A 41,722-nucleotide genomic window follows, 5' to 3' on the forward strand; every position below is an offset into this window, starting at 1 on the left:
GATACAAATATGTAACTTTAGACTTAGATGGTTATAAAAAAGGAAGCTTAAATTAAGAATTTAAATAGTATTATAGGAGTTTTTATGGATAAAGAATATTTAAAAAACATATTAAAAGAAGTAGAAAAAAATAATCTTTCAGTAGATAATGCACTAGATAAACTTATAGATCTTCCCTTTAAAGATTTAGGTTATGCAAAGATAGATAATCATAGAAATATTAGAGTTGGTTATCCTGAGGTTATTTACTGTGAAGGTAAAACCACAGATCAAACAGTAAATATAATAAAAGAAATGATTAAAAATAATGATAATATTCTTGCTACTAGAGCTAATAAAGAAATCTATGATAAAGTACATACTTTTTGTAATAATGCTAGCTTTAATCTCTTAGCTAGAACTATAACTATAAAAGCAGTAAAGAAAAAAACTTTTAATATAAAGAGGAAAAAATCATATTTAAAGAATGAATATTTAAAAAACCATTTTATAAATTTTAAAATTTATAAAGAAAATAAAACTTCTTATTTAAATAAAATAAAGATTTTAAATAACTCATCACAAAAAAGTGAAAGTTATATAGCAATTTTAACTGCTGGTACATCAGATATTCCTGTAGCTGAAGAGGCAAAGGAAACCTGTGAAATTTTTGGAAATAAAGTTAAAACATTTTATGATGTAGGTGTTGCTGGCATTCATAGATTATTTGATAAATTAGATTTAATAAGAAATGCTAAAGTAATAATAGTAATTGCAGGAATGGAAGGAGCTTTAGCTAGTGTAGTTTCTGGCCTAGTGGATAAACCTATTATAGCAGTACCTACTAGTGTTGGATATGGAGCTAACTTTAATGGACTTGCTCCTCTACTATCTATGCTTAACAGCTGTGCTAGTGGAGTTACTGTTGTTAATATAGATAATGGTTTTGGCGCCGGTTATTTTGCTAGTATGATAAATAAAATATAAGGAGATGTTACAAATGGCAAAAATAAAATTACCTTATCACAAAAAATTAATAGATATAGAAATAGATGATAATAATTTAGCTGGTATTTTAGAATCAAAGGCTTCAGAATTTAAACCTGAATTATCTCAAGAGGAAATTGTAGAGAAAGCTTTAGATAATCCTATTGGCAGCGAAACCTTAGAATCTTTAGTAAAGGACAAAAAGGATGTTGTAATAATAACTAGTGATCACACAAGACCTGTACCAAGTAAAATTACAATGCCTATTTTATTAAAAAGAATAAGAAAAGTTAATCCTTCAATAGATATAAAAATACTTATTGCAACTGGTTTTCATAGACCAAGTACAAAGGAAGAACTTATAAATAAATTTGGTTCCGAAATCGTAGAAAATGAAACTATTCTTATGCATGTTTCAACAGATCCTACTACCTTAGTTAAAGTAGGAATCTTACCTTCTGGAGGCGAACTTGTTTTAAATAAATATGCAATGGAAGCAGATCTTCTTATAGCAGAAGGATTTATAGAATCTCACTTTTTTGCTGGATTCTCTGGAGGAAGAAAAAGTATATTACCTGGCATAGCTTCTGCTGAAACTATAATGGCAAATCATTGTAGTGAATTTATAGCTAGTCCTAAAGCTAGAACTGGAAATATTTCTGAAAACCCAATACATAAGGATATGCTTTATGCAGCTAAAAAAGCTAACTTAGCATTTATTTTAAATGTTGTAATTGATAGTGAAAAAAGAATTATAAATGCTTTTGCCGGTGATAGTGAAAAGGCACATAAGGTAGGTTGTGACTTCGTTTTAAAGCTTTCAAAGGTAGACAAAGTAGATGCAGATATAGTAGTAGTTACTAATAGTGGCTATCCATTAGATCAAAATGTTTATCAATCAGTAAAGGGAATGACTGCTGCTGAAGCTACTTGTAATCCAAATGGAGTTATAATTATGGTATCTGCTTGTGATGATGGTCATGGCGGACAATCTTTCTATGACAACTTAGCTAATTCTGAATCCCCTAAAGCTCTTTTAAATAAAATATCTAAAGTTCCAAGAAATAAAACTGTACCAGATCAATGGGAATTTCAAATACTTGCAAGAATTTTAAATAAATTTAAAGTAATTCTTGTAACTGATATGTGTGATCCTAAAATGATAAAAAATATGCATATGGATCACGCATACACCTTTAATGAGGCCTTAGAAAAAGCTTATGAATTAAAAGGAAAAGATGCTAAAGTTGCAGTTATTCCTGATGGAGTTTCTGTAATAGTAAAATAATCCTTTCTACTTAAATAAACTTATAATTTCTTAAATCTCTAATATTTAATATTTTATAAATAATACTTTTAATATTTTTTCTTTTTATGTTTTAAAAATAGATTTTAAGAAATTTTCTTTTAATCTATTTTTCTTTTTTATTATAAATAATTTGTTTTTATTTATTTTTAGATTTATTTGGAGTTTGAATTTATTTATGTATTTTTATTATCATTTACGAGTATATTAAATAAGAATATACTTTCTAAGTATTAATATTCTTGTAGCTTTTATAAATACATATTATTATAAAAAGATTTACCATTTAAGTAGTGTAAAAACTTTTAAAAAATAGATATTTTATTTATTCTACTTATAAAATGCTGTTTTAGATTATATAAAATAATATTATAAAAAATAAAGCAAATGGTAAGTTACATATTACCATTTGCTTTATTTTCTTATTAAAAATTTTTCAATTAATTTTCTATCTTATATTTTTTATAATTTTTTATTTTGTATTTATTTTTAATGTAGTTTTTAATATAATGAATCTAAAAAATCTAATTCTGATTTTATTGTAGTTTGTAATGTTTCTATGCTCTTCATTACTCCCTCAGAATGATTTAATGAATGGTCTGCTCCTTCTATTTCAACCAAGGTAACAGTTTCATCTCTTCTTATTTTATTTACATTTTCTCTTGTAATTAAATGATCCTTTGAACCAGTTATTACTAAAGAATTATGCTTTATTCCTTGTTCTACAGTTCTATCTACTGGGGTTAAATATATATGTACAATTTCTATGCTTTTTATATTATCTCCAAGAATATTTTGAACTTCCGTTCCAACACTTTTTCCTATAAATATAATTCTTTTATACTTTTTATTTAATACTTCATTTAAAACTTCACCGGATTCCTTTGCCATAATATTAAATTCAGTTTTAACATCTAAAGATTTTCTTAGAACTTGAAATCCAAACTCTATACCTAATACATCATATCCTTTTTCTATTACTAATTCTCTTGAATAGTCCATAACTGATCTATCTAAAGTATATCCTATTCCTGGAATAATCACAGCTAATACATCACTATTTTGATCTACAAATTTATTTTTTAGCGGAACTCCCCAATATGAATAAAGCTCTACAATTTTTTCTTCCATAATATTACCTTCTTTCTATTATATCTTATAACTTATATATTACACCTAATTTTCTAATTTAACATAAATTTGGGATTAAATTTAATTATTGTTAATAAAGTTTATTAATTTATTTTTATTTATAATAATATAAGGTCCTTAATTTTATTTTATATATATAATTACTTTTTATTTATAAAATAATACTTTGATTTTTAAAATATTAATTAATATTTTAAACTTATAGTTTAATATGTATTTTTAACAAAAACTTTATTTATAATACATTATTATAAATAATACTTTAAATTTTAATAATAATTAGTATATTAATGAACAAATATAACAGTACATTTATATTTTAATTACTAATCCTATGATAATTAAAATATAATAAATTTCCAATCATATCTTTAAAACTATATATAATTAATTTATACTAAAATTTAATGGTAATATTGGGAGGTTATAATTATGTGTAATATTAAAATTGAAAAAAGTACTGAAGAAGAAGCAAGCTTTGTTATTGATGAGTTAGTTAAATATAATTTATGTAAAGTTCCTTCAACTCAAAATGAAAATTTTATAGAAATAAATAGAGTTTTAAAAGATTCTTCGGATAATATCATCGGTGGGATAAATAGTAGAATGTATTGCTGGAATTGTTTATACATAGATTCTATTTGGATAAAAGAAAATTATAGACATAAAGGATATGGAGAAAAACTCCTAAAGCATATTGAAACTTTAGCAAAAAGTCAAGGGGTATATCTTATACATTTAGATACTTTTGACTTTCAAGCAAAAGATTTTTATATAAGAAATGGTTATGAAGTATTTGGTACTTTAGATAATTGTCCAGAAGATCATAAAAGATATTTTATGAAAAAAAACTTAATTACTAGATAAAATTTTTATAATATTCTTTTAAATTATTTTTATAATCAAAAAGTAATAAAGTATACTTATTACTTTTATCATTACTTTTAAACTTATGTTATAAATAAGTGATAAATTTAAAGTTAGTATTAAAAATAAAGAGTAGAATTTATATGTTAAGACTAATTTTTTAAATGGAACTTAATATTTTAAGTTCCATTTAAAAAATTAATTAAACACTGATAAAATTTTAAAATATATTAGTCCTTAAAACTACTCTTTTCTTATAAATCTCCATAAGTATCTTTATCTAAAATTAACAAAGCTCTAGTCAATTCTTCTACATGCTCTTTTTCATCTCTTGTTATTTCATTTATTATTTCCTTTATACATTTATCTTCTATAATTTCAACTAAAGAATCATATAATATTATAGCTTCTAGCTCTCCTTTTATTCCATCACGAATAAAATCTAATATGTCACTATTATTATCTGACTTGCTTTCATTTGCCTTTATTTTTGTTTTATTAGATATATTAACATGCTCCTTAGCTTCTTCCTCTAGTTCCTTCTCTTCTTTATCAATGTTTCTTAAGGCTTTAAGAAACATTCCATAATGTCTCTTTTCATCTTCCATTATATGATGAAATAACTTTTTTAAATCTTTTATATCTGTTTTCCTTATAAAATAACTATAATCATTTATTGCTACTATTTCTGCTACAGCTCCTTCTCTAAGTAAACTTTTAATATTCCTAGACATTCCTTGTGGCTGCCTATTAGTTGTATAACTCATAATATTCTCCTTATACTTTTATTTCATAAAATAAATTATGACAAATTAAAAATTAAGCAAAAATATATTGTAATTATATATAATCCCTTAATTTATAATACAATTATGTTATTAATATACTCAGTAACTAATATTTATTATAAATATTTAAAAGAATTTAATATAGTATAATAACCTTATAGATATTATTTCTATACTATTAATTTATACTATTGTATTTTTATTATTATACCTATAAAAGTTATGTTAGTTATTTTTATAGGTATAATAACTATTGCTATATTATTATTGTAGTATTAATTATTTTTATATAGTTATTTTTATTACTCCATGATTAAAATAAAAATATATTATCTATTCTTAATTATAAAATTAAGATTATAATCCTCTATACACTTTTTAAGTCCATCCTTTGTATTTGAAAACTTTAATCCTAATTCTTGAACTTTTTTTGTATTAAGTCTTATGTCCCTAGGATTATCTTTATATTTCTCTCTATCTTTTATTAATAAATTTTCTAATCTATTATAAAGTCCCATTTCTTCTAATATATATTTCACTACATCATACCTACTCAAATTATTCTCGCTACCTAAGTGATAGATTCCATAAGGTAAATGAAATAACTTAGGAAAATTTTCTATTATTTCATAAGAATAAGTCATACCTCTAAATTCATTTGGTGATGCCTTTATTTTCTTATCTTCTAATAAGGATTTTATAACTTCCCACATTATATTTTCTGCCATTTTTATTCCTCTTTGTGGTAAGTCAAAAAGCCATGTAAATCTAACTATCCATAACTCTTTAATAATTTCTTTTAATAACTTTTCTCCCTCTAATTTATTTTCACCATATACAGTATTAGGTACTGGAGTATGCTCTTCATCATATGGTCCTCTTTCCTTATTTCCATTAAAAACTTGCTCTGAACTTATAAAAATAAGCTTTCCATTAACTTTTTTACAAGCTTTAGCTACATTTACAGCACCCTGTACATTAATCTTATAAGCCATTTCAGGGTTTTTGTTGCAAAAATCCGTTACTGCAATTGCCGCTGCATGAATTACATAATCTGGCTTAAACTTTTCTATGGATTTTATAACCATTTCTTCATTTGTTATGTCCAGCTCTTTTCTACCTAAAGCTAATATATTAAATTCATCCTTGTATCTTTTTACAAATCTTGAAGAAAAAAATCCTTCTCCACCAGTTATCAATATCTTTTTCATTTAGTGTTCTCCTCTTTCATTAAATTTTCTACTTTAATAAATATATTTTTATTAACTCTAATACTAATTTGTATATTTCATTTAAAACAAAAAAAGAAAATAAATCTGTTTTTAATAAGAAGTATTTATAAATATTACTTTTCTTTTCTATTATTATTTTTAGATATAACTGTATAAAAATTTTTTACACATTAATTATATATTATTTATTTTATATTTTTCACTTTAAATTTTTTATTTATTATTTATATCTCATTTACGAGTATATTATTTAAGAGTTAAATTTACTTTTAATTATATAATTAATTTTTTAAAATTACTTTATGTAATTTATAAAAAAACTATATAATCATAAATTTTGTAAAAATAAAAAACTTACTAAAAAACAGAATATTTCTTAGTAAGTTTTTTATTTAAGTTTTCATTTATACTTCTATTATTTCTTTTGTTTTTTCCTCATCTTTTGAAAGAGTTTTTTTATAAAATATAATAAAACATATAATAGTAGTTAAAGCTGCTAATATATCTGATATTGGTTCTGCTAATAATGTTCCCTGTAGCTTATTTTGAAAAAATCTTGGTAATATAAAAATAAGTGGTATTAGTAATACTATTTTTCTAAGTAAAGCTAACATAAGAGAAATCTTAGCTTGACCAAGTGCAAGAAATGTTTGCTGACAAGCTATTTGAGCTCCAAATAATAAAATACCAGCAAAGAAGATTCTTATACTCCAAGAAGTTATTTGAACTAATTCCGGCTTATTATTAAATATTCCAACAAATACTTCTGGGAATACCATAAGTAAAAACCACATACCTACAGTATAAATTAAGCAACTTGTAAGTAATAATTTAAAGGTTTTTTTAACTCTTTCTAAACTTTTAGCTCCAAAATTGTAGCTTATTATAGGTTGAGCTCCTTGAGATAATCCCATAAGAGGTAAAAGTATTATCTGAAGTATGCTACTCATTATAGTCATAGCTCCAACAGCTAAATCTCCACCATAAAGTTGAAGTTTATTATTTAAAGATATTAAAACTAAACTCTCTGTTGCTTGCATTATAAAAGGAGATACTCCAAGAGCCATTATATTAAAAATAACTTTAACATCTGGAGTTAAATATTTTGATTTTATTTTAAGTATACTTCCTTTACCAAATAAAAAGAATAATACCCATATAGCCGAAACTATTTGTGCTAATATAGTAGCTAAAGCTGCACCTTTAACACCCATACCAAATACAAATATAAAAATAGGATCAAGAATTATATTTATAGCAGCTCCAATCATTACAGTTACCATACTGATTTTAGCAAACCCTTGAGTATTTATAAAAGGATTCATTCCTAAAGAAATTTGTACAAATACTGTACCTATTAAATATAAAGTTAGATAATCCTTAGCATATACTATTGTTCCTTCACTAGCTCCAAAAGCCCAAAGTATAGGATCTTTAAATATTAAAAATCCTATAGTTAAAATAAGTCCTATTATTATAAGCATAGAAAAACTATTGCTCATTATTTTTTCTGCACCATCATTATCTTTTTCACCCATTTTTATGGCAGCTAATGGCGCTCCACCCATACCTATAAAAGCACTAAAGGCAGATATTATCATAATAATAGGAAAAGCTACTCCAACTCCTGCCATTGCAACATCTCCGTTAGGTATTCTTCCTATAAATATCCTGTCTACTATGTTATAAAGTACATTAACAAGTTGAGCTATAATAGCTGGTAAAGAAAGCTTTAAAAGTAGTCTTCCTACAGAACCTTTTCCTAAATCTGTTTTATTTTTACTCATCTAATCTCCTTTCTATAAATAAATTATTTAATATTTAGAAACTAATTTTTATAAGATAAATTTAATGAATGTAGATTCATTAAATTTTATTATATAATTATTTGAATAATATAGTAAAGAAAAATAAATAAATTTTAAACTATTAAAGTAATATATAAATATAATAATTTATATATTACTTTAATAAAATTTCTTTTCAGAATAATATAATTTAATAACTTTTCTAATAATTATTAATCTTTAAGTTATTTTTATTATTATCTTATAATACTAAAAGGTTATTTTAAAATAAATTATATTTAAAATATATTTTGAAGTTAATATAAAAATCAATATATTTTGTTATACTTTTTATACTAAAATAACCTAGAAAATTTTTTTCTTAAAAATATTATTTATTTTCCTAAATAGTATTTTTTAAGTATAACAGCTCTTATGGATTCATATTTAATTGTATCTGGAAGTTTTCTTTTTATATCACTAATTTTTTCATATCCTATTTTCTCACAAACCTCTATAATGACTTTTTCTTCATTTTCATTATAAAGACTATCTAAAGGTAAATTAATAGAAAACTCTTCTCCTGACTTTATGAAATCTGTAACATAGCCTAATATAGTAGAAACTGAAACCTCAACTTCCCTTGAAGTATCTTCTAAAGTTTTTCCTTCCTTTAACATATCTAAAGATAGCTCTTCATTACTTCTTCCATCTCCGTCTATTATTAGTTTTCTTCTTTTCTTTTCTTCCCAATTTATACTTAGTTTTTTTTCCTCAACATAATTTCTTATTATATTTATTATATTTTCTCCATATTTATCTATTTTCTTTGGTCCTATTCCAGATATATCTTTTAAATCTTCTATTTTAGTTGGATATCTTCCACTTAGTTCTTTTAATGTATTTTTAGATAATATCATCTGTGGAAGTACCTTTTCCTTCTTTGCAAAATTAATTCTTAATTCATTAAGTTTTGTAAAAAGCTCTAAATCTGTTGTAACTTCAAAGGGAATACTTAAATCTTCTTTACCTTCTTCATATTTAAGTAAATTTGTATTTTCTATATTTATGTTATTTTCTTTTATATAGGATTTAATTATTTTTTCAAAGTTTTCTCCATATCTTTCATATTTTATTTCTCCAACTCCTGGTATTAAAAGCATTTCTTTTTTATTTATTGGATATTTTATACTCATAGTCTTTAAAGAACTATCACTAAATATCATATATGGAGGTATTCCCTCTTCACTTGCAATATTGTGTCTTAATTCTTTTAATAAAATAAATAATTTATTATCTTCCCTAGCTTTTCTTTCCATTTTAAATTCTTTAAATTTTACCTTTTCCTCTCCCTTTAACACCTTTGTAGAACGATTATTTAAAGATAATACTGGATAATCTCCTTCAATGAGATCTATATATCCATGAGAAATTAATGTATTTATAAAATTCTTTAATTTTTCTTGAGAATAGTCTTTCATAAGTCCGTAGGTTGTAATTTCATCTAGATGATACTGAAGAACCTTTTTGTTTTTAGATCCTCTAAGAACATCTATAAGCATTGTTGTTCCAAAGGGTCTTTTCATTCTATATATACAGGATAAAACCTTTTGTGAATCTAAGGTTTTATCTACTATATCTCCTTCATTTAAACAATTGCTGCAATTATTACAGTCTTTATTATAAGTTTCACCAAAGTAATTTAATATGTATTTTCTGTAACAGTCATTACTATAAACAAAATCTACCATTTGTTGAAGCTTTTTATATTGGCTATTCTTTCTTTCATAATTTTCAACACTTATATCTATTAAATACTTTTGTATATGAATATCTCCCGGTGCAAATAATAATATACATTCACTTTTTTCTCCGTCTCTTCCTGCTCTACCTATTTCTTGATAATAACTTTCTATATTTTTAGGCATATTATAATTTATTACATATCTTATATTAGATTTATCTATTCCCATACCAAAGGCATTAGTAGCTACCATAATATTTGTTTTATCGTGAATAAAATTCTCTTGATTTTCTTCTCTTTCTTTATCTGACAAACCACCATGGTATCTTCCTACTGAATATTCTTTTTTCTTTAAAAATTCATATATATTATCTACTTCTTTTCTTGTGGCAGCATATATTATGCCACAATTCATTTTATTATCTTCTATATAATTTAATAAATATTTCTTTTTATTTTCAGATTTTATTATATTAATAGATAGATTTTCTCTATCAAATCCAGTTATAAACACTTTAGGTTCTTTAAGCCTTAGTAAGGTTATAATATCTTCTCTAACTTCTTTAGATGCGGTAGCTGTAAAAGCTGTTATTATTGGCCTTTTTTCTAAACTATCTATAAAAGTACTTATCTTTCTATAACTTGTTCTAAAATCATGACCCCATTGGGATATACAATGTGCCTCATCTATTGCGATTTGACTTATATTTAAATTCTTTATGCACTGACAAAAATCAAAAGACTCTAGCCTTTCTGGAGCTATATATATTATTTTATATTTATTATTTTTAATTTCTTCTATAATTCTAATAAACTCATTATTACTTAAAGAACTATTTATAAATGCTCCCTCTATTCCCATAGTTTTTATGTTATCTACCTGATCTTTCATAAGAGAAATCAAAGGAGAAATTACTATGGTAACACCATCTAGAATAAGTGAAGGAATCTGATAGCAAATAGATTTCCCTCCTCCTGTAGGCATTACCCCTAATACGTCACTTTTATTTAATATTGAATTTATTATATCTTCTTGACCTTTTCTAAAGGTTTTATATCCATAATATTTTTGTAAAATTTCTAAAGCTTTTTTATCCAATAGTTCCAACTCCTATATTCTATATATTACATATATTTAATTATATCATTTATATTAAAGTTAATTTTAATATTCATAAGTATTAGATTAATTAAATTTCTCTTCTGTTTCATTATAGACTATAAATCTTAATGTTATACGAACTTTTGTTCTTTTTCTTTTAAATTAAAGTTTCTTCACTTTCACTAACTCTTAAAAGTTCTTCTATTGCCTCTAGCCTCATATTTCCTGCAATTATATTTAATAAAGAACTATTAAATATTTTTTCATAAGGAGTAATAGAATCCCTTGAAATTCCTGAATTTATTTCATCTCTTTGTTCTATTAAAGATCTTTCTGCAACTATTGCAAAAATATAAATAGCAAGAAGAGAAAGAGTTGAAGCTTTATATGCAGTTTCTGCTGGTTTTACTGTTACAGGCACACCTGCTTTTTTTTCATAAATTTTTTGTTTATCTTCCTTTGCAGATCTAATAGAAATTAAATTAGCTAAAATAAATATATTTGATCCTAAAATTTGAATATTGGCTAAATCTAAATTTAAATTATCTATAAAATCTTTAATTTCTTTTGGAATAGTAAAATCGCTATTATTCTTATTCATCTATTCACTACCTTATAAATTTAATAAGTTTTCATAAATTAATCTATTACTATAATTTTATTTAAAGAAAAGTTTCTTCATTCTTATTAAACTGGCAAATTTTTCTTAGGGCATCTACTCTAACCATATTGGCTAAAACGCTTGCAATATATCCATTAACAATATCCTCATAAGGTTTTATAGGTTCCTTTGAATCTGATATAATATTTTCATTTCTTTTTTCTTCTAATCTTTTTATTGCTATAACTGCTAAAATACATAAACCTTCTAAAATGATTCTTTCTCCGTAATAAAGTATCTCTGCTGGCTCCAAATTATCTCCTATATCCTCTCCATAAGTTTTTTCTTTATCTACATTAGCTGCTTTTATAAACTTTAAATATCCTGCAACTAAAAATGTAGATCCTAATATTTCTCCATCTGCTAAATCTATATCTAAAGCCTTTTTATAATCTTCAAAATAATTATCATTATTATCTTCCTTATTACTCAAAAAATCACCTCTTTATAATAAATAATATATTCTATTAAATAATAAATGACTGTGTAATATGAATATTTTTAATAAAATTCAAATTACACAGTCTCTATATTTTTATTATAAAATTTAAAGATTTTCTTCAATTTTACCCTTTACTATAAGTCTCTTTTCTCCTCTACTGCTACAGGTAACAATAGTTATTTCCTTTTCTTCATCCTTTTGATTTAAAACACTAACTTCCTTTGGCTCAACAATAAATTTATCCTTTATTATATAATTAAATTCTTTATTTCTTGTAGTTATTTTTATTATATCCCCATTATTTACCTTATAAAGTTTATTAAATATTTCATTATAAACAAAGCTACTGTGACCAGCTAAAACAAAATTTCCATTTTCTCCTGCCATTGCAGTATCTGGCATATGCCCTATGTAGTACTTTAATTGTTCATTTTCAACACCTTCTACAATAACAGACTTTAAATCAATTGAAGGTATTTCTATTAAAGCTATTTCATCTCCTAAATTCCCTTTTTTAACATATGTTTTAAAATTCTTTGATTTATCTTTATCTACTTTTTTATTGTTTTCTTCTTTAATTTCTGATAAATTAATTTCATTGTTAAATTTTTCTATAGCCTTTAATTCTTTATTTTTAGAATTAATTTTAAGTGCAACACCGCTTACAATTAATACAATTCCTAATATAAGTAATAATAAAGGTATAATTTTTCTTTTCATATATTTATTGCTCCTTAAAGTAAAGTTACAAACTAAAATTTTTATAAACCTTTTTAGGTATTAAAATCATTTTTTCTCCAAATTGATTTTTAAGTATGTCCATATCTACATTATAAACTTTTCTTATTAGTTCTTTGTCTAAAATTTCCTCTGGCTTTCCTTGTGCTTCTATTTTTCCATCTTTTAAAACTAAAACCTTATTGCTATATTTAGCTGCCTGATTTAAATCATGAAGAACCATAACTACTGTTAAATTTAATTTATCATTTAATTCTTTTACAAGTTCTAATATTTCTATTTGATTATTTATATCTAAGTAAGTTGTAGGTTCATCTAATAAAAGCACCTTAGGCTTTTGAGCTAAAGCCATAGCTATCCAAGCCCTCTGCCTTTCGCCACCGGATATATTAGCTATCTTTTCATTTTCCATAGCTTTAAGATTTGTTTTTTCTATAGCCCAACTTACTATTTCCTCATCTTCTTTATTTAAAGATTCAAACCATGTTTTATGTGGATTTCTTCCAAAGGAAACTATCTTTCTTATAGTCATATCCTTTGGAGCTGAATTATGTTGAGAAAGGCAGGCCATTTCTTTTGCTATATCTTTATTATTCATTTGCCAAAGTAATTTTCCATCTAAATAAACAGTTCCATCCATAGGTTTTAAAAGCCTTCCTACAGCCTTTAAAACTGTAGATTTTCCAGAACCATTGGGGCCTATTATTGTAAGTAATTCTCCTTTTTTTATATGTAAACTAAAATCTTTTACTATTACTTTATCGTTATATCCTATTTTAAAATCATTTATTTTAAGCATTCTTATTGCGCCTCCTTAATAAGAATAGGAAAAATGGTCCTCCTATCATAGACATTAAAACACCTACTGGAAGTTCTATTGGTCTTGCTATAAATCTAGCCATAGTATCTGCAATAAGAAGTAATATTCCTCCAAGAGTTGCACTCATTGGTATTAAATACTTATAATCATAGCCTAAAATAAGTCTACAAATATGAGGAACTATAAGTCCTATAAATCCTATAACTCCAACAATAGAAGTACTTATACCTGCTAAAAAAACTGCCACTAAAGATATTAATACTCTAGTTTTATTTACATTTATTCCTAAGTTAGTTGCCACATCATCTCCTAAAGCTAAAATATTAGCTCCCTTTGCACAAAATAAAGCTAAGATAATACCAACTATACTATAAGGGACAAGATACTTTACATCATTCCACCCTTTATAAGCTATACTTCCATTTATCCAAAGGAGAATTCCTTGTATTTTATCACTATTTAATATAGATAACAATGAAGTTAATCCAAGAAAAATAGCATTTACTGCAACACCAGCTAAAATTATTCTCATTGAATTTAATCCATTATCCCAAGAAAGAGCAAATACCATTATACAAGCTACTATAGCACCTAAAAAGGCACAAAAAGGTAAAAATTTATTTAATGTTGGTACATATATCATTATAATTATTGCAACTAAGCTAGCTCCTGAAGAAACTCCTGTAATTCCTGGATCTGCTAAAGGATTTTTCATAACAGATTGAAGAAGAGCTCCTGACATTGATAAACTGGCTCCTACAAATACTGCAATAATTATTCTAGGTAATCTCATATTCATTATGATGCTTTCATTTATCTCATTACCATTACCTAAAAAAGTATCTATTATATCTTTTATAGGTATAGAAACACTACCAATGCCAATAGTTACAATCACTAAAGCTGCTAATATTACTAAAGATATTAAAATTATTAATATCTTACTCTTATCACTTATATTCTTCATTTTATTTACCATCTAAATTATTCATATAAATATTCCTTCATTTTTTGAAGAGAATCTGATATTTTTATATCTCCAGTAACTCCAAAATATTTAGGATCTAAATCATAAATTTTATTGTTTTTTACAGCTTTAAATTTTTGCCATTGACTATTAGTTTTAAATTCTTCATTAACTTGTTTTTTTGCTTCATCTATATATCCATGATACATTCTAAAAATTATATCTGGATTTTCATTTAAAGCAGTTTCTAGAGAAAATGGAATATATAATCCTTTAGTGTCCACTTTATCTGCAATATTTTCTCCACCTAATTTGTTGATTAAACTTCCTGCAAAGGAATTTTTAGTAGCTAACATAAAGTGTCCTGGTGCTCCAAATAAAATCATTACCTTAGCTTTTTTACTTTTATCTATAGAATCTAAGATTCCCTCTTCTCTTTTATTGATTTCAGATATTAGTTGCTCACCATTTTCTTCTTTATTAAACTTTTTTGCTACTTCTTTTATTGTATTTTTTACAGCATCATAAGAATCTAGATTACAAAACATTGTATTAATCTTTCCTTCTTTTAATCTATCTCCTATCATTTCTTCTAAAGCTCCAGAGGTTACATATATATCCGGCTTTAGAACTGTAATAGTTTCTAAATCAGGATTCATTGGAAGTCCTATTTCTTGTACATTTTTTACTTTATCTGATATTTCATATTGAGTGGTAGGTCTTCCCACTATTGGTACATCTAATTTTGCTAGCATTTCTGCCATAGCCATACTTCCTGCAATTACTCTTTCATTTTCACTTTTCTTTTCTTCTTTAGGCTTATTATTGTTATTTCCACAAGCAACTAATCCAAAACTCATTATGGTAATCATTATTAAAGCTAAAACCTTTTTCATCTTACCTTCTCCAATCTTTCATAAACAAACTCTATTTTAAGGAATCTTAATTTCCTTAAAATAGAGCTTAAATTAATTATTTATCTTTTTTATTCCAAAAAGCTAGTCCTAAAACTCCACTTATTGCACCTAGTGCAGGTAAATGCCCTTGTGTTATTGGAAATCCTGTTTTAGGTAGTTCCCCTTCTTTTTTAGCTTTACTATTACTATTTGTAGTATCGCTCTTTCTTTCTGATTTTTCTTTTCCTACTGCTTCAATATCATTTTGTGGAACTACTCTAAAAGCTACTCTAGCATCTCCCATAGGTACTACATTCATTTTAAATACCATTTGAGTTTTAGGATTAGGCATTTTAAATGTTAAAATCCCAGCCTCTTCATTTTCTTTTTTAGTATCATAGCTTACTTCTTCATTATCAATAAATATTTGAATATTTTTCATCCAATCTAGTCTTGTTATATGTACACTTCCATATATAGTACCATCTTTAACATCTAAATCTATCTTTTGACCTATATATTGTCCTGCCATTGATAAGTCATTATCTTTTTCCTTTAAAACTTGAATAGATTCAGTATATTTTCCATCTTTTAATACATCATTTTCTGCCAATAATTTAGTACTTTCTATCTTAATATTAGAAATATTATCTAAATTTTTAGCTAAAGCATTAGTTGATGGAATAATAATTGCTCCTAATAAAGCTGCTGCTGCTAAACCACTTAAAAAACCCTTTTTCACCTTAATTACCTCTTTTCTTATTTTTCATTAATGCTAATCCTAAGGCTGAAACTATAGAACCTATAGTCGCCATTATTCCCCCTCCAATAGATACTCCTGTTTTAGGAAGTTTTTTCTCTTTAGATATCTTTTTAGAATCTATATTATTTTTATTACTACTTTCTTTTGTAGAATTTGTCTCCTTTACTTTATCCTTAGTATCTTCTGCTAATTTATCTAAATACTCTTCTGCTTCCTTTGGATCATAATTAGTATTCTTTAAGTATTTTAAGCTGTCTTTATTTAATAAAACTCTAAATGCCACTCTTTCATTTCCCATTGGTTTTACATTCATTTTTAAAGTTATCGGTGAAGTTAAATCTGGAACTTCAAATCTAATAGTTGATGTTTTTTCTCCATTAGGTAATGATTTTACATTTAGTACATCATAATTAGCTTTTTTACCATTAACTAAAGCTTCAATATTATCCATCCAATCACTTCTATTTAAAGTTAAGATTACATACTTTTTACCATTTTTCATCTCAACTTTAGCTTTATCTCCTAAATATGCTCCTGCCATTGATGGTTCATCTGAATTTTCTTTTAAAGTTTTCATTGAAATTTCATATAATCCATCTTTTTCTTTATTTTCTTTAGGATCTACAGCTAAGTTATCTTCTTTATTTACTACTTCTGAAACCACTGGTTTTTCTATATTTGAGTCTTTACTATTTGTATTACCTTCATTGTTGTCATTTTTTATATTAGAATTATTTTCTGTAGGTTTCACTTCATTATCTGGTACATTTGAATGATTTTCATTATCACCTATAGTTGGCACTTCTTCCTTTATTAATTTTAATGTATCTTTCTTTGGTACCATTCTAAAGGCCACTCTTGCATTACCCATAGGTTCTACATTCATATGTAAAGTTATCTTTGAATTTAAATCTTTAACTTCAAATCTTATTTTTCCTTTTTTCTTTCCTTTTCCATCATTTACTGGTTTATCTAAAAGATCTTTAATTTCTGGTTTAATATCTTTTCCATCTACTGTTACTACAATATTTTTCATCCAGTCTATACTGTCTAATGATGCTTCTATATATTTCTTACCATCTTTAACTTCATAGTTTACATTTTCTATATATGAACCTGACATAGATTTTTCATCATTATTTTCCTTTAATGAATCTACTTTAACTTCATATAATCCATCTTTTTCTTTATTTTCTTCTGGCTTAACTGAATCATTAAGATTTAAATTATTATCATTATTATTTGAAACTTCTTTTAAAGTATTTCCTTTTAACTTTAATCCAAAGGTAACATTATTTTTGCTATCATTATCATAAAGCTTAACCTTAACTTTAGACTCTAGATTTGGAACCTTAAATCTTACTGTTTTTAAATTGGAAGATTTATTTACATAATTTATATTTTTTAAAGAATTTTCTCCTATAGCTCTTACCAAATTATTATTAGATATAACATCAAAATTAGTTTTCTTATCATCTATAGTTATTTCTAATTTACTTATATCAGTTTTATTTGAAAAGTTTAATACTATAAAAGTTTCTTTATCCTTTACTTCTATGTTAGTATTTTCTTTTAAATATTTTCTTACTATACTTAAATCTTTAGCTTCTTTAATATCAATATCATTTTTTATTTCATAAGTTGCCTCTTTTTCAGTATCTATTACTGGTTTCTCCTCTTCCTTTGGAGCTTCTGGTTCTTCTACAGGCACTTCTGGTTTTGGCTTTGGTTCTTCCTCTGGACTAACCACATCAATAATATCTGGTTTTTCCTCTGTCTTAACTTCTGGACTTGGTTTTATTACTTCTTTACTATCTAAAACTAAGGATTCTGAATTTAGAACTAATCTAAAAGCTACTCTTGCATTGCCCATAGGTTCTACATTCATATGTAAAGTTATTTTTGAATTTAAATCCTTAACTTCAAATCTTATTTTTCCTTTTTCTGTACCTTTTCCATCAGCCTTATCCTTCTTAACTTTATATACAATGCTTGGTTTAATATTTTTACCGTCTACTGTTATTACTAAATTTTTCATCCAATCTATGCTATCTAATGATACTTCTATATACTTTTTACCATTTTTAACTTCATAATTTACTTTTTTTACATATGCTCCAGCCATTGAATTTTCGTTGCTATTATTTTTAAGAGTTTTTACTGAAACTTTATAGTATCCATCTTTAACAGCTTCTTTTTCAGCTGGTATTTCTGGCTCTTCTATAGGTTTTTCTGGTTTTGGTTCTTCTGGATTAACTACATCAATAATATCTGGTTTTTCATTGTCCACTGGTTGTAATATTTCACTAGATGGTTTTGAGTTGTTATCTATTAACTTTAATGATTCTTTTTCTGGCACCATTCTAAAAGCTACTCTTGCATTGCCCATAGGTTCTACATTCATATGTAAAGTTATCTTTGAATTTAAATCTTTAACTTCAAATCTTATTTTTCCCTTTTTCTTTCCTTTTCCATCATTTACTGTTTTATCTAAAAGATCTTTAATTTCTGGTTTAATATCTTTTCCATCTACTGTTACTACTATATCTTTCATCCAATCTATACTGTCTAAAGATACTTCCATATATTTTTTACCATCTTTAACTTCATAGTTTACATTTTCTACATATGAACCTGCCATAGATTTTTCATCATTATTTTCCTTTAATGAATCTACTTTAACTTCATATAATCCATCTTTTTCTTTACTTTCTTCTGGCTTAACTATATCAGTAACTTGAGGCTCGTCTTGCTTGTCCCCTATTAATCCACTATTTTTAGCTACAAAATCTAAAACATATGAAAATTTATGCATTTTATAGGATCCTACGCTAGAATAAACTGTTTTTATAAGTCTATACTTATCTCCTTCTTTCATATTTTTATCTTCATAAGATCCACCTTCATCTTGTAACTCTTCAGTTGATACTTTATTTATTGTAACAAAATTGCCACTTTCATCTTTTTTCTGTAACTCTGTAATTATTGTCCAATCAAGATCCTTATCATTTAAAATATCTACTATTGATTTATCTTTAAGCTTATTTTTATATTCTTCTATAGTTTTTGGACTTTCATTTCCTCGAAGCCTATCCCAATATAATAAATCTAATGCTGATAAATCTTGAGTCCATTTAATTAATCCATCTTTTACTGTTAGTTTTAATCCCAAATCACTTTTTTGAGGTGATACTAATAAATAATCTTTATATTTTTTCAACCAGTCTGAATTTAGATTAGGTAATTTTTTAATGTTATTTAATTTAAGATTTAGATATTTAAGATTTGGAAGTATATCAATAAGATTATCTGGTATTGATGATATATTATTATCACTTAAATCTATACTATTCATATTTTTAAATATAGAAAATAAATCTTCTGATATTTCTTTAATGTAGTTTTTTGAAATATTTAAACTATTTAAATTATTTAAGTTCTTTAATTCTTCTGGTAATATTTCTATCTTATTATTATTTAATGAAAGTGATTCTAATCTATCTAGCCCCCCTATACTTTTTGGAACCTTATTTAAATTATTATCATATAAGAACAAAAGCCTTAAAGTATTATTATATTTAAAAATATTATCTGGTAACTCTTCAATATTATTTTCACTTAATGATAAAGAATCTATATTTTTAAGACCTATAAATACATCCTCATCTAATTTAGTTAAATTATTTTTTCCTAAATCTAGCTCTGTTAAATTATTTAATTTATCAAAAGTACCTTTTGGTATATTTTTAATTTTATTAGTTGATAAGCCTAGCACCTTTAATTTAGTTAGTTTATCAAAAATTCCATCAGGTAAATTTTCTATTAAGTTACCATTTAGATAAAGATTTTCTAAATTAACCATTTTATCAAAAATCCCTTTTGGTAATTCTTTTATTTTATTTCCATTTAGATATAACGATGTAACTTTATCCCCAAGATTATAAAGTTTAGAAATATCACTTAAATCACTACTTGATAAATCTACCTCTCCAGAAAGATTAGAAATTTCTTCATTGGAAATATTACCATCGCCGTCTTTATCTGCTCCAACATTTAACAACGCTTCATTTAAAACTATATTTGCAAGTTTAACGTTATTATCAGTTTCAAAACCATTCCAACCCTTAACAATGTCTTTATTAAACACAATTCTAGCCTTAGTATACTTTTCTGGATTACCTATATCATTTTTTTGACCACCCATAGCACTTACAAGTACTCCAACTAAATGATCTTTATCTAGATCTGATACTGGCATTTTGAAAGTTTGCATAAAATATTCTCCAGTAGCATTAGGCTCTCCATGGGGATTAGATATAGATCTTTCATATTTCCCATTGCTTTCTAACATAAAATCATATAGCATATTTGCATTACAAAGATTCATCCATGTTAAAATTATATTTCCATTTTCAACTTCAACTTTTATATTTTTATCAAAGAAACCACCAAGCATAGACTCTTCATTAGGCCTATCTATTCTATAGGCCTTAAATCCTAAAGTATATACTCCATCTTCTAATTTTTTTTCATTTAGCTGATCCTTTATATTATCTTCTGCCTCACCTGGTTTAACTGTTCCGTTACCCTCTGCGCCCTTTGGCTCTGTAGGCTTTTCTTCTGGATTAGTTGTTATAGATCCCTCATGTCCCTCTTCTTTATGCTCTTCTATATCTTTATTATTGGTAGGTTTTACCACCTCACCAGATGGTGATATTGAATCTAATGGATTTTCATTTTCTATTCCAGTTGGTATTTCATTTTTTAATTCTTTCAATGTGTTCTTATCTGGCACAACTCTAAATTCTACACTTTTATCAAAAAATATTATTGATACTTTTCCACTTACCTTTATTTTTGAATCTAAATCTGGTAATTGAAATTTTATTGTTTTTGAATTTTTTTCTTTATCTTCTTTTATTATTAAATCATCTATTTTTTGTCCATTTATTTCTATTCCTATATCCTTTATACTATTTCCACTTTTTAATTTAAGAGTTACATATTTCTTTTTATCCTTTATTTCATATCTTGCAGTTTTTTCTAAATATGATGATGCATAAGATTCTTTTTCTTCATCAATTTTTAAAGCTTTAACTGAAACTTCATATACACAATCTTTTTCATCTTTTAGTAAACTAGTATCTTCTATACTAGTTTGAGGTTTAGATTCACCATCTTCTAAAGGTTTTGAAGGCTTAGGTTTTTCTTCATCTTTAGATGTTATTTTGGTTAATGTTGATTTATCTGGAATAACTCTAAAAGCTACTCTTGCATTGCCCATAGGTTCAACATTCATATGTAGCATAAATTCATTTTCTATGTTATCTATTTCAAATTTTATTTTACCTTTTTCTTTTCCTTTAAAATCATTTTCTTCTTTCTTATGTCTTTCTATTTCTGTTGGAGTAATTCCCTTATCTTTTACAGTAACTTTAATATTTGTCATCCAATCTATACTATCTAAATCGAATATTAAATACTTTTTCTCTTTTTCTACTTCATAAGTTACCTTTTCTACATATCCTCCTGCCATTGAATTTTCATTTTCTTTTTCCTTTAAAGTTTTATATTTAACATTATATAACCCATCTTCTAAGGATAATTCTTCTTTTTCTTTTGCCGCTGTTTCTGAAGGTTTTGAATTTAAAGCATCTGGCCTTTCAGAGTCAGTAATTGTATTAGAAGGTATGTCTGGCTTAGTTAAAGTTTCTTCACTTTTTATTAAGCTCAAAGAATTTTTATCTAAAATAACTCTAAATGCTACCCTTGCATTACCCATAGGAACTACATTCATATGTAGAGTAATTTTTGAATCTAAATTTTTTACATCAAATATTACCTTACCTTTTTGATTTCCTTTGCCATCACTATTTTCTTTAGAAACTACATCTTTAATTTCAGGTTCTATTTCTTTTCCATCTACTGTTGCTTTTATGTTTTGCATCCAATCTATGCTATCTAATGAAAAAATCAATTGATTCTTATCTTCTTTTACTTCATAATTAACTTTTTCTATATATCCACCAGCCATTGATGGCTCTTCTACATTCTCTTTTAAAGCCTTAAATGAAACTTCATAAAGACCTTTTTTCTCACCTTTTAATTCATTATCACTTTTAGATACTGATTCTAAAGAACTATTTACTACATTGTCCTTTGCATAAACTGTAATAGCACTAGTTCCTATTACCCCCATATTTACTAAAAGTACAAGAGCTGCTGCTTTTTTAGATAAACTTTTTCTCATGATTTTCACCCCATAATATATAAATTATTTAGTATACTTAAGTTATGTTAATATAAACTGCCTATATTTATTTACAAAATAAAATCACTTAATAATAAGTATTCTTATATCCTCCCTTCACTTAAAATTTATATAAATTTTATTTTCTAAATAATAAACAAAATTAAAGTTCTTTTTTGTATTTTTATTAAATGTAAAATATTAAAACAATTCATTTCTTTTGCAAATGATATTGATTATCATTCTTTCTTCATGATATTATTGATAAATTTAAAAGTCAACCTTATATTTTCCTATTTTTTACATATCAATTCTTCTTTTTTTAATATCTCTCTTTTTTTTTAATAAGCTTCTTTTTCTAATATTTTTTAATAAAATTAAAAATAATAAATTAAAATTCATTGTTATTTATTATTTTTAAAAAGAATTGTGTTATTCTATTAAAACTCAATAAACTTTATACTTTAATTTTGTAAAATCTTTAAAATAAATTTTTTTATTCATTTTAAAAGTGCTTAAATTTAATATCTTTTATACTTTTGTAATATTTTTTCAAAATTTATCCTTAATTATAAGTTTATATAAAAAATAATAGGTAAATTAGTTTTTATACTAATCTACCTATTTAATAATTTTAAAATCTATGATTTTTTTATTAAGTAAAAATATAAACTATTCTTTTCTTATTACTCTTCTTTCTTTTTTAAAATAATACCTGCTCCTATTAATATAGTTGCTATTTGAGCCATAGCTTCTCCACCAAAAAATCCACCAGTTTTAGGAATCTTATTTTTCTTTTCAGAACTTTCCTTTAAGTCAACTTCCTTATTTTCTTCATTATCAGATATTTCAGATGGTATATCAGCTTTAATTTCTTCATATCCTAATTTATCTATATTATTACTTTCATTTTTATTATTATCTATATTATTCTTATTATTTTCTGTAGAATTTTCATTATTATTTTTATCTTCTACAGGTAAATCTTTTTCATTTATTGATGCCACATTAGTATATTTTCCATCCTCTGATGTAGGGATTTTTAAATATCCTGAGTCAACTAAATCCTTAACCTTTTTATAATTTTCTGAATTAGGATCTATGCCCAATAAACTCCAATTATTTTGTTTTTCTGTATGTATAATGCCATGCTTAACATTTTTAATATAATCTATAGCTAGATTTCTTATTGTTCCTTCCTCTTCTCCATAGGCAGTTTTAGAATCCCAAAGCTTTTTAAATGTTCTTCCTTCAAAGATTCCTCCTTTACCTTCTAATTGTCCAAGTCTATAAGAGTTCATTCCCAGTTTTAAAACATCTGTGTCTTTAACATCTCTTCCATCTTTATACTTAATATTTTTAATTCTATTTCCTTCTTTTTCCCTTAAATCAATATTATAAGTTATTCCACTGAACATATCATTAGTGCTATATTTGGATGCTCTTCTTTTAGGATTAAAACTTGGAGTAATATCACCAGAATTTAAAGTATTAAAGTATCCTGCTGCCCATTCCATATACTTTTTTAAATCTTTTCCTGTTACTTCATAAACTGTTATTTCTCCACCAGTATATCTATAGTTATAGGCTATATCTTTTTTCTTTATTTCACCTAAATCTAACTTAGCTTTATCATTATCTATAGATAAAGCTATGACATCAGCTTTACTGTAATACTTTCCAACTTCATGAAAGAAATCAATTAGTGGTGTATCTTCTATATGTATTGTAGGTATGCCTTTTATATAATCTTTTTCCACCATATTAACTCCATGAAGGTTTCCAATAACAGTATTTGCATCTTGACGTAACTTTTCATGAAAAGGTTTTAATAAAATTTCCATTTCTTTATCTGAATCTACATTAGCTACTGAAATAGTGTTAGCCTTTTTATCTTTAAGTATATTTTTGCCATTTTCTTTTTTAAAGGTTAAATCTACTTTAGATAAAGCTTGTCCATATTTTCCTGGTTCAGTTATAATAACTCCATTTATACTTTGATTTTTAACTAATTGATGCATATGTCCAGCTATAATCGCTGCAAGTTCTGGACATTGATTAGCTATATCCCTAACGCCTGTATTTTCAATAGAGTTTTCATTATCTAATCCCATATGCATAACTCCGATTATGGCGTCTACTTTTCCTTCTAATTCCTTAATAGCTTTTTTTGTTTCATTAACTGGATCTCTAAATTCAATTCCTTTTATATTATATGGTTTTTCAAATTCCTTTATCATTGGAGTATCCATACCTATAATACCTATTTTGATTCCATTTTTCTCTATTATAGTGTATCCATCCATAAATCTTGTTCCGTCTTCATTGTAAATATTACCAGCTAATACTTTCCCCTCAAATTGATCTGTTACATGTTTAAGTACATCTAATCCAAAGTTAAATTCATGATTTCCCATTTCCCAAACATCGTATTTCATCTTATTCATACCTAAAACCATAGGTTGCTTAGGCCCCTTATTAAAGGTCTCAACAAAATTATCTTGAATTGCATCTCCTGCATCTACAAGAATAACATTTGGATTCTGTTCTCTTTCCTTTTTAACAAGTGTTGCTATTTGTGATAAACTTCCTGACTTATTTTCTGTGTCTGATGAATATTGCCAAGGTACAAATCTTCCATGAACATCTGAAGTTCCTAAAATAGTAATCTTAGTTTCGCTGGAAATCTCTTCCCCCTTAACAGCATTATCTCTAAAAAGACATAAGTTTAATGATAAAAATGTAATTATAGCTACACTTATTGGCTTTATAATATTTTTCACTTTTATTCCTCCCCCTAAAACTTAAATTGCAGCATTAATATTATACAACCTTATGTAACTGTTTACAATCTTTTCATATATTTTTTTAAAATAAAATGCTATTAGAAATTTAAAAATCAATTAAAAAGCATACTTTAAAATTTCTAATAGCATTATATAATATATTAAATTTAAAGAGAATCTTTAACCTTTATAGCATACTCACTAATAAATCCTCTATGAGTTTTTACCATATTATCTGGAAGTTCTTCTATTGGATAAAACTTTAAATCAGAACCTTCACTTTTATCTATCTTCATTTTACCAGAATAGTCTTTTGTATAAAAAACTGCATTAACTACATAAAACTCATCTTTATTAATTAGTTTTACATAATAATCTTTACCAGAAAACACATTTAATAGCTTTAATTTATGTATATCTAGCCCTGTTTCCTCCTTAACTTCTCTTATAGCTGTTTCCTCTAAAGATTCTCCAAGTTCCATAAGTCCTCCAGGAAGTCCCCATAATTTTTTTGCATCGCATCTTTTTTGAAGTAATATTCTCCTTTCATTATCAAGAATTATTACAGATGAACCAGGTAAAATTAAAGGTCTATGTCCAACAAGTTTTCTCATCTCTTCAACATAGCTCATATTTATTTCCTCCTTTAATTAGAAGTTTTTATGCTATTCTAAATAAATTTCATTTACTATATATAAATAATATATTATAAATAATAATTCCCTATTAATAATATTTAAACTTAATTTTAATTATAATTTATTAAACAATTATTAAAAATTTATTTAAATTTATATATTTATTTTTAAACATAAGCTATATTGCTTTTAATTTATTTTATTGATTATTTATATCTTATACCAAAATCAGCTCAGCATAACCGTAAAAGGCTCATAAGTTATCCATTATTTACAATAGTTTTATACTATGTTTTATATTTATATGTTGCATAAATAATATTTACATAGAAAAAATATATACAGATATTTAACACCAATTATTTATATACTACATAAATAATATTTGCTTAAGTATTTCATATCTTTATAATTTATAAATCAATATCTTAAAGTAAATTATTATAAAAATTTTTTATATAGCAAAAAGAGGTCTATGGCATTAATGAACTTACATACAATATACTGTTTTACAGGTTTAAAATTAACATAGTATATTGTAGTATTTATTCTTAGTGCCACAACCCCATTTTAAATTATTTTTCTAATATATTTTATTTAAAAATACAATATTAAGTTTTTATTATTATTTAAATTTACTGCTTTTTATATAATCCATCTTTTTGATTTCTGTGTAGTAGTTTTTCAGCTTTTTCACTTAATGGTTTACCTAAATATGAACTATAAAGTTCCTGAATACTAGGATTTTCATAAGAAGATCTTAAAACACATTTATCATCAATTGTATATAGACTCCACGCTCTATCAACAGAAAACTCTTCTCCATCAGTGATTGGTTGACCTCCTCCTCCTACACACCCACCTGGACAAGCCATTACCTCTACAAAATCATAACTTACCTCTCCTCTTTCAAGAGCTGTTATAAGCTTTCTTGCATTTCTAAGACCTGTTGCAACGGCAATTTTTACAGGTATTCCATCAATATCAAAGGTTTTTTCTCTCCAACCACTTCTGCCTCTTACATCATAAAAAGCTTCTATAGGAGGCTTTTTACCTGTTGCAAAATAGTATGCACTTCTAAGTGCAGCTTCCATTACCCCTCCAGTAGCTCCAAATATTACTCCAGCTCCAGTATAATCCCCAAGAGGTTTATCAAATTCCTCCTCTTCTAAATTTTTAGGATGAATATGCTCTGCTCTAAGCATACGTACAAATTCTCTAGTTGTAAGAACCACATCTACATCTGGCCCTTTTCCAGATGAATCCATTCCTGACCAAGTCACCTCATCTTTTTTAGCAACACAAGGCATAATTGAAACAAGAAAAATTTCACTTGGGTCTACTTCAAGTAGTTTTGCATAATATGTTTTAACAACTGCCCCAAACATCTGTTGTGGTGATTTTGATGTAGATAAATATTTTACTAAATTAGGATGTTGTGTATTTATATATCTAACCCAACCTGGACAGCAGGATGTAAACATAGGCATATCCCCATCCTTTTTATTTTTTAACTTTTTAATTAGTTCACTTGCCTCTTCCATTATTGTTAAATCTGCTGCAAAATTTGTATCAAAAATATAATCAAATCCAATTCTTCTCAATGCTGCAGCAAGTCTTTTTTCATTTGAAAATTTACTTGAAAGTCCAAAATGTTCTCCCCATGCAGCTCTAACAGAAGGAGCAACCTGAACAATAGTTATTTTATTTTTTTTATTTAATTGATTAAATACTATTGCAGTATCATCTCTTTCCCTTAAAGCCCCTACAGGACAATGAGTTATACATTGTCCACAATATGAACAATCAGCGTATTTAATATCCCTATTTTCTGAAACTCCAACAGTTGTTCTACTACCAGTAAAGGCAACATCCCATACTCCTAAAGATTGAACTTTATCACATACTTGAATACATCTCATACACTTAATACACTTACTCTCATCTCTAATAAGTGGAATACTAAGATCCCAATTAAATTTAGGTTCTTCTTTTTTATATGGAACATCAATAATTCCAAGGTCATTTGATATTTTTTGAAGATTACAATTTCCACTTCTAACACAAGTTGGACAATGTCCATTATGCTGAGATAGTATAAGTTCAACATTTATTTTTCTAGCTTCTCTAACCTTTGGACTATTAGTATATATCTCCATACCATCTTCTACAACATTGTTACAAGATGATATAAGTTTTTCTTTCCCTTTTATTTCTACAACACAAATTCTACAAGCCCCAATTTCATTTAAGTCTTTAAGATAGCAAAGACTTGGAATATATATCCCCGCTCTTTTAGCAGCTTGTAATATAGTTTCATTTTCATTTGCTTTAACAAGTATTCCATCTATTCTTATGGTTACCATTTCCTTGTTCTCCCTCCTCTAAGATTTCCAAAACCAAAGTGATCACAACGGAGACATCTTCTTGATTCTTGACAAGCCTCTTCATCTGTCATAGATAATTCGATTAAATTCATATCATGTTTTCTTTCCTCTGCCATACGTTCTCTCATATTAATTCTTCCACATGGTGGCTTGTCTTCTATAGTAGGTTCTGGAATATCTATATCAGATCTAATTTCATGATAAAAACCAAGATACTCATCTATATTTGCTGCAGCAACTTTACCAGATTCAATAGCCTTTATTACAGTTGCAGGTCCAGTTACACAATCTCCACCAGCAAATATTCCAGGTATATTTTCAATTCCTGATGTTTTAAGTGCATCAATTACACCACGCTTTACTGGTATTCCTGACTCTTTAAATTTTTCAGACCCTATATTTTGACCTATAGCAACAATAACTATATCGCAAGGTAATGAAACTGGTTCAGATTTTGCATCTTTTGGAGTTGGACGTCCTCTTTTAATTTCCCCAATTATTTGAGGCTTAAACCATACTGCCTTTACCCTTCCTTCCTTATCTTTTTCAATCTTTAAAGGTGACATAAGTGAGAATATTTCTGCTCCCTCTGACATTGCACCTTCAACCTCTTCAGGTAAAGCTGTCATATCTTTTTTTCTTCTTCTATAAGCACAGGTTACTGACTTAGCTCCTAATCTAATTGCTGTTCTTGTAACGTCCATTGCAACGTTACCTCCACCAATAACAACTACATTTTTATCTGTAAAATCCGGTATATCATCATCACCAATATTTTTTAGCATTTGAACTGCAGACATAACTCCTTTTGCATCTTCCCCTTCAATTCCAAGCTTTCTATCCTCATGTGCACCAATTGAAATAAATACACTATCAAAGTCTTCTCTTAACTTAGCTACATTAAAGTCTTTTCCAATCTCTATTCCAGTTTTTATATCTATTCCAGTAGATAATATTACAGAAATTTCATCTTCAAGTATATTTCTTGGCAATCTATAATTAGGTATACCATATCTAAGCATGCCACCAAGTTTGGAATTTTTCTCAAATACAGTTACTTTATGACCCATTAAAGAAAGATAATATGCACAGCTAAGACCAGCTGGTCCACCACCTACTACTGCAACTTTTTTTCCTGTAGCTTCAAGAGGTTTTGGAGCTGGTACACTTCCCGCCTTTTCTACTGCTACTCTTTTTAACCCTCTAATATTTATTGCATCATCTATTATATTTCTTCTACATCTTGCCTCACATGGATGTTCACAAATAAGACCACAGGTACTTGGAAAAGGATTATCCTTTCTTATAAGCCTTACTGCATCATCAAATCTCCCAGCTTCTACCAAAGAAATATATCCTGGAATATCTACTCCAGCAGGACATAATGCAACACAAGGTACTGGTTGATGCATATTTCCAAGACATCTACTATTATGAATATGCTCATGAAAGTCCTCATCAAATCCTTCTATACCTTTTAAAACCAAAGCAGCTGCTTCATATCCTATTGCACAATCTGCAGAATTTACAACTGCTTTTGCAGTTTTTTTGATTAACTCAACAGTATTATCTGTTCCATTACCATCAAGAACATCATCAAGAAGATTTGTAATTTGTTCTAATCCGACCCTACAAGGTACACACTTTCCACAGGTTTGAGCTTGACACATTCTAATAAAAGATACCATTATGTCAATTGGACAAATGCCAGGAGGACTAGCAATAATTCTTCGCTCTAGATCCCTATAAAGTTCTTCAACTACTGTCTGGGCCTTATCTGGTGTAACCATTAATAAACGACTCATAATTTGCCTCCCCAATATTAATTGCAATTCTATAAATTAATTAAAAATAAAGAATATTAAGAATTTTATTTCTAAACTTAAATATAAATATCTCTACTACTCCTATTTTCCTTTTCTTATTTATAGACCAATTAATTTTAAAATTTCAATGAATACGTTATCTTTGTCTTTATATATATTTTAAATAATTATATAGAACTTTGCAAAATAATTAATTATTTAACAATAAATATATAAAATTATTGAAATACATTTATTTTTTCTCTTTAAGACCCTATCTATTTTTTAATAACAAATCAAATAATTATATATTTAGGCTAAGTTAAAAGCTTTATAACGAAATTCTTCTTAAACCTTTTATTTAGCTTATGTATAGTTAAATTTTTCATAAACAATATTATAACTATCTTTAATATCTAGTTATGTTTTTATTTAAAATACTTATTTAAAATAAAATATCCTTTAATTTATATTGCTATTAATATAAAAAACAGTAGATAGCTTTGATTTTGTACAAAACTCTCTACTGTTTTTTAAATAGTTAAATTAATATTGATAATAAATTACTAATACTTTCAATTTATATTATTATAAAACATTATCTATTACTGTTCTATTAACATGAACTTCTTTTTTATTGAAGAAAGATTGAGCTGATCTTGTGTAAATGAAGTAAAGACTATCATCTTCTTCACTTACTCTTACCTTTATTTCCATCTCTCTCTTATCACATATATTATTTAAGGATTCACATAGTTCTTCTGATGTTAGTACTTTTTTACTTGCAACATATACACTATCATATCCTAATAAGCAATGATATAAGTTAATATTTTCTGTTTTCATAAGTTTCCTCCTAGATAATTCATATGCTTTTTATTTAATTGTAATATTTTTAATATACTTTATAAAGTAGTATAATAAAAACTTTAAAAGATTAATATAAAATTTTTATTAGTTTTTATAAAGATTATTATAAACTAATTTTTTATTAAATATTACAGATTATATTGTTTAAAGTATTTGTTTTTAATTTATATTTTATATAATACCATATTATTATATTTTAATTACTTTTATATTAAAAAACAATAGGAATTTTGTATTATTATACAATTTTTGCCTATAACATTAAATCATTTTATTAATATTTCTATAAAGCATATGTATTAAATCATCAGTAGAATACTCTCCTAAAAGATAATCTTTAACCTCTTCTGTAAAATCATATAGTTTGTCATACTTTTCAGTATAAACAATTTCACTTAAATTTTGTCCTTCATAGTCAACAAATAAATAAATTTGATCTTTAAATATGTAAGCTCCAGCTCTATAAACCTTAAAGTTTGAAAATTCTTTCTTTTCTTTAATATCCATTAAAAACTCTCGTAATTGTGCTTCATATATTTTATTCATTTTCACTACCACCTTTTTATGTAAAATTTCTTTAATCTAAGCAAATAACAAACTAATAAAAACAGAAAATAATATAATAAAAAATTTAATTTTTATATCTATTTACATACTATAAATCTTTCCAAAATGTAAGCGCCATTCCCTTTTCTTTTGTTTCTTTATCATAAACTTCCACCTCTATTTTGTTATAATCTTCATACTTTGTATTATTAGGCAAGGATACTTGTACTAAATATCCATCTAAATTATCCTCTGGAAGATATTCTTTTACTTTATTTACATATAAGATTTTTACCTTCTCATCATTTATAGTGATTTTAATATTATCTTTTTCTAAATCTGATCTAGTATTTTCATCTAAATTTTTATATCTAAGTAAACTCATAGGTCTAAAATATATACTTAAAGATGGATATGCTCCCTTTATTCTAAAACAATTTAAACCATATATCTCTAATCCTCCTATTTTTGCATTTAATTCAATGTCTTTAATTATAGATATATTAGTTCCTAAGTATTCTAAATAATTTACAGCATAATCTTTAACTATGAAAATAGAAAAGTTATTTTTTTCTTTAATTTCTATTTCATAATATCCATTTTCATTAGTTTTTGCCTCATATATGTTATTACCATCTCTATCTTTAACATATACATCTGCATTACGTAAAATATTATCATTAAAATCCTTTACTACACCAAAGATTTTAGCCATAAACCTCACCACCTATTTATAAAAATAAGATTTAATTAAAATATTTAATTTTTACTTAATTATACACTATATACATTTTTTATAGCCTAAAATCTTTATATCTTTACAATATATTAATCTTTTATCTGTCAATAATTGAAACTATCTTTTATAGCATGTGACTTTATTTTATAGCCTGTAATATCTGAAAATCTAATTATAATCTTAGGATTTTTTATAAACCTATTATAGTTTATATATAGTAGTATTTAGTTAGAACTTATACATACAATGGTGAACATATTACACTTTACATCTGGATTTCTAATTGAATTATTTAATTCTTCTGATTCTTCAGTTGGATTTGCATAAATTATTTTAACTCCTTTACTTTCTAGATATTTCTTTCCTTTTTCAAACCTTTTTGGAGAAAAATAAGTTATTAATGCACATATGGTTAATGTTTTTTAACTAATAATTTTATATTTTCCATTATCTTATCCCCTAATTTTATATAATTTATAATTTAAATATTATATTTACTATAGTAAATTTTAAAATACTACTTTAAAAAATATAATTACCCTTTAAATAGTAACTTTAATATAACAAAAGTTACTATTTAAAGGGTTTTAACTTTTAATAATATTTTTTTAAGATTTCACTATTATCTGTAGTATCAATAACCTTTACTTCTTTAATTTTTTCTTTAGATTTAAAAATACTTTTCTCTAATGCTTCTACCTTATATGTATGATTTTTAGGTATAGAAAATCTTAAGTTTCCTTCTAATTTCTTAATATTCAAATCTTTTAAATCTACAGTATTAAAATCATAGTTTTCTTTTAAATAATTAAAAACTCTTTCTGTAACTTCCCATCTTTTTTCACTATTTAAAACCACTATTATTATATTTCTGCCTCCATAATTTACCGATGTTACAAGGCATTTACCAGCTTGACCTGTATATCCTGTTTTAACTCCATTAGCCTCTGGAATCCTCCATAGTATCTTATTTATATTATTATAACTCCTATTAAAACCTTCTTTTGTGATTTCCTTACTAGAAACTATTTTAGAAAAAGTTTCATTCTCCATAGCTTTAGCAGTTAGCATAGCTAAATCATAGCAAGTTGTGTAATGGTTTTGACTATCTAATCCATGAACTGTTTCAAAATTTGAATCTATAAATCCCATAGAATGAGAAAAATGATTCATAAGATCTGCAAAATTTTCCTCTGAATAAGCAATTCCTTCTGCAAGAGCTACTGCAGCATCATTTCCAGATTTAAACATCAATCCATAGGTAAGCTCTTCTGAAGTTATATTTTCATCTGCTTTAAGTCCTACTTTAGAGCCTCTCACATATTGAGCATTTTTACTTACCTTAAAGTTTTCATTTAAATCAGTACAATTTAAAGCTATATAAGAGGTTAAAATTTTAGTTGTACTAGCCATTGGGACAATGTTATGACCATTTTTTTCAAATAATATCTGTTTACTATCACCGTCTAGAGCTAATACATATTTTGCATCATAGACTAAATCCTTAGCTAAAACCTTAGTGGAGTTTATACATATAAAAAATATAAGTATTAAAATACTAATAATTTTTTTCATATTTTCACCTCATTTATATTTTACTAATTAGTGGTTAATTTTTTTAAAACTGGTAATACTAAAGATATAGCAGGAGGTATATATGGGCTTAATACTTATTTTTCTCTTAATTCTACTTTTAATTCCTATAAAAATAAAATTTTTATTTTTATATAACAATAATAATCTTGAAGTAAGGTTATCTATATTTAATAAGATATTTTACCTATCATCATCATGGCAAAAATATGTAAAATCAGTTATCTATAATTTTAAATTTAAAGAACACAAAAGAAAGTATAATGGTAAATTAACCAACAAATTAAATAATTTAAATAAAAAAAAGCTTATATATAGCTTAATAAATAATCCCTTTAAACCAAAGCTACATTCAGAAATTTCTATGGCATATAACATAGAAAATATGGCTATAGAAGCTATATCTTTCGGATATATTTATCAAGTTTTAGCCTTAATTCATAATTATCTATCACTAATTTTTAATTACAAAATAGATAACCAACAAATAAAACCATTATTTAAGGAGGAGAATTATTTGTATTTTTCATTTGAAAGTATATTATATGTAAACTTTGCAAAAACTATATATATGCTGTTTTTAATATTAAAATCATTTAATAAAGGAGAGAAAAAAGTTGGAAAATAATCATCCTATAGAAAATTTAATGAAAAGCACTATGGAAAATCTTAAAGATATGATAGATGTAAATACAATCATAGGAAAACCTATAGAAACTTCTGATGGAACCTATATAGTCCCAATTTCAAAATTATCCTTTGGATTTGCATCTGGTGGTAGTGAAATGACCTTAACAGAATATAATAAAGAATCTGCAAATAGATATCCTTTTGGTGGTGGATCTGGAGCTGGTGTTACTGTAAAACCTGTAGCTTTTTTAGTTGTTAGAAATGATAATGTAAGATTATTACCTGTAAATCAAAGTAATACCTATGACAGAGTTGTAGATACTATACCACAAGTAATAGATATGATAAAAGATTTCTTTGATGAAGATGAAGAAAAAGATATAGACTTTTGTGATAGAAAATAAGAAACCTAATTTAGGTTTCTTATTCTTCCTCTGTAATAGCTACTTCTTCCTCTTCTTCTTTAAACTCATCCATTACAGGAAGATCTTTTAAATCTGTAAGACCAAATTGTCTTAAAAATTCATCAGTAGTTCCGTATTGTATTGGTCTTCCAGGAACATCTAATCTTCCTACTTCTTTAATAAGATTTCTTTCTACTAACCTTTGAATAGCACTTTCACTTTTTACTCCTCTTATTTCATCAATATCGATTCTGGTAATAGGTTGCCTATATGCTATAATAGCTAAACTTTCAAGAGAAGCCTGCGATAAAGATTGTCTTGTATTTTTCTTTAATAGCTTATGTATATAATTGCTATTTTCAGGCTTAGTTATAAGTTGATAGTTATTATTTATACTTATAAGTTTTATACCTCTATCTTCTTTTTCATATCTATCTGATAGATCTTTTAGAATCTCTAAAGCTTTATTTTCATTTATTTCTAAAATCTTTGATATTTCCTTTAATGGTAGGGGCTCTCCACTTACAAATAATAGAGATTCTATAATAGAAATAATTCTATTTTTATTTGAAGCCTCCTCAAATTCAAATTGTGAATAATTAATACTATCCATCTATCTCCATCCTCTCAATATATATGCTTCCAAAACTCTCATTTTGAACTACCTTTACTTTTCTAATCTTAATAAGTTCTAGTAATGCTAAAAAAGATACAACAGCCTCAAGCTTACATTCACATCTATAAATAAATTCAGAAAACTCTATTATTTTTTTATCTTTTAAAGAAGAAAAAATTTCCTCCATTTTTTCCTCTACTTTATATTTATCTATTGGAATTCTTTTATCAAAGGATAAATTAGAGTTTTGCTTACTTAAATATCTATTCATAATATCATTATATAAGTTATATAAATCTAACATAGATATATTTTTAAATATTTTGTCCATCTTTATGTTGCTCTTTTCTTCTGGTAATTCAATAACTTCTGCCTTTTTAGTATAAACATCACCAGTATACTTGCTACAATTATTTAAATATTGAGCAGCTAATTTTATCTTTTTATATTCAATTAATCGTTCTAGTAACTTTTCTTTAGGATCTTCTTCTTCCTCTTCTTCCTTTGGAGGCTTTGGCAGAAGAGTTTTAGATTTAATTTCTATAAGAGTTGCAGCTATTACAATAAACTCAGAAGTTACTTCAAGATCTAACTCCTTCATCTTGTTTATGTATTCTAAATATTTATTAGTTATCTCCCATATTTTTATATCATAAATATCCATTTTATTTTTCTTGATTAAATGAAGTAATAAATCAAAAGGCCCTTCAAAACCTGTAACTTTAATATTAGGTAAACTCATTATCATCTCTCCTAAATACCTATTAACATATTATATAATATCAGTAGGATTTTTTTTAATCAATATAAAATATTATTTTGCACAAAGAAGTTATATAAAAAATTTAACCTATGTCTTTTTAAATATTTTTATAATAAAATAACTATAATTTATTTCGCCATATATTTTCTATCTATAACCCTTCTTTTAATATAAAAGAAATCCTTATTAATTCCATTTTTAGTTATTTAACTAAAACTTTTTTCTTTTTAATATAAAAAGAACACCTCAAACTTTTGAGATGTTCTAGTTTAAATTTATTATTATTTTTTACTTTAAAGTTATATTTGTTTTTAGTATTTTATAAGATATGTTTAAACTACTTATTCTTTTCATTTTCTTTAATATCTTTAGTTTCTAAATTTTCTTTATTATTATCTTTATTAAACATATTACTCATATTATATTTGATGTTTTCAAATATATTAGCTTTCTTTATATCTCTATCTGCATAAATTTCAACGGTACCTAAAAGATTTTCTTCAAGATATACTTCACACTTACCTACAACTTCTCCTTTTGTATACTTCTTTTTATCAGGATTATTTAATATAACTTTTTTAGTTAATTTTTCTTCCTCACCTTTTAAAATAGTAACTTTAAGATCTTCCTTAGCTTTAGCAATAAAGAACTTATCTCCATTTTTGCTCATACTTATGTTTTCTACATCATTATCTTTTTCTACTATAGTTTTACATTGGAACTTAGAAAATCCATAATTTAAAAGCATACTAGCATCTCTATTTCTAATTTTAAAAGTTGGAGCACCCATAATTACAGTTAACATTCTTACTCCATCTCTTGTTGCTGTAGCAGAGATACAATATTTTGCTTCTTCTGTATATCCTGTTTTAAGTCCATCACATCCCTTAAAGAAACGAACTAACTTATTATGATTTACAAGTTCAATAGGCGTTTTTCTTCCTTCACTTATAGTTTCCATATATATTCCGGTATACTTTAATATAGTATCATGTTTTAAAAGTTCTTTAGACATTAAAGCTATATCATAAGCTGTAGAAATATGTCCTTCTGCAGGTAGTCCGTTACAATTTTTAAATACTGTATTAGTCATGCCTAATTCCTTTGCTTTCTCATTCATCATTACAACAAAGTTTTCTTCTGTTCCACCTAAATATTCCGCCATAGCTACTGAAGCATCATTTCCTGAAGCTACAGCAATACCTTTTAATATTTCCTCTACAGTCCTCACTTCTCCAGTATCTAAAAGCATTGTACTTCCGCCCATTTTTTTAGCATTTTCACTAACTGTTATAGTATCTGTAAGCTTTATCTTACCATTATCTATAGATTCCATCGCTAAAAGCATAGTCATTATTTTAGTAACAGATGCTGGGGCAAACTTATCATGAATATTTTTTTCATATATTATTTTTCCTGTAACAGGCTCTATTAATAAAGCTGATCTAGCCTCTACATTTATTTCATCAGCCTTTACTATAGTTGTAGGAATTAGTGTAAATATAAAAAATAAAATACTTAAAATACTTATTAATTTAAAACTAACTTTTTTCATCATAATCCTCCTTTCGGATTTATTTTTACCTAAAATATATAATATATACTTTTTCAAAGTTAGATTAAATTATATTTTCACTCCATAACTATAGATAAAATTTTAAAATTATTTTACTAGATATATTTATTTAAAATGAATATATAACGGGTAATATTTGTATAATACAATAAGATATTTATAGAGATTTAATTAAATCTTTATATTTAAAAATATTTTTCTTTGTAATTTCCTTTATAAAAAAGAAATAAAGTAACAATAATCCTAATAATATTAAGCATATATCATAAACCATACTATTTATAAAAAAGTTATTATTTATTTCTAAAAGACTAAATAATTTTAATATATTAAAACTAATTACATTGTTTAAAGATAAGTCTCCGAAAAAAACACCTGTAATAATTATATAAAATACTGGAAATATCACTGATAAACTTTTCTTTTTAAAGGCTGTTACAACACCTAAAACAAGAGTAGCAAAACTAGCTGCAGATATTGCAATTAAAATAATCATAAAACTAACATATATAAATTTATAATTACTACTTATATTTAATATAGGATTTATATTTAAAAATCTATTATTTAATCCATACTTAAAAATAAAATATAATAATATTATTACTTCACTTATTGCAACAACTAAAAAGTTTATTAAAAAATTTATTATAGCCTTCACTATAAAATAATCTTTTATCCCCATAACTTCAAAAAGCTTAATCATAATTCCATTTTCTTTTTCTTTAATTATGGTGGTACAATAAATTAGAGATGTTAATGGAATTATATACACCACATAGCTTATTTTATAAAAATTTAAAAAATAATCTATTCCATCAAAATTAGGATGAATATATCCTATTTCTCTTAGATAAGGTACACTGATAAATAAAATTATTATTAAAATAAAAATTAATGTTTTTAGTGAAAATAATGTTTTTTTCAACTCTAATTTAAAATAATTTCTCATATAATCACCTCATCAATACCTTTCAGCTATTGCTCCTATTGTAGAAGCTTTAATATTCTCATTATTTTCCAATAACTCTATCTGATTTTTATTTCCACTTATTACTACGCCTATTATTTTTAAGTTTTCTTTTTTTATTTCTCCTTGTCCACCACTTAAAGTATTAATTAATTTTTCATACCTATTTTTATAATCTTTATTATTTCTAAGTATATTTATTGAATCTATGAACTTTTCTTCAGCATTTAAAATATATTTTCCTTGATTATCTATATTTTTGAATCCATATACACTATATTCATTAAAAATTTTTTCACTATCACTTTCATATCCATTAATCTTTGATATATCATCCTTATTTAAAGTATTTATCCAACACCAATTTAAAGTAACATCCTTAGGTATAATCTCTCTTATCTCATCTAATGTATATTCTTTATCAAAGGATATTGACATTTCTATTAATTTATTATCTTCTATATCCTTTATATTTTTTAAATCATCCCTATAGCTTTTATATTTAATTGATGGATGATAGAATTCCATAATTGGTCTACCAATTTTGTTATATTCCCTTAAATCTTCTAAATCGTCACCACTTCTATTAAACAAATATTTATCTGATTCTCCATAAATACAATTAACTAAAGGTAAATAGGTATATTCTTCTTTATAATTGCCATCAAATATAGGTTTATTTCCTAAAAATTTATATTTAGTATACTCTAATCGTCCTGTAAAAACTACATCATTAGTCTGCATATTACCTATATAATTATTAGGCATTGATATATTAGATACTACTTTTAAATATCTTTCTTTCCTATTTGACATATCATTTAAAACTTTAGCATTTATTATTAAGATTATAAAAATTAATATTACAAAAATCATTAATTCTATTATAATAGTTTTTATTACAGAAAATATTTTAGTTTTTCTCATTAAATTCTCAAATGAATTTTTAGAATTATCATCATTTAAAAATAATTCTTTAAGCTTTTCATCATCACTTTTCATAATCATTCCTCCAAACTACTTTAAATCTTTCCCTAGCTCTAAAAAGATAAGTTTTAACTGTATTTTCCTTTATATCTAAAAAAACTGCTATTTCTTTATAAGATAATTCTTCACTATATTTTAATATTAATAAATTCTTTTGAATTACACTTAAAGAATCTAAGACCTTAATTATTTCCTCTCTTTTTTCTAAATTTAACAAATAATTTTCAGCTAAATTATCATCTGTAATACTTTTTTGAATTATATCATCGTCTATATCTAATTTAATATATTTATTATTTTTTCTACATAAGTCATAATATTTATTAACTGCAACCTTAAAAAGCCAAGAAGATATTTTTTCTACATTTATACCATCAATATATCTAATAGCTTTTAAAAAAGTATCTTGTACTATGTCTTCTGCATCATTTTCGTCGCAACCAATTTTAATCAAATATTTATATATAATAATCATTTTCTTTTTAAAAATTTTATTAATTAGTTCATTATCCATCATCTTTCCCTTCATAAAATAATTTGTACAATAAGTAATTATTAACTTTCTAGAGCTTCTAATATTATTACGTTTTAATCTCTAATATGTATACAAAATATTTCTATTTATACAATATTAAATAATAAATATTTTTAGAAAGTACTTAAATAATTTAACTAATCTAAATAAAGCATCTTAATTTTATAATTAAATATAAAAATTAAAAACTCAATATTGTTCACCTTATGTTAAGGTTAAACCTTCGAAAGGGATAGCAGCAGCAAAATTAAGTACATTTCAATACATCTCATGTTAAGGTTAAACATGGTTATTAAGTAAAGTCGTTTCTGTGTCGTTCTGTATTTCAATACATCTCATGTTAAGGTTAAACACCAGTTCTACAGTTATAATTTCCTAATATTTCTACATTTCAATACATCTCATGTTAAGGTTAAACGTAATTATTTAATATATAGTTTTCTGCACATTCTGATTTCAATACATCTCATGTTAAGGTTAAACCTTAAAAAAGGAAATGGATAAAGAATTTATTAAGAATTTCAATACATCTCATGTTAAGGTTAAACAAGTAGACCTATTAAATTTCCAGTACAAGAAATGGTATTTCAATACATCTCATGTTAAGGTTAAACCTGAAATAATAAAACATTGTTTAGGAGGTAGATTCTAATTTCAATACATCTCATGTTAAGGTTAAACATAATAAGTCACATTCAGCGTTTACAACAGAACATAATTTCAATACATCTCATGTTAAGGTTAAACTCATATTTTGTATTTCGTTAAAACATTTTTTCGCTATTTCAATACATCTCATGTTAAGGTTAAACACATTATTTAATGATCTTGTTCCATAATTAATTGTTATTTCAATACATCTCATGTTAAGGTTAAACAAAGGACTTTTTAAATTTTCATCTTCCTCACTAATCATTTCAATACATCTCATGTTAAGGTTAAACTATTTGTCTAATATTCCTTAATTGCTCTTTACAAGAGATTTCAATACATCTCATGTTAAGGTTAAACATATTATTTATTCAAGCAATTCCAGTTATATTTAATTTCAATACATCTCATGTTAAGGTTAAACCGAGCTTAAAGGTATAATAGATACTTTTACATCTCTAATTTCAATACATCTCATGTTAAGGTTAAACAATTCCTCCAACTCTTGCAAAAATGCATCTGCATTAATTTCAATACATCTCATGTTAAGGTTAAACTGAAGAAAAATATAATATGTTAGATTACATTTTCGAATTTCAATACATCTCATGTTAAGGTTAAACCAAAATTTATCAAATCAGTTCGCATATTGGTGTTAGTATAAAGTAGTGGACACATTAAGTCGAACTAAGTAAAATAATATTTAGTTAAGAAAGGATGTGTCCATTATGAGTAAGGGCAGAAG

The 41,722-nt window shown here is 25.3% G+C and carries 32 protein-coding genes and 1 CRISPR repeat array; of the genes, 5 read left to right on the forward strand and 27 right to left on the reverse strand.

The features are described from left to right. Positions 1 to 84: 84 nt before the first annotated feature. Both larB and larA read left to right on the forward strand, forming a co-directional pair. Positions 85 to 966 carry a nickel pincer cofactor biosynthesis protein LarB gene (gene larB, locus BUA70_RS13220; protein ID WP_242977319.1) on the forward strand — a complete coding sequence of 294 codons (882 nt, stop codon included), beginning with the start codon at positions 85 to 87 and terminating at the stop codon, positions 964 to 966. Between the two features lie 13 nt (positions 967 to 979). Next, on the forward strand, positions 980 to 2,254 hold the full coding sequence (larA, locus tag BUA70_RS09930) for a nickel-dependent lactate racemase (protein WP_072896909.1): 1,275 nt from the start codon (positions 980 to 982) through the stop codon (positions 2,252 to 2,254). 519 nt (positions 2,255 to 2,773) lie between these two features. Here the strand turns inward: larA and BUA70_RS09935 are convergent. Continuing rightward, positions 2,774 to 3,403, reverse strand: coding sequence for an alpha/beta family hydrolase (locus tag BUA70_RS09935; protein WP_072896912.1), 630 nt, complete (start codon positions 3,401 to 3,403; stop codon positions 2,774 to 2,776). Between the two features lie 453 nt (positions 3,404 to 3,856). Between BUA70_RS09935 and BUA70_RS09940 the strand changes: the two genes are divergently transcribed. Beyond that, positions 3,857 to 4,291: a GNAT family N-acetyltransferase gene (locus tag BUA70_RS09940; protein WP_072896914.1), complete on the forward strand. Its 435-nt coding sequence runs from the start codon at positions 3,857 to 3,859 to the stop codon at positions 4,289 to 4,291. 254 nt (positions 4,292 to 4,545) lie between these two features. Here the strand turns inward: BUA70_RS09940 and BUA70_RS09945 are convergent, their stop codons facing one another. The 20 genes from BUA70_RS09945 to BUA70_RS10045 form a co-directional block, all read right to left on the reverse strand. Next, the gene (locus BUA70_RS09945) at positions 4,546 to 5,058 is read right to left on the reverse strand and encodes a ferritin family protein (RefSeq protein ID WP_072896917.1); all 513 of its coding nucleotides are present in this window, start codon (positions 5,056 to 5,058) and stop codon (positions 4,546 to 4,548) included. Positions 5,059 to 5,408: 350 nt separating this feature from the next. Beyond that, on the reverse strand, positions 5,409 to 6,290 hold the full coding sequence (locus BUA70_RS09950; RefSeq protein ID WP_072896919.1) for an SDR family oxidoreductase: 882 nt from the start codon (positions 6,288 to 6,290) through the stop codon (positions 5,409 to 5,411). Between the two features lie 425 nt (positions 6,291 to 6,715). Next, on the reverse strand, positions 6,716 to 8,098 hold the full coding sequence (locus BUA70_RS09955; RefSeq protein ID WP_072896921.1) for an MATE family efflux transporter: 1,383 nt from the start codon (positions 8,096 to 8,098) through the stop codon (positions 6,716 to 6,718). 395 nt (positions 8,099 to 8,493) lie between these two features. Then, a complete protein-coding gene (gene recQ / locus BUA70_RS09960) occupies positions 8,494 to 10,941 on the reverse strand; it encodes a DNA helicase RecQ (RefSeq protein WP_072896922.1) in 2,448 nt (815 codons plus the stop codon). A 160-nt stretch (positions 10,942 to 11,101) separates the two neighbouring features. Beyond that, positions 11,102 to 11,545, reverse strand: coding sequence for a hypothetical protein (locus BUA70_RS09965; protein ID WP_072896923.1), 444 nt, complete (start codon positions 11,543 to 11,545; stop codon positions 11,102 to 11,104). A 61-nt stretch (positions 11,546 to 11,606) separates the two neighbouring features. Next, the gene (locus BUA70_RS09970) at positions 11,607 to 12,038 is read right to left on the reverse strand and encodes a hypothetical protein (RefSeq protein ID WP_072896924.1); all 432 of its coding nucleotides are present in this window, start codon (positions 12,036 to 12,038) and stop codon (positions 11,607 to 11,609) included. 114 nt (positions 12,039 to 12,152) lie between these two features. Continuing rightward, complete coding sequence (locus BUA70_RS09975) at positions 12,153 to 12,767, reverse strand: class D sortase (RefSeq protein WP_072896925.1); 615 nt, start codon at positions 12,765 to 12,767, stop codon at positions 12,153 to 12,155. Positions 12,768 to 12,792: 25 nt separating this feature from the next. After that, positions 12,793 to 13,584 (reverse strand): ABC transporter ATP-binding protein, encoded by a 792-nt coding sequence (locus BUA70_RS09980; protein ID WP_072896926.1) that lies wholly within the window; start codon positions 13,582 to 13,584, stop codon positions 12,793 to 12,795. After that, positions 13,577 to 14,584, reverse strand: a complete 1,008-nt coding sequence (locus tag BUA70_RS09985) for a FecCD family ABC transporter permease (RefSeq protein ID WP_072896927.1) — start codon at positions 14,582 to 14,584, stop codon at positions 13,577 to 13,579. Before BUA70_RS09985 ends, BUA70_RS09980 begins: the two co-directional genes overlap by 8 nt. A 5-nt stretch (positions 14,585 to 14,589) precedes the next feature. After that, positions 14,590 to 15,468, reverse strand: coding sequence for a heme ABC transporter substrate-binding protein IsdE (gene isdE, locus BUA70_RS09990; RefSeq protein WP_072896928.1), 879 nt, complete (start codon positions 15,466 to 15,468; stop codon positions 14,590 to 14,592). A gap of 76 nt (positions 15,469 to 15,544) precedes the next feature. Further along, entirely contained in the window at positions 15,545 to 16,210 is a 666-nt protein-coding gene (locus BUA70_RS09995) for an NEAT domain-containing protein (RefSeq protein WP_072896931.1), read from the reverse strand. Position 16,211: 1 nt separating this feature from the next. Further along, positions 16,212 to 22,481, reverse strand: a complete 6,270-nt coding sequence (locus BUA70_RS10000; protein ID WP_072896933.1) for an NEAT domain-containing protein — start codon at positions 22,479 to 22,481, stop codon at positions 16,212 to 16,214. A gap of 686 nt (positions 22,482 to 23,167) precedes the next feature. Beyond that, complete coding sequence (locus tag BUA70_RS10005) at positions 23,168 to 25,264, reverse strand: bifunctional metallophosphatase/5'-nucleotidase (protein ID WP_072896935.1); 2,097 nt, start codon at positions 25,262 to 25,264, stop codon at positions 23,168 to 23,170. A 170-nt stretch (positions 25,265 to 25,434) separates the two neighbouring features. Beyond that, positions 25,435 to 25,899 carry an NUDIX hydrolase gene (locus BUA70_RS10010; protein WP_072896937.1) on the reverse strand — a complete coding sequence of 155 codons (465 nt, stop codon included), beginning with the start codon at positions 25,897 to 25,899 and terminating at the stop codon, positions 25,435 to 25,437. 641 nt (positions 25,900 to 26,540) lie between these two features. Continuing rightward, the gene (locus BUA70_RS10015; protein WP_072896938.1) at positions 26,541 to 28,271 is read right to left on the reverse strand and encodes a [FeFe] hydrogenase, group A; all 1,731 of its coding nucleotides are present in this window, start codon (positions 28,269 to 28,271) and stop codon (positions 26,541 to 26,543) included. Next, positions 28,265 to 30,097: an NAD(P)-binding protein gene (locus BUA70_RS10020; protein ID WP_072896939.1), complete on the reverse strand. Its 1,833-nt coding sequence runs from the start codon at positions 30,095 to 30,097 to the stop codon at positions 28,265 to 28,267. Before BUA70_RS10020 ends, BUA70_RS10015 begins: the two co-directional genes overlap by 7 nt. A gap of 588 nt (positions 30,098 to 30,685) precedes the next feature. Beyond that, positions 30,686 to 30,943, reverse strand: a complete 258-nt coding sequence (locus BUA70_RS10025; protein WP_072896940.1) for a hypothetical protein — start codon at positions 30,941 to 30,943, stop codon at positions 30,686 to 30,688. Between the two features lie 285 nt (positions 30,944 to 31,228). Beyond that, a complete protein-coding gene (locus BUA70_RS10030) occupies positions 31,229 to 31,513 on the reverse strand; it encodes a hypothetical protein (RefSeq protein WP_072896941.1) in 285 nt (94 codons plus the stop codon). A 109-nt stretch (positions 31,514 to 31,622) separates the two neighbouring features. Further along, the gene (locus tag BUA70_RS10035; RefSeq protein WP_072896942.1) at positions 31,623 to 32,228 is read right to left on the reverse strand and encodes a carboxypeptidase-like regulatory domain-containing protein; all 606 of its coding nucleotides are present in this window, start codon (positions 32,226 to 32,228) and stop codon (positions 31,623 to 31,625) included. Between the two features lie 618 nt (positions 32,229 to 32,846). Further along, positions 32,847 to 33,827: a D-alanyl-D-alanine carboxypeptidase family protein gene (locus tag BUA70_RS10045; RefSeq protein ID WP_072896943.1), complete on the reverse strand. Its 981-nt coding sequence runs from the start codon at positions 33,825 to 33,827 to the stop codon at positions 32,847 to 32,849. A gap of 82 nt (positions 33,828 to 33,909) precedes the next feature. Between BUA70_RS10045 and BUA70_RS10050 the strand changes: the two genes are divergently transcribed. Further along, positions 33,910 to 34,473 (forward strand): hypothetical protein, encoded by a 564-nt coding sequence (locus BUA70_RS10050; RefSeq protein ID WP_072896944.1) that lies wholly within the window; start codon positions 33,910 to 33,912, stop codon positions 34,471 to 34,473. Further along, complete coding sequence (ytfJ, locus tag BUA70_RS10055) at positions 34,463 to 34,879, forward strand: GerW family sporulation protein (RefSeq protein WP_083573510.1); 417 nt, start codon at positions 34,463 to 34,465, stop codon at positions 34,877 to 34,879. The genes BUA70_RS10050 and ytfJ overlap by 11 nt, the downstream gene beginning before the upstream one ends. 19 nt (positions 34,880 to 34,898) lie before the next feature. Here the strand turns inward: ytfJ and scpB are convergent, their stop codons facing one another. From scpB to BUA70_RS10085, 6 genes are all read right to left on the reverse strand, one after another. Further along, the gene (scpB, locus tag BUA70_RS10060) at positions 34,899 to 35,492 is read right to left on the reverse strand and encodes an SMC-Scp complex subunit ScpB (protein ID WP_072896945.1); all 594 of its coding nucleotides are present in this window, start codon (positions 35,490 to 35,492) and stop codon (positions 34,899 to 34,901) included. Next, positions 35,485 to 36,237: a segregation/condensation protein A gene (locus tag BUA70_RS10065; RefSeq protein ID WP_072896946.1), complete on the reverse strand. Its 753-nt coding sequence runs from the start codon at positions 36,235 to 36,237 to the stop codon at positions 35,485 to 35,487. The genes scpB and BUA70_RS10065 overlap by 8 nt, the downstream gene beginning before the upstream one ends. Before the next feature lie 358 nt (positions 36,238 to 36,595). Beyond that, the gene (locus BUA70_RS10070) at positions 36,596 to 37,813 is read right to left on the reverse strand and encodes a D-alanyl-D-alanine carboxypeptidase family protein (RefSeq protein ID WP_072896949.1); all 1,218 of its coding nucleotides are present in this window, start codon (positions 37,811 to 37,813) and stop codon (positions 36,596 to 36,598) included. A gap of 178 nt (positions 37,814 to 37,991) precedes the next feature. After that, positions 37,992 to 38,786: a hypothetical protein gene (locus BUA70_RS10075; RefSeq protein WP_072896951.1), complete on the reverse strand. Its 795-nt coding sequence runs from the start codon at positions 38,784 to 38,786 to the stop codon at positions 37,992 to 37,994. A gap of 12 nt (positions 38,787 to 38,798) precedes the next feature. Next, positions 38,799 to 39,806 (reverse strand): anti sigma factor C-terminal domain-containing protein, encoded by a 1,008-nt coding sequence (locus BUA70_RS10080; RefSeq protein ID WP_242977320.1) that lies wholly within the window; start codon positions 39,804 to 39,806, stop codon positions 38,799 to 38,801. Beyond that, complete coding sequence (locus BUA70_RS10085) at positions 39,796 to 40,320, reverse strand: RNA polymerase sigma factor (protein ID WP_072896956.1); 525 nt, start codon at positions 40,318 to 40,320, stop codon at positions 39,796 to 39,798. The genes BUA70_RS10080 and BUA70_RS10085 overlap by 11 nt, the downstream gene beginning before the upstream one ends. Before the next feature lie 261 nt (positions 40,321 to 40,581). Further along, a CRISPR array of direct repeats spans positions 40,582 to 41,600; the repeat unit is 30 nt; unit sequence ATTTCAATACATCTCATGTTAAGGTTAAAC. The last annotated feature ends 122 nt before the right edge of the window (positions 41,601 to 41,722 follow it).

Origin of the sequence: Clostridium fallax, assembly GCF_900129365.1 — a bacterium.
Taxonomy (GTDB): domain Bacteria; phylum Bacillota; class Clostridia; order Clostridiales; family Clostridiaceae; genus Clostridium_AH; species Clostridium_AH fallax.

Coding starts and splice junctions, on each gene's coding strand:
- isdE (WP_072896928.1), bottom strand. CDS start 15,468: ATGAAAAAGGTTTTAGCTTTAATAATGATTACCATAATGAGTTTTGGA.
- BUA70_RS09980 (WP_072896926.1), bottom strand. CDS start 13,584: ATGCTTAAAATAAATGATTTTAAAATAGGATATAACGATAAAGTAATA.
- BUA70_RS10050 (WP_072896944.1), top strand. CDS start 33,910: ATGGGCTTAATACTTATTTTTCTCTTAATTCTACTTTTAATTCCTATA.
- BUA70_RS09935 (WP_072896912.1), bottom strand. CDS start 3,403: ATGGAAGAAAAAATTGTAGAGCTTTATTCATATTGGGGAGTTCCGCTA.
- BUA70_RS10085 (WP_072896956.1), bottom strand. CDS start 40,320: ATGAAGGGAAAGATGATGGATAATGAACTAATTAATAAAATTTTTAAA.
- BUA70_RS09950 (WP_072896919.1), bottom strand. CDS start 6,290: ATGAAAAAGATATTGATAACTGGTGGAGAAGGATTTTTTTCTTCAAGA.
- larB (WP_242977319.1), top strand. CDS start 85: ATGGATAAAGAATATTTAAAAAACATATTAAAAGAAGTAGAAAAAAAT.
- BUA70_RS10025 (WP_072896940.1), bottom strand. CDS start 30,943: ATGAAAACAGAAAATATTAACTTATATCATTGCTTATTAGGATATGAT.
- larA (WP_072896909.1), top strand. CDS start 980: ATGGCAAAAATAAAATTACCTTATCACAAAAAATTAATAGATATAGAA.
- BUA70_RS10065 (WP_072896946.1), bottom strand. CDS start 36,237: ATGAGTTTACCTAATATTAAAGTTACAGGTTTTGAAGGGCCTTTTGAT.
- BUA70_RS10030 (WP_072896941.1), bottom strand. CDS start 31,513: ATGAATAAAATATATGAAGCACAATTACGAGAGTTTTTAATGGATATT.
- BUA70_RS10015 (WP_072896938.1), bottom strand. CDS start 28,271: ATGGTAACCATAAGAATAGATGGAATACTTGTTAAAGCAAATGAAAAT.
- BUA70_RS10035 (WP_072896942.1), bottom strand. CDS start 32,228: ATGGCTAAAATCTTTGGTGTAGTAAAGGATTTTAATGATAATATTTTA.
- BUA70_RS10020 (WP_072896939.1), bottom strand. CDS start 30,097: ATGAGTCGTTTATTAATGGTTACACCAGATAAGGCCCAGACAGTAGTT.
- BUA70_RS09945 (WP_072896917.1), bottom strand. CDS start 5,058: ATGAGTTATACAACTAATAGGCAGCCACAAGGAATGTCTAGGAATATT.
- BUA70_RS10000 (WP_072896933.1), bottom strand. CDS start 22,481: ATGAGAAAAAGTTTATCTAAAAAAGCAGCAGCTCTTGTACTTTTAGTA.
- scpB (WP_072896945.1), bottom strand. CDS start 35,492: ATGGATAGTATTAATTATTCACAATTTGAATTTGAGGAGGCTTCAAAT.
- BUA70_RS09955 (WP_072896921.1), bottom strand. CDS start 8,098: ATGAGTAAAAATAAAACAGATTTAGGAAAAGGTTCTGTAGGAAGACTA.
- BUA70_RS10080 (WP_242977320.1), bottom strand. CDS start 39,806: ATGAAAAGTGATGATGAAAAGCTTAAAGAATTATTTTTAAATGATGAT.
- BUA70_RS10070 (WP_072896949.1), bottom strand. CDS start 37,813: ATGAAAAAAGTTAGTTTTAAATTAATAAGTATTTTAAGTATTTTATTT.
- BUA70_RS10075 (WP_072896951.1), bottom strand. CDS start 38,786: ATGAGAAATTATTTTAAATTAGAGTTGAAAAAAACATTATTTTCACTA.
- BUA70_RS10010 (WP_072896937.1), bottom strand. CDS start 25,899: ATGAGCTATGTTGAAGAGATGAGAAAACTTGTTGGACATAGACCTTTA.
- BUA70_RS09985 (WP_072896927.1), bottom strand. CDS start 14,584: ATGGTAAATAAAATGAAGAATATAAGTGATAAGAGTAAGATATTAATA.
- BUA70_RS09940 (WP_072896914.1), top strand. CDS start 3,857: ATGTGTAATATTAAAATTGAAAAAAGTACTGAAGAAGAAGCAAGCTTT.
- BUA70_RS09975 (WP_072896925.1), bottom strand. CDS start 12,767: ATGAAAAGAAAAATTATACCTTTATTATTACTTATATTAGGAATTGTA.
- BUA70_RS10045 (WP_072896943.1), bottom strand. CDS start 33,827: ATGAAAAAAATTATTAGTATTTTAATACTTATATTTTTTATATGTATA.
- BUA70_RS09965 (WP_072896923.1), bottom strand. CDS start 11,545: ATGAATAAGAATAATAGCGATTTTACTATTCCAAAAGAAATTAAAGAT.